Raw genomic sequence first — 55,160 nt, forward strand, 5'->3', positions numbered from 1 at the left:
TCCAATAGATAAACACCCTGAATGAAAGGGAGTGACATTCATGACTGTAAAAGTAGCCATCAACGGCTTTGGCCGCATCGGCCGTAACGTCCTGCGTGCAATCGTCGAATCCGGCCGTACCGACATCGAAGTCGTTGCCATCAACGACCTCGGCCCGGTCGAGACCAATGCTCACCTGCTGCGTTACGATTCCATCCACGGCAGGTTCCCCGCCGAAGTGAAGGTCGAAGGCGACTCGATCATCGTGGGCGGCGGCAAGCCGATCAAGGTCACGGCGATCAAGGACCCGGCAACCCTGCCGCACCGCGATCTCGGCGTCGACATCGCCATGGAATGCACGGGCATCTTCACCGCCCGTGACAAGGCTGCCGCTCACCTGACGGCCGGCGCCAAGCGCGTCATCGTTTCGGCTCCTGCCGACGGTGCCGACCTGACCGTGGTTTTCGGCGTCAACCATGACCAGCTCACCAAGGAACACCTGGTCATCTCCAACGCATCCTGCACCACGAACTGCCTGGTGCCGGTAGTCAAGGTTCTCGACGACGCCGTCGGCATCGATCACGGCTTCATGACCACAATCCACTCCTACACCGGTGACCAGCCGACGCTCGACACCATGCACAAGGATCTGTACCGCGCCCGCGCCGCAGCCCTGTCCATGATCCCGACGTCGACGGGCGCCGCAAAGGCTGTCGGTCTCGTTCTGCCGCACCTCAAGGGCAAGCTCGACGGCACGTCGATCCGCGTTCCCACGCCGAACGTCTCGGTCGTCGACTTCAAGTTCGTGTCCAAGAAGGCAACGACGGTCGGCGAAATCAACGAAGCCATCAAGGCTGCATCGAACGGCAAGCTGAAGGGCATCCTGGGCTACACCGACGAGCCGCTGGTCTCCCGCGACTTCAACCATGACAGCCACTCGTCGATCTTCGCGACCGACCAGACCAAGGTCATGGAAGGCAACTTTGTGCGTGTTCTGTCCTGGTACGACAACGAGTGGGGCTTCTCCAGCCGCATGTCGGACACGGCAGTCGCCTTCGCAAAGCTGATCTGATTACGGCTCAGACCTGAGTGACATGAATGCCGGCGGTGCGATTTTCCGCGCCGCCGGCATTACTATTTTGATGAATAGTGCCCCGCCGCCGGTAAGCACGCAAAGGGACCGCAGCATCCCGCATCTTCTTAAAACATTTCAATTTTTTCATCCCTCTGCCCTGCTATCGTCCAGATTTACCAGTAAATTTTGAAGCAGGAAGTCTCCCAGACATTCCAAGCCGCTTCGCCGTTCTGGCAAAAGCGCATCACACCATGACGATGCAGTCGTCGGAAAGAGTTTCGATCCATGAACTCTCCTCCGAACGATTTCCGTGTTTGCCAATTTGCCAGGCACGGCAACATGATGGAAACTGGGGAGACCTCCGGCATTCCGGGCTTTTGGCTCGGTGGCGGCGCACGGAAAGGGGAAAAAGGTGGAGGCATTTTACATTATCGTGCTGATCAGCACGGTTCTCATACTCATTGCAGCCTTCTCCAGCCTCCTCGCCTTCCGTTTCGGCGCGCCTTTGCTGCTGCTCTTCCTGATGATCGGCCTTGCCGCCGGGACGGATGGGCTCGGCATCGAATTCTCCAACAATTATCTCGCCTACATCCTCGGCTCTCTGGCGCTTGCGATCATTCTCTTCGATTCCGGCTATGGGACGCCGATCCAGGCCTTCAAGCTTGCTGCGACACCCGCGCTGACGATCGCTTCCGTTGGCGTCATCGTCACGGCCGCGTTGTTCGGCCTCGCGGCCACCTGGCTGCTCGGCTTCACCTGGCTGCAGGGTCTCCTGCTAGGCTCGATCGTCGCTTCGACGGATGCGGCGGCCGTCTTCTTCCTTCTGCGCATCGGCGGCATCAATATCCGCGACAAGGTGCGCTCGACGCTGGAAGTCGAATCCGGCACCAACGATCCGATGGCGATCTTCCTAACACTCGCCCTGGTTGAGCTCCTGGCAAGCGGTGAAGGCTATGCCGGCATCAACCTCGCCATGCTTGCCACCTTTGTCCAGCAGATGGGGCTGGGCGTCATACTCGGCCTGCTCGGCGGCATGATGATCGTCCTCATCGTCGGCCGCCTGGAGACGGATCGCGGCCTGACTCCGATTTTCGTGCTGGCGCTGGCGCTCCTCGTCTTCTCATTTACCGGCGCCGTCGGCGGCAGCGGCTTCCTGGCCGTCTATGTCGCAGGCATCTATGCCGGCAATCGCAAGCTGCCAGCCTCCGCCTCGATCAAGCGTTTCCAGGATGGCATGACCTGGCTGGCGCAGATCATCATGTTCCTCGTGCTCGGCCTGCTTGCGACACCATCGGAATTTCCGGCGATCGCCATTCCCGCCGTGGCGCTGGCACTGTTCCTGATCTTCATTGCCCGGCCGATCGCCGTCTGGCTCTGCGTGCTGCCGTTCGACTATACCCAGCGCGAGACCGGCTTCGTCGCCTGGGTCGGCCTGCGCGGCGCCGTTTCCATCCTTCTGGCGATCATGCCGATCCTCGGCGGCCTGCAGGCCGGCCAGACCTATTTCAACGTCGCCTTCATCGTCGTGCTGGTCTCGCTGCTCGTCCAGGGCTGGACCATCAAGCCGATGGCGCGCCGGCTTGGCCTCATCGTTCCCCCGCGCATGGGGGCGATCGACAAGGTCGAAGTCGACCTGCCGGGCACGGTCAACCACGAACTCCTCTCCTATCGCGTCGTGAAGGACAGCCCGGTCCTGCGCGGCGAACGCATCCCACGCTGGGCGACACCGTCGCTGATCGTGCGCGACGGCAAGTCCATGCGCTATCAATATGCCGGCCGCCTGCGCGAAAACGATATCGTCTATCTCTTCGTCTCCCCCAATTATTCGCGCCTTCTCGACCGCATCTTCGCCAGCCGCGCGCCGGTCGATCCCGAGGATGCCGAATTCTTCGGTGCCTTCTCGATATCGCCGCTGCGCCCCGCCGCCGATCTCGACGCTGCCTATGGACCGGGATTGCTGAGCGAACAGGAGAAGGGGCTCACCATAGCGGAGCTCATGCGCCATCGCCTCGGTGGCAAGGCCGACTATGCCGATCGCGTTCGTCTGGGCGAGATCATCCTCATCGTCAGGGATCTCGACGAGAACGATCACATCCAATCCGTCGGAATGTCGCTCGAGGCGGTGGAACCGCCCGTCATCATGCCGATCTTCATCAATCTCCATGATATTTTGAAGAGCATCCGGGCTTATCTGCAGAAGCGCCGCGAGCGCGTGAATGAAGCTATTTCCGACGAATCAACACCGGGTAAAAACGACGCCTGAGTGCCTTGAGCAATTCCCGGAAAAATGCATGACGGCTTTCCGTCCGGAATTGCCGAAAACCAGGAAAATAGAACCGTTCGGCGATCCTATGAAACGCCGAACGGTTCTTGCGTCTCCGATCATCCGTAGTATGGTCGGCGCGCTTTTCGCCACCAACAATATCGGATCCTTCCCATGGCAGCCTTCAAAACTCTCGACGATCTCACCGACATCTCCGGCAAGCGCGTGCTCGTACGCGTTGACCTCAACGTGCCGGTCAAGGATGGCAAGGTCACCGATGCGACCCGCATCGAGCGTGTCGCCCCGACGATTCTCGAACTGTCCGAAAAGGGCGCCAAGGTCATTCTGCTTGCCCATTTCGGCCGCCCGAAGGAAGGCCCCTCCCCGGATCTTTCGCTCGGTCTTATCGTTCCGACGGTCGAAGAAGTTCTGGATCACGCCGTTCTCTTTGCCTCCGACTGCATCGGCACCCCGGCTGCCGACGCCGTTGCCAAGATGAACAATGGCGACATCCTGCTGCTGGAAAACACCCGCTTCCACAAGGAAGAGGAAAAGAACGACGCAGCCTTCACCAAGGCGCTCGCCGCCAATGGCGATATCTACGTCAACGACGCTTTCTCGGCGGCGCACCGCGCCCACTCTTCCACGGAAGGCCTCGCTCACCTGCTGCCGGCCTATGCAGGCCGCACGATGCAGGCAGAGCTTGAAGCCCTGGAAAAGGGCCTCGGCAATCCGGTCCGCCCGGTCGTTGCCATCGTCGGCGGCGCCAAGGTTTCCACCAAGATCGACCTTCTGATGAACCTGGTGAAGAAGGTCGATGCGCTTGTCATCGGCGGCGGCATGGCCAACACCTTCCTCGCTGCGCGCGGCACCAATGTCGGCAAATCGCTCTGCGAACACGATCTCGCCGATACCGCGAAGCAGATCATGATCGAAGCCGCCACGGCCGGCTGCGCGATCGTGCTGCCGGAAGACGGCGTCATCGCTCGCGAATTCAAGGCCGGCGCAGAAAACGAAGTCGTCGCGATCGAAGCGATCCCCGCCGATGCCATGGTACTCGATGTCGGCCCGAAATCGGTCGAAGCGATCAACAACTGGATCGGCCGCGCCACCACGCTCGTCTGGAACGGCCCGCTCGGCGCCTTCGAAATCACGCCTTTCGATGCAGCAACGGTCGCGGCGGCCAAATATGCCGCCGAATGCACCAAGGCCGGCAAGCTGACCTCGGTCGCCGGCGGCGGCGACACGGTTTCGGCGCTGAACCACGCCGGCGTTGCCGATGACTTCACCTATGTCTCGACGGCGGGCGGCGCGTTCCTCGAATGGATGGAAGGCAAGGTCCTTCCCGGCGTCGCCGTTTTGCAGGCCGGCAAGTAAATCAGCCGGCACCTCGAATGAATGAAGAGTCCCGGTCGTGATGCGGCCGGGGCTTTTTGCTTTATGGCAATAACGTCCGACGTTCAGAACAGAGCAAGTTATATATGCCACAATGACAAGATCAGCTTCGCTGTGATATCGGAAAGCAAACCGTGTCAAACGGATGTTACAAAAGCGCGGCACTAGGTCCGATTATAATGAAGGGCCGAATAGAGGGGTTGCCATATGCTGGCCTGGCGCAGTTTTATCGCCGTTCTTGCTGTCGTCCTGGTCGCTCAAACAGATATTGCTCAAGCTCAACAGGTGCGTGCAGCTGTTCCTGTGTTTTCTCCGACCGGACCGGATGCGGAAGCTTACGGTGAGAAACTCGGCTATCCCGTCGGTCCGCCGCTCAGCGAACAACGCAACATGATCGGCAACTTCACCCATGCCGATCAGCTTGCGCCAACACACACGATCGCCGCCGCCGAGCATCCATTACAGCTGTTACGCGCCCCGTCCGAGATTTCGGTGAAGTTCACATTCGGCACTGAGACCGCCTCCCTGTCGAAATATCTCGACACCAATCCCACCACGGGATTGCTGATTGCCCGCAACGACACGATCCTGTTCGAACATTATCAATACGGCCGCACCGATCACGACCACTTCGTCTCGCAATCCCTGGCAAAGACGTTGACCGGCATGATGATCGGAATTGCGATTTCCGAAGGTGCCATCCGTTCGATCGACGATACGGTTGAGACCTATGTGCCGGAGCTGAAAGGCACGGAGATGGGCGTCACGCCGATCCGCGCATTGCTGCACATGGCCTCCGGCATTGCCTTCACCGAAAACTTCGGCAACCCCGACGACAACGTTCACCTCAGCAATTCACTGCTTGGCCCCGAAAAGCTTGATCCCATCACAGCCATATCCCGCTTCAACAAGCGGGTGGCGCCTCCCGATACGGTCTGGCACTACAGCAATCTCGATACCGAAGGACTAAGCCTCGTTCTGACGCACGCCACCCATATGAGCATGGCGGACTATCTACAGACCCGGATATGGCAGCCGATGGGCGCCGAAGCGAGCGCGAACTGGCAGGTCGACAAAACAGGTCAGGAAGTCGGCTACTGCTGCTTCAGCGCGACGCTTCGCGACTATGCCCGCTTCGGCATGCTGCTCGCCCATGATGGGGCCTTGAACGGGCGGCAGATCATCCCGCGCCAATGGCTGCTGGATGCGACGGAGCCGGTCAAGCAAGGCTCGTTCCTCGCTGTCAATCACGAGACGAACCCCTGGGGCTACGGCTATCAGACCTGGCTGATGCCCGGTCCGCGCCGAACGTTCTTTCTGGACGGACGAGCCGGCCAGCGCATTCTCGTCGATCCGGCAACACATCTGGTCCTGGTGCACACTGCGGTCCGTGCCAAGCCCGGCGATGCAGGCAGTGCGGAACTTGTCGAACTCTGGTCCAGCGTGCTCAAGCAGTTTCAGAACAATTGACGTGAGATCGTCATCGCGTGACCCGGCTTTCAAGTTGATACGCGAAGCCCGGCCTCCAAAGGAGACCGCTGGTGAAGTTGTCACCGGCACAAGTTCCCGCTTCCAGCATCCGCCGAGCAACGGCTAAATCCTCGCAGATCTGCAAAAGCTCTGGGGGCCGCCATGAACACCATCGCCTATGTCACCGTCGATGTCTTCACGTCCGAACGCTTTGTCGGCAATCCGCTGGCGGTCATCCCCGATGCGCGTGGCCTCGGCAGCGACGCCATGCAGAAGGTCGCGGCCGAGTTCGGTTATTCGGAAACGACCTTCGTGCTGCCGCCGGAAAATCCAGGGCATACAGCCCGCGTCCGCATCTTCACGCCCACGGCCGAAATCCCCTTTGCCGGCCACCCCAACGTCGGCACCGCCTTCGTCCTCGGCCAGGAGCAGACGATCTTCGGAAAACCCGCAGGCGACCGGCTGATCTTTGAAGAGGACGCCGGTCTTGTGGAAGTCGCCTTGCTGCGCAACGATAATGGAGTGTCGGGCGCAAGCATTCGCGCGCCGGGCCAACTTTCGGTCGGTGAGACGATTGCCGACGAACTGATTGCACGCTGCGTGCAGATTGACCCGCAATCGATCCGCCATACGACCCATGCTCCCACCTTCGCATCTGTCGGCCTGCCTTTCGCCTTTGCGGAGCTGGACTGCCTCGAAACGCTTGGCAAGGCATGGCCGAATGCCGCCGTTTTTGCCGAGGCAGCTACGCTGCACAAAGAGGACAAGACCGGTTTCTCGCTCTTTCTCTACGTGCGCTCCGCGGAAAATCCGTGGGCCATCCGCGCCCGCATGTTTGCGCCGCTCGATAATGTAACGGAAGACCCGGCGACCGGCAGCGCCTCCGCCGCGATCGGCGCCTATCTGACTTCCCTGCTGCCGGCACAGGATGCAGAGGTAAAAATCACCATCGAACAGGGCGTGGAAATGGGAAGACGCAGCGTCATCGGCGTCGACGTCAAAAAATCTGCCGGTACGGTAAATGAAGTCTTGCTGTCCGGCAGCAGCGTCTTCGTCATGCGCGGAGAGATCCGGGTCTAGGAAGCCGACGCGTGCCGGTACTGAAGCTCGAATCCGGTCTGGAATGCCCTAAAACACCTCGTTGATGACGAGCGCCACCGTCCAGATGGCAAAGGCGAAGAGGGCGATCTTCCAGAAATCAGCCCTGCGCCTCAGGCCCGGCAGCCCCAAAGGCTTGATGATATGCACCGCCATGGCGAGCAGGAGCAGCACCGCTATGGCTTTTGTCACGCTATTTTTCCCCATTTATGCAAGAGTGAGAGCAGCCGCGACCAAAAACCGCTGCACGCCTTTCGCGATCATGCTCTAATCGTCATACGACGGACATTTTTCCGCGCCAACAGACTGTTTCTACACGCCGATAGCGGCAATCCGGGACACAATCAATAGCGAATACAGGCAGGGTGCAATCCTGCCTTTCGGCTCCCAAACGGAGCCGCGTGAAGGTGGGGAGCATGAAAAGAAACATATTGCCGGTACTCGCTCTGCTGTTCGGCACGCTGTTCCTGTTTACCGGCAACGGCCTGCACAGCCTGCTGCTGCCTGTGCGCGGCACGGCCGAAGGCTATGCGACGACGACGCTCGGCCTGCTCGGCACGACGTGGGCGACGGGCTTCGTGCTCGGTTGCCTGACGGCGCCGAAACTGGTCCGACGTATCGGCCATGTGCGCGCCTTTTCGGGCTTCATCTCCGTCATCGCCATTATCGCGCTTCTGACCGGCATCATCGTCGACCCCATCTGGTGGGTGGCGCTGCGTGCCGTGACCGGCTTCTGCACGGCCGGCACCTCGATGATCATCGAGAGCTGGCTCAACGAACGCGCCACCAATGAAAGCCGTGGCGCGATCTTCTCGCTCTATATCGGCATCACCCTCATCGGCGCCGTCGCCGGCCAGATGATGGTGCCCTTTGCCGATGTCCATACGCCCATCCTCTTCATGGTGTGCGGTATCTGCTATTGTATCGCCATGCTGCCGACCACGCTGTCGACCGCCGCCTCGCCGCAGCCGCTGAAGGCCGTCAGCCTCGATCTGAAGGCGCTCTACCGCAATTCGCCGGTCGCCTCGATCGGTATCCTGCTTGTCGGCATCGCCAATGGCGCATACGGCACGCTCGGCGCCGTCTTCGGCGCCAAGGCCGGCCTTTCCCAAAGCGATATCGCGCTGATGATGAGTTCGACCATCTTTGCCGGCGCCGTCATGCAGCTGCCGGCCGGCCGCCTGTCCGATCGTATCGACCGCCGCTATGTGCTGGCGGGCATGGCGGCGATCGCAGCCCTCGACGGCCTGCTCCTCTTCCTGCTGAAACCCGGCAGCCCGGCTTTCCTCATCAGCATGGTCGTCATCTATGGCGCCGTCGCCAACACGCTCTATCCGATCGCCGTCGCCCATGCCAACGACTTCGCCGCGCCGGAGGATTTCGTCAAGGTTTCCGGCGGCCTGCTGCTGCTCTACGGCATCGGCACGATCATCGGCCCGACCTTGAGCGGCCCGGTCATGTCCTCCATCGGCCCCTACTCGTTGTTCTTCGTCACCGCCATCGCCCATGTGCTGATTACCTCCTACTCGATCTTCCGCAGCCGCATGCGCGCCGCCAAGCCGGCGGGCGATCGCGACGCCTACACGACCATGCCATCGGCCAACGCGCAGATGATCACGCCGGAGAGCATGGCGCTGGCGCGCAGCGAGACTTCAAAAAAGGACGATATAACTGTAGATTACGGCACCTGATCCCTCTTGAAGGGAAGGAGGAGCCTAAATGAGCCTATTCGATGATGATCGCCCCACGCAGCCGTCCGCCCACGAGATCGGCAGCGACCTGTCGTTACTATCGGTCGACGAGCTGAAAAGCCGCGTTGCATTGCTTCAGGGCGAGATCGCCCGGCTGGAAGAAGAAATCGCCACCAAGACCTCCGGCCGCAAGGCGGCGGATAGCCTTTTCCGCTTCTGAGCCATCGTTCCAGGGTGCATCGCCGCAGCCCAAAATTTGGGCGGCGCAGTTCTGGATCAAGACATGGTCAACCGAATATTAAGCTTTACGACATATTACTAGGACCATCCAGATTCGCTCTGGACTCAGACAGTTCCTCCACTTGGCGAATTGGTCTGATTTTTCTCCCTGTTTTACCTTGAGAGCCGCTTTTGCGGCTCTTCTTTTTTGTCCTGTATCACGGACCTTGCCGAAACTGTGGAGATTAACCCTTTCTTAAGAATCGCCTTGCGAATTTCAGTTAAAACAACCATCTTAAAGTCATAAAAGCGGATGCCGAAAGCTCTTAGGGACTTGACCGGCCTTTCCTGAACAAAAGTGTTGCGTGAAGCAGGGATTTATTCGATGTCGGAACTTGGATTGAACACGATCAGCTTTGCTGGCCACGCCGCATCGTCGGCACAGTTCAGGGCGCTCTATTCTGAAGGCATGTCGCTGGTCGAAGAAACTGCCGGCTATCTCGACGGCCAGGGCCGCGTCGCTTCCAAGGTTCTGCCGCGCATGGCCTCCGTGCTCTACGCCGCCGAATCTATGCGGCTGACGACCCGTCTCATGCAGATGGCCTCCTGGCTGCTGCTCCAGCGCGCCGTCAACAATGGCGAAATGTCGCGCGATCAGGTGCTGGCCGAAAAGAACAAGGTTCGCCTCGACGGCTTCAACGTCGACCGCACGGCACCCGGCTGGAATGACCTGCCGGAATCCTTCCGCGATCTCGTCGAGCGTTCGCTGCGCCTGCAGAACCGCGTCGCCATCCTCGATCGCGAGATCTATCGTCCTACGGAACCTGCAATCGTTCCGGACAACCAGAACAGCGTCAAGGCACAGCTGACCCTGCTGCAGACCGCCTTCGGCGGCAACTGAGCTTCAGACAATCCGCAATGAATTTGAACCGGTCGCGCCTGACGTGGCCGGTTTTGTTTTGGGCAATCATCCAATCCGCAGCAAACCACATGCGGTGTTAAGCCTTAAGTAGAAACTAGGCAAAGCTTGACGGATTCCGCGAAATATCTTTAAAAGAGAGCGCCTGCCTCTCTACTGGAAGGCGGGCAAGCCGAAAACGAACCCGCATGGAGGACCCCAATGCGCCGACTCACTTCTCACGAAAATCAAATCCGAAATTCTGAGAAGATGATGAACCATGCGCACATTGAATCTGGGCATCCTCGCCCATGTAGACGCGGGCAAGACTAGCCTCACAGAGCGACTCCTTTTTGATACCGGCATAATCGACAAGCTCGGCAGCGTTGACGCCGGCAGCACGCAGACAGATAGCCTCGAACTCGAAAGACAGCGCGGTATTACCATTGCCGCCGCGGTGGTCTCGTTCACCGTCGGTGACGTGACGGTGAACCTCATCGATACGCCGGGACATCCGGACTTCATTGCCGAGATCGAACGGGTGCTGCAGCTGCTCGATGCGGCAGTGGTCGTCGTTTCGGCAGTCGAGGGCGTGCAATCGCAGACCCGCGTGCTCGTCAGGGCATTGCGCCGCCTCAGAATCCCCTTCATCTTCTTCATCAACAAGGTCGACCGCCTCGGCGCGCGCTATGATGAGGTGCTTGAGGATATTGCGACGCAGCTGGCGGTTCGCTCCATTCCGATGTCGATCGTCCATGATGCCGGCAGCAGGCTCGCCACGGTGGAAACCGCCGATCTCGGAAGCGATCCGCATTTCTCGCGCATCTGCGAAGCCCTTTCAGTCAACGACGAGCTCTTCCTGAAAGATTATGTTCTGGCTCCCGAGCGCCTGACACGGCAGAGGCTGGAGCAAGCCCTTGTCGATCAGGTGGGGAAGTCTCTGATTCATCCGGCATTCGCCGGCGCGGCGACGCGGGGCCTCGGCATCCCTACCCTGATTTCGGCGATCCAGACTTTGCTGCCCGGCCGTCAGCCGAACCATGACGGTCCGGTTTCCGGGACGATCTTCAAGATCGAACGCGGATGGGGTGGCGAGAAGCTCGCCTATCTCTATCTGGCGTCTGGCACGGTCGGCCTTCGCGACGATATCGAAACCGCAAACGGCCCGGCAAAGATCAGCAGCCTCCAGCTCTTCCGGGATGGCAAGGCGGACAAGGTCGCGCAGATCAGCGCCGGACAGATCGCCAAGGTCGGCGGTCTTCCGAACGCCCGTATCGGCGATTGGATCGGCACCGAAAGCCGGCCAGGCACGCTTCGCCACTTCGCGCCGCCCACTTTGGAAACCCGCATCCGCCCGATGCGCCCTTCGGAAAATGCAGCGCTCTGGCTAGCTCTGGGGCAACTTGCAGAACAGGATCCGCTGATCAACCTGCGTACCAACGAGGAAACCGGCGAGATATACGTCTCACTCTATGGCGAAGTGCAGAAGGAGGTCATCCAGGCAACCCTCTCCACGGAATTCGGCCTGGATATAGCTTTTGAGGAAAGCACCGTCATCTATGTCGAAAGGCTGGCTGGAACGGGAGGCGCGGTTGAGCACATATTCAAGGAGCCCAATCCGTTTCTCGCAACAGTCGGCTTGCGCGTCGAGCCGCGGCCGGAAGGCAGCGGAAACAGCTTTGCTCTGGAGGTGGATGTCGGCCAGATGCCTGCAAGCTTCTACCGGGCAGCCGAGGAAGCCACGTTCGAAACGCTGAGGGAAGGTCTTGTCGGCTGGCAGATCATCGACTGCCACGTCGTCATGACGGCGGCGCGGCAGAGTTCACCGGCGAGCACGGCGGTGGATTTCCGCAAGCTGACGCCATTGGTGCTTGCATCAGCGCTCTCATCGGCACAAACGATCCTCTGCGAACCAATCGAGCATTTTCACGTCGAGATACCGGCAACGGCTTTGGCTGGTGTGCACAGCCTGCTCGCAAAATCCGGCGCATCGATGAGAAAATCGCTGATCGACGAGGGACTGGCCCGGCTGGAAGGCACGGTGGCATCATCGATGATCCAGACGCTCCAAAGACAATTGCCGGGATTGTCGGGCGGAGCCGGAGTCCTCGAGCACGCCTTCGATCACTATGCGCCACTATCAGGCCCGCACCGTGTGCGGGAGCGCGCAGCCGTAAATCCGTTCGACCGCGCCGATTACCTGCGGCGTGTGCGATGAGGGACGCGGTCCGTATCAACGCAAAAAAGCCCGGCAAAACCGGGCTCTTTTCAAGCGGCAAATCGCAATGCGATTAGATGCCGAGACCGCCGAAGCGCTTGTTGAACTTCGAAACACGGCCGGCACGGTCCATCAGCTGCTGGTTGCCGCCGGTCCAAGCCGGATGGGACTTGGAGTCGATTTCGAGGTTCATGACAGCGCCTTCAGAACCCCAGGTCGAGCGGGTTTCATATTCGGTACCGTCGGTCATGACTACCTTGATGGTGTGATAGTCGGGATGAATGTTGGCCTTCATAACAATCTTCCTGTCATGCCAGGGTCCATTTGTCGCAAGGCATTGCGGCAACCGAACCGATTGAATAAATGAAGCCGCAGTCCGTTAAAGGCCACGGCTTCCAATTAAGATGGCGTGCCTATACATGAAGGCAGCGGCGATAACAAGGGGCGAAACGCCGAGTCCCTTGCTGATATGGGGATTGGAGACGACTTGTCAGAAACTGGCCAGGCTGAGGAAAAGAAAAACCGTTCAATCCGTCCTCTCGGACGACTGACGCCATACCTCAGGCGATATCGAGGCATGGTGGCCGGGGCAATCATATCGCTCGTCATAGCTGCCGTTACCTCGCTTGCTTTGCCAGTCGCCGTCCGCCGCATGATCGATCACGGCTTCGATCAAGTCGACCGCGGTCTGATCGACAGTTATTTCGTCGCGATCATGATCATGGCCCTGCTGCTCGCGGCTGCGAGTGCGCTGCGCTATTATTTCGTCATCTCCATCGGCGAGCGCATCGTCTCCGACATGCGCCGCGAGGTCTTCGACCACGTCACGCGGCTGTCGCCCTCCTTCTTCGATGTCAATCAGTCCGGCGAGATCGTCTCGCGGCTGACGGCCGATACCACGCAGATCAAGTCCGCCGTCGGCGCCACGGCCTCGGTCGCGCTGCGCAACCTGATCCTCTGTCTTGGCGCCGTGATCATGATGATCGTTACCAGCCCGAAGCTCTCCAGCATCGTCCTGATCGCGATCCCGATCATCGTCCTGCCGCTGGTCAGTTTCGGTCGCTCCGTGCGCAAGCGCTCGCGGGCCGCACAGGAGACGTTGGCGCAGGCATCGGCCTATGCCAACGAGACCATCGCGGCCAACCGCACCATTCAGGCCTATAATGGCGAAGACGCCGCCGCGCAGCGCTATGGCAGCGCCGTCGAGGATGCCTATCAGGCGGCACGCGCCGCGATCAAATCCCGCTCGCTGCTGACGGGCTTCGCCATTGCCATGGTCTTCGGCAGCATCGTCGCCGTCCTTTGGGTCGGTGCGCAGAATGTTCTCGCCGGCACGATGTCGGCCGGCACGCTCGGTCAGTTCCTCCTCTATTCCGTCATCGCCGGCTCCTCGCTGGGCTCGCTGTCGGAGGTCTGGGGCGAGCTCTCCCAGGCCGCGGGTGCTGCCGATCGCCTGGGCGAGCTCCTTGCAGAAGTCTCACCCATCGCCGCCCCGGCCAATCCCCTGCCCTTGCCACAGCCGCCGCAGGGTCGCGTGGAATTTTCCGACGTCCATTTCTCTTATCCGGCACGACCGAACAGATCGGCACTGCATGGGCTCTCCTTCTCCGTGAAGCCGGGGGAGACGGTCGCAATCGTCGGCGCATCGGGTGCAGGCAAGAGCACCATCTTTTCGCTGCTGCTGCGCTTCTACGATCCGCAGAAGGGCCGCGTTGCCCTGGATGGTGTCGATGCGCGCGACGTGCTGCCGGATGCCTTGCGTGAGCGCGTCGCCATCGTTCCTCAGGACACGACGATCTTTGCCGCCTCCATTCATGACAATATCGCCTTCGGCCGCCCGGGCGCCTCGCGCGACGAAGTGCGCGCCGCCGCGATTGCCGCGCAGGCGGACGAGTTCATTTCCCGCCTCGAAATGGGCTATGATACGCAGGTCGGCGAACGCGGCGTCACCCTTTCGGGCGGCCAGCGCCAGCGCGTCGCCATTGCCCGTGCCATCCTGAAGAACGCGCCTATCCTGCTGCTCGATGAAGCGACCTCCGCGCTCGATGCCGAAAGCGAGACGCTCGTTCAAAAGGCGCTGGAGGGCTTGATGGAAGCACGCACGACCCTCGTCATCGCCCACCGCCTGGCGACGGTGCTCAAGGCCGACCGCATTCTGGTGCTGGATCAGGGCCGCATCGTCGAGGAAGGTACGCACCAGAGCCTGATCCGCCACGGCGGCATCTACGCCAAGCTCGCGCGCCTGCAATTCGATGCCGGCATCGAGGACCACATGCTCGTCGCGAAATAGCGGGCAAGTCGTCTCGAATACAACCTTGTGGAAATAGTTTCAAAGTTGAGCTAGATTTTCGGCGTTATCCCGCGCTGACGCGATTCTAGGAGACGTGCACCATGTATAAATTTGAAGTCTACAAGGACAAGGCCGGCGAGTTTCGCTTCCGCTTCAAGGCCTCGAACGGCGAAACCATGTTCGGTTCGGAAGGCTATAAGGCGAAGGCCTCGGCCCTGCATGCCATCGAATCGATCAAGGCTCACGTTGGCGGCGCCGTCATCGACGACCAGACCACCGCCACCGCATAATTCTCGCGTCACGCACTCGCTGCAAAGCCATTAACGGCCGGCTGCCCTTTGGGCATGCCGGTCGTTTTGATTTTTCTGAGGCGAATTTCAAGAAATCTTTTCGCGAGTGTCGAATTCACTCAGGCCCGCGGCTCATTATGTCGAAGCGGCAGGAAGCCGTTTTGCCAGCGGTGTTGTATATTCCGGCATTCAGCTTTCCGGGGAGCACCGTCCGGCCGTCATCAAAACTGCAAATGGGAGACCCATCTCATGCAATATGCTTTGATCATTCGAGAAGCACCTGAGGATTTCAAACGCCGCGAAGATCCGACCTACAAGAACGGCTGGATCGCCTACACACAGGCGCTTATCCAGGCCGGCATCATGACGGGCGGCGCGGGATTGACGGCGCCGGAGACGGCAACGGTTGTCCGTCGCCAGGGCGAGGACCATGAAGTAAAGGACGGTCCATTCCCTGACGGTAAGGAGCAGCTTGGCGGCTTCTACCTGATCGATGTGCCGGATCTCGATGCCGCGCTGGAATGGGCGCTGCGCGTACCGATCTCCCAGCAAGGTTCGGTCGAGATACGGCCGCGATTGCAGATGTAGCCATCATGGCGTTGGATGCCGGACGCGCCGCCGAGCAAACGGCGCGTCAATCCTACGGCAAGCTGATCGCCTTCCTCGCCGCACGCTTCCGCGACGTGCCGGCGGCCGAGGATGCTTTGTCGGATGCGATCGCGGCAGCGTTGAGTACGTGGCCGGAACGCGGCATCCCCGACAATCCGGAAGCCTGGCTGCTGGTTGCCGCCAAGCGTAACCTCCTTCGCCGTGTCAGGCACGAGAACGTCAGGGCCGGAGCGCGGGACAGGATCATGATGGCCTTCGAAGAAGCGGAGGAACGCATGAATGCCGACAATTCCACCTTTCCGGATGAGCGCCTGAAGCTCCTCTTCGTCTGCGCCCATCCGGCTCTGGATCGCTCGGCTCACACCCCGCTGATGCTGCAATCCGTGCTGGCCGTCGATGCCGCGACCATAGCCAAGGCCTTCCTCGTTTCGCCGCAAGCCATGAGCCAGCGGCTGGTACGGGCAAAAATCAAGATCCGCGACGCACATATTCCCTTCATCGTTCCGGAGCGGCCCGCACTGCCGGACCGATTGGAAAGCGTGCTCTCGGCGATATATGCCGCCTATGGCCTTGGCTGGGACGGTGTCGACGGAGAGATCGGCAAGCAAAGATCTTTAGCGGATGAAGCCATCTGGCTCGGCCGCACGCTGCTTGCGACCCTGCCCGAGGAACCGGAAGCCGCCGGCTTGTTGTCGCTGATGCTCTACAGCCAATCCCGTCACAAAGCGCGGCGCGACGCGAATGGGCGATATGTCCCTCTCGGCCAGCAGGACATGGCCCTTTGGAACGTCGAAATGATCGCGGAAGCCGACAATCTATTACGAAAGGCGGGTGCATTCGGGCGCTTCGGCCCGTTCCAGTGTCAGGCTGCGATCCAGTCCGTGCATGCCGACCGGCGACGCTCGGGCGTCACTGACTGGGCAGCTCTGGCCAAGCTTTATCAGGCGCTCGTTATGATGAAACCGACCGTCGGCGCCCGCGTCAGCTATGCCGCGGTGACGGGCAAAGTGGAAGGTCCTGCTGCGGGGTTGGCTCTCCTTGACCGGATAGCCGAGCGCGAAATCGTCAACTATCAGCCTTATTGGGCCGTGCGCGCCCACCTGCTGACCGAAGCCGGAGATGAGGAAGGCGCTTCCCACGCATACCGCACCGCGATCGGCCTCAGTGACAGCGAAGCCGTGCGGCAATTCCTGCAGGCACGCCTCGATAGCATCGCATCGCCGGAGCGATGAGCGATTACTTCTCCGTCAGCTTCAGCTCGATGCGGCGGTTGGTGGCGCGAGCATCCGGCGTATCGCCCGGTGCGATCGGCTGGAATTCGCCGAAGCCGGCAGCGACAAGCCTGTCGGCGGGCACACCCTGCGAGATCAGGAACTTGACGACCGCGATGGCGCGCGCCGACGACAGCGCCCAGTTGTCCGGGTAACGCCCATTGCCCGAAAGCGGCACATTGTCCGTGTGCCCGTCGACGCGTAGCACCCAGTTGATCTCGGGCGGGATTTCCTTGGCGAGGTCGACGAGAGCTGTGGCAAGCTTCGTCATCTCCGCCTGGCCCGCCGGATTGAGATCGGCAGCGCCGGACGGGAAAAGCACTTCGGACTGGAACACGAAGCGGTCGCCGACGATGCGGATATTATCCCGATCCGAAAGGATTTCGCGCAGGCGGCCGAAGAAGTCGGAACGATAGCGGTTCAGCTCCTGTACGCGCTGTGCCAGCGCCACGTTCAGCCGCCGGCCGAGATCGGCAATCTTCACCTGCGATGACTGATCCTTGGCTTCCGATGCCTGAAGGGCAGCTTCGATAGCGGCGATCTGGCTGCGCAGGGCGGCAATCTGCTGATTGAGGAGATCGACCTGGCTCATCGCCCGTGCGCTCACCTGCTTCTGATCGTCAAGCTCCTGCGAAAGCGATCCGGCCCGCTTTTCCGCAGCCTGGCTGCTGCCGGAGCCTGCTGCGAGAAGGTCTTGCAGCCGCGAACGCTCAGTCTCGGCCGAGGACAGCGATGCCTGAAGATTGGCGACAGCATCCTCCAGATCCTGTTTGCCGCTTTTTTCCAGCGCCAGCTGCTGCACCAGATCGTTGATGCGGCTGTTGAGGCGATTGAGCACTTCGTCGCGCCCGGAAATTTCGCGGCTGAGAATGAATTGGCCAACGACGAATACAGTCAGCAGGAACATGATCGCCATGAGCAGCGTGGACAGCGCGTCGACGAAGCCGGGCCAATAGTCGACGCTTCTCTGGTGGCGTCGGTTGCGGGCGAGCGCCATGGCTTACTTGCTCCCGGTCTTCTCGGTATGGCTGATCCGGTCGGCGAGGCGGTCGAGCGTGCGGCGCATCGATTTCGCCTCTTCCTGCTGGGCCTCGATCCAGTCGCGCAGCATCTGCTGTTCGTTACGCATGTTCTTGACCAGGCCCTGAATGCCTTCGGCGAGGTTCGCCATCGCAGTCACCGAGCGTTGACCACCGCCCTCCTCGGCGATCTTGCGCAGATAGTCGGAAAGCGCACGTACATCCTCCGAGGAGGCGCCGGCGGCATTTTCGATGACGGGCGTGATATCGGAACCGACATCCGTGACCGAGGAAAGCCAGTTCTCGAGTTCGGTGTAGAAACGGTTCTGAGCACGGCCGGCCTGGAGATCGAGGAAGCCGAGGATCAGTGAGCCGGAAAGGCCGAGCAGCGAGGAGGAGAAGGCCGTGCCCATACCCACAAGCGGGCCGGAAAGACCTGATTTCAAAGCGCTCAGAATGTCACCTGAGTCGCCGGTGCCCGCGTCGAGGCCCTGGATGACGTCATTGATCGAGCCGATCGTGCCGATCAGACCCCAGAATGTGCCGAGCAGGCCGAGAAAGACGAGGAGGCCGATAAGATAGCGCGAAGTGTCCCGCGATTCGTCGAGGCGCGTGGCGATCGAGTCGAGGATCGAGCGCAGCGTCGCCGTGGAAAGCTGCATCGCACGGCGATTGCCGAGCAGCGCCCGCATCGGCGCCAGCAGCCGCGGGTTGCGGCCGACCTTGTCCGCATTGCCGACTGCGCGGAAGTGATTGAACCAGCGAACCTCGGGTCTCAGCATCAGCACATGGTTGAATACCAGCAGGATGCCGACGACCAGTACACCGACGATCAGGCCGTTGAGGCCGGGATTGTGCAGGAACGCGACCTGGGCCTGACGGAAAAGGATAGCCACGATAAAGCCGACGATGACGAGGAAAAGCACCATCGTCCAGAAGAAGGCCATCGGGCTCGAGAGCTTATAGGCGTAGCTGCCCGACACATTGTCGGTCGATCCCAGATCCGCCAATTTCACATTTTCCATTGCACGCTCCGCCACCGCATTTTCCGCAGGCGGAGACTAGAGCAACATTGTGCCGAATTGAAGAGACGGAAAGCACAAAACAGCCCGTTGGGAACAGACTGTTTTGTCCCTCTAAAAGGCGAATGGAGAAATGGCTTACTTCGTCGGGACCGGCCGCTTGACGACTTCGGCAAGCGCCTTCTGGATATGCTCGTTGCCGCAAATGATCGATTTCGTTGCGAACATCTCGGTACCGCCATGGAAATCCGATACGAAGCCGCCGGCTTCGCGGATCAGCAGAATGCCGGCTGCGATGTCCCAGGAAGACAGGCCGGTTTCCCAGAAGCCGTCGAAGCGGCCCGCTGCCACATAGGCAAGATCGAGCGATGCGGAACCGAGACGGCGGACACCGGCGACCTCGCCCATGACATGGCGCAGCTCGACGAGGAACTTGCCGTGATTGCCGCGGCCGAGATGCGGAACGCCGCAGCCGATGACGCTGTCCGACAGTACGCGGCGCGAAGCAACGCGCAGGCGGCGGTCATTGAGGAATGCGCCACCACCGCGCTCGGTCGTATAGAGTTCGTCGGTGGCCGGATTGAAGATGACGCCGGCAACGATCTCGTCGTTGCGCTCAAGCGCGATCGAGACCGCAAACAGCGGAATGCCGTGCAGGAAATTGGTGGTGCCGTCGAGCGGATCGACGATCCAGCGATGGGCGCCATCCGTGCCCTTGACCTCTTCGCCTTCCTCGCCGAGGAAACCGTAGGTCGGGCGTGCCTTCAACAGCTCGTCGCGGATGATCTTCTGCGCCTTCAGGTCCGCCTGGCTGACGAAATCGCCCGGTCCCTTCACCGAAACCTGCAGGTTCTGCACTTCGCCGAAATCGCGGCTGAGCGACTTTCCTGCCTTGAGGGCAGCCTGAACCATGACATTGAGAAGAGCAGAACGGGCCATCGGGGTTCCTTGGATAATGCAGAAAGCGCTGACCGGGCCCGAAAGCAGGCACCGACGGAGCAGGAGCGTCAGCGGAAATAAAGATTGGCGGCCTCAAGACCATAAAATCGCGGGAATTTCAAGTGGTGAGGCTATGGCAGACGCAAACTGACCTCAGATCAGCTCCGCCGAGGCTCAATCCGACACCTTTATTATCGCGTATTATCGCGCGCGCCGATACTTGTTGGCTGCGTCGATGGCCGCCTTCTGCTGGTAGTCCTCGATCCCTTGATAGAAATCCTCAAGCTCGGGGTCTTTCAGGCCGGCACGACGCGAAATGACATACCAAGTGGCGGCGGCCACCGGATCCTGCTTCGTGCCGATGGCGTTGATATAAAGATGCGCCAGCTTGTTTTGCGCAACGACGTTGCCGCGATAGGCTGCGACCCGCATCCAGTTGAAGCCGTTTTCGAGATCCTGCGCGCCGCCGGTGCCGTTGATCAGCCAGATGCCCATGTCGAGCTGTGCAGTGTCGAAGCCGGCATTGGCGGCACGCGACAGCCACTCGCGTGCGCGCGCCTTCTTTTCCGGTGGCAGATCGGGAAGGTTCAGATACAGCTGCGAAACGGCATACTGCGCGTCGGCAATGCCCTGCTGCGCAGACTTTTCATAATAGGGAAGCGCCATCTGCAGACCCTTCGGGCCTGGATTTTCGGCCGTCAGCATCTGGGCGACATTGAATTCCGCCGAAGGCTGCCCCGCATCGGCCGCCTTCTTCATCCATTCATCGGCCTTCTTCTGATCGCGGGGTACTTCGCGGCCCTCCATCAGGATCAGCGCGTATTTGAACATCGCCGTGGGATCACCGCCCTCGGCCGCCTTGCTGTACCAGAAGGCGGCGTCCTTCGTATCGCGCTTGACGCCCAGGCCCTGTGCCATCAGCTCCGCGATCAAGGTCTGTGCGGCCGGATCGCCGAGCTGCGCCCGCGGCAATGCTTTCTGGAAGGCGGTCAGGTAGTAGCCGCGTTGGAAGGCACCATAGGCATCATCCACCTTGCCGGTGAAAGGCTTTTCCGGCGGCAGGTCCGGCAAGTTTGCCCCCATGCGCTCGAAAACGCCAACGCCCTGGGACGGCTTGATGTCGCTGTCAGCTTTCGGCTCCGCGCCCGGCTGAATCTTTTCGGTCTTGAAGGTGCCGGCATCGGCGCCCAGGGGCCGGGTCATGACATTATCGTTGTGCTGCGGCGCATCCGGCACGGTTGTGTCGTCATCGGATTGCGCATTGTCTTCTGGCCGCGGCCCCTTCTCCGCCGGCTGCGAAACACCCGGTAGGGACGTATTGTCATTGCCGGATTGCGCCTGAGCCAACAACGGAAATGCCGCAAGCCCGGCTGCAAGCACGGCAAGGAAGGATCGATGGCGGAATCGAGGCGCTGACAACATGGACCGCTATCAATCCTCAAACCGTGGCGCTTTTTCGTCCAGAAGCGCATTCACTTCCGCGACGATCGAGGGGGCAGCTGCAGGATCGGCAAAGACCGCCTTGTGCAGCGCCACGAACTCGGCGCCGGTGAGCGCCACCTCCAGCGCCGACTTCGGATCGGTGCCGCCCATGACGATGCAGGGGATTTCGATCATCGAAGCCCACCATTCGCCAAGCGCCAGATTTTTCGGATGCGCCTCCGGCTTGATGTCGCCATCGAGCTTGCCGAAGAAGATATAGTCCGGTCTGAGCTCGCCGACCTCCAATGCGCTATGCCTGTCGGCCGCGCTGCCGCCGCCGACGATCAGCTTCGGCACGAATTTTTCGACGGCTTCGGTAAGCTCGGTGATATTGCCGGCAATATGCAGCCCGTCGGCCTTGGCACGGCCCGCCACGCGACTGTCACCGGCAATCAGCGCTGCCGCTCCTGCGGCCTGAATGACCGGCACGAGCTTTTCCGCATGTTTCTGGAAGGTACTGTCATCGAGACCATATTGAGGAATGATCACCGAAGCGACATCCCCACCCCGCAAGGCATCGGCCACTGCCGTCGCCCGCTGCTCGATATCGGCAATGTCGGGAACGATGAGTACGAGGCGGCAACGATCTTTGGGCACGGTCATGCGAGCTTCCATGGTTTCGGCCTCCATCGTCAGCGATGGCGCACCGGTTCGATAATCGTGAGTAAATCCGTTAGCTCTCTCTGACAAGGGGCAGCGGCCGAAACGGCAGTTCGCGATGAAGGACATCGGGCACGCCACCTCCGCGAGCGGCCATTCGCACAATATATCATGCAGCGCACAATTAACTTGCCGCCCTTGGGTGTTTGACGTAGCTTTCCGCCATGTCGACCATGGATCCATTCGCAGCCATCGCGGACCCGAACCGGCGTCATCTGCTGGAGGAATTGCGCCGCGCACCCAAGACGGTCAACGAACTGGCGCAGGGCCTGCCGATCAGCCGCCCGGCGGTTTCGCAGCATCTCAAGGCGCTGCTCGACAGCAACCTCGTTTCCGTCACCAATGAAGGCACGAAGCGCATTTATGCGGTCAACAGCCGCGGTTTCGACAAGCTGAACCTATGGCTGGATCAGTTCTGGTCCTGAAACGGCTTTTCCGCTTTCATTATACTTGGAAATTTGCGGAATTTGGTAGCTGATAGCGTCAGTCATGACGACGCGAAGGCGGCTCTTCGAGTTAAGCCCGCGATCGAAACGACATGACCTCCGGACGAGCGAGTGCCGCGACCACAACGAGCCGAGAGTCGCCAATGACGGCATTTGTTGCATAGGATGGGGAAAATTGCGCCAACCCCTACCTTCGACACTACGAAGCTGGCGCATCCGTTAGACGGAAATGCTCATCGATCCTGACTGGGAATTTGCCTCAAGACCTTTCGATCTGCCTCTCTTGCCCCAAGATCGATGGCTTTTTGAACTTTGGAACGTTGCCTCAGTGAACGGAGGAACGCAGACGCTGGATTTCGTCCTTGACGCGCAGTTTCCTGCGTTTGATGTCGGCTATTTCCGTATCATTGCTAGAGGGAGATGAGATTGCCGCATGCAGCGCCTCCTCGAGCGCGACATGTTTCTTTTCGAGCGATTCAAGATGTGCTTGAACAGTCATATGACCCTTCCTTCCTCTGAAGAGCCCTGACCATCCATTCGCCAAGGCTCTAGGTGTCAACCTTCTCACTGTGCCATAAGATCGAGCCTTTGTCGAAGGCGAAAACGTGGCCTATAGGCGGCAAATTCGTGAAGAAGGATAACTTCCCGTTATCGTCATTTGGTGATAGGAGCTTGCGGAATTCAGGAGGCGGAACGAATGCGATTCCGCGATATGCTGGGGAAATGAACATGGCCGATCAGGAACAGGCGGAAATCAGGCTGATCGTGGCGCGGCTGCGCCAGGAACACGAGGATTATGATGCCGCAATCAATGCCATGATCGAGACGGGCTGCGATGCCCTTCGTATCCAGCGCATGAAAAAGAAGAAGCTCGTCATCAAGGACAAGCTGACCAAGCTGGAAGACCAGATCATCCCCGACATCATCGCCTGAGGAGCACAACGCAACGATGCTGACCGAAAGACCGCCTGTCGCCATCATCATGGGAAGCCAGTCCGACTGGGAGACCATGAAGAATGCTGCGGACACCCTGGAAGCGCTTGAGATTACCTATGATGCGCGCATCATTTCCGCGCATCGTACGCCGGACAGGCTGGTGAGCTTCGCCAAGGGAGCAAGGGACGAGGGTTTCAAGGTCATTATCGCCGGCGCCGGCGGCGCAGCGCATCTGCCGGGCATGGCGGCTTCGATGACGCCTCTTCCGGTCTTCGGCGTGCCGGTTCAGTCACGCGCGCTCTCCGGTCAGGACAGCCTTCTTTCGATCGTGCAGATGCCGGCCGGCATTCCCGTCGGCACGCTCGCGATCGGCAAGGCCGGCGCGGTCAATGCCGCCCTTCTTGCCGCCGCCGTCCTGGCGCTCGGCGACGAGGAGATTGCCGACCGGCTCGACGAATGGCGGGCGCGCCAGAGCGCCGCCGTTGCCGAATATCCGATGGACGACCTATGAACGCGAAGACGATCGGCATCATCGGCGGCGGCCAGCTCGGCCGCATGCTGGCCATGGCGGCCGCCCGCCTGAATTTTCGCACCGTCATCCTCGAGCCGCAGGCCGATTGTCCGGCGGCCCACGTTGCCAATGAGCAGATTGTCGCCGCCTATGACGATGCGGCCGCCCTTGCCGAGCTGGCGAAGCGCTGCGATGCCGTGACCTATGAGTTCGAGAACGTGCCCGTTACCGCCGCCGAGGATCTTGCCTTGCAGGTAACGGTCCATCCGCCGCCCAAGGCGCTTGAAATGGGGCAGGACCGGCTGACCGAAAAGAGCTTCATCAACGGCTGCGGCATTCCGACGGCCCGCTTCCATGCCGTCGACAGCCAGGACGACCTGGAAAAGGCGCTGGCCGATTTCGGCGGCCAAGGCGTGCTGAAGACGCGCCGCCTCGGCTATGACGGCAAAGGCCAGCGCGTTTATCGCTCCGCCGCCGACAGTCCCGAAGGCGGCTACGCGGCCCTGGGCAGTGTTCCGTTGATTCTGGAAAGCTTCGTATCCTTCGAGCGCGAGGTCTCCATCATCGCCGCCCGCGGCAGCGACGGAAAGGTCGCCTGCTACGATCCGGCAGAGAACGTCCATCGCAACGGCATTCTCCACACCTCCACGCTGCCGGCGAGCATTTCGCAAGAGACGGCGAACGCCGCTCGCGATGCTGCGGAAAAGATATTGACGGCGCTCGGCTATGTCGGCGTCATCGGTATCGAGTTCTTCGTGCTTGCCGATGGCAGTCTGATCGCCAATGAAATGGCGCCGCGCGTCCACAATTCCGGCCATTGGACGGAAGCGGCCTGCGTCATCTCGCAATTCGAGCAGCATATCCGCGCCGTCGGCGGCCTGCCGCTCGGAAATCCTCGGCGCCATTCGGACTGCGTCATGACGAATCTGATCGGTGACGATATCCTGGCGCTGCCTGAATGGCTGCGCCTTGACGACACGCTGGTGCATCTCTATGGCAAGACCGAAGCCCGGCCGGGCCGCAAGATGGGGCATGTTACACAGCTTCTGCGTTGAGATCAGCGGGAAAAAGCCCTGACATGGTTGACAGGCCGGGTATGACAGGGTATTTGCTCCCCACCCTAAAGAGCGCGCCCTGAGCGCGCTTTTGATTGTTAAAGACCCGGGCGAATGTGACATTCCCCCTCAGAGATCGCGGATCAGAAAAATGAAGATCAAGAATTCGCTCAAGTCGCTCAAGGCGCGCCACCGTGACAACCGTCTCGTCCGCCGCAAGGGCCGTATCTACATCATCAACAAGCTGAACCCGCGCTTCAAGGCTCGCCAAGGCTGATACAGCGCGCGGCTCCGGTCCCACCGATCGAGCCTCAGTTTTAGTTGATCGCATCAAATTTGTTTTGATCTTCGACATTGGCGGGCTACTATGCCCGCCATGCGCGTTTTTGCTTTGTCATATCTAGCCCTGCCGATTCTGTTTGCTCTGGCTGCCTCTGCACCCCATGCGGCGCCGGCTGATGAACCAAACCCTGTGGAAAAGCAGAATCAGGGCAATTCCTCCGGCACCCTGTCGCCAAAGCAGCAGCTCGACAATCTGTTCACGACGCTGAAGCGGCAGCGCGATCCCGATCAGGCAAGCCTGATTGCGGACCAGATCAATGCCCAGTTCGCCGATTCCGGCAGCGCCACCATCAATCTCCTGATGCAATGGGCCGACAAGGCCATTCAGGACAAGCGCAATGCCGCCGCCATGGATTATCTCGATCAGGTGATCTCGCTGAAGCCCGACTATGTCGAAGGTTGGAACCGACGCGCCACGCTCAATTTTGCGATCGGGGACTATCGCAAGTCGATGGAAGACATCAATCAGGTCCTGCGCATCGAACCGCGCCATTTCGGAGCGCTGACCGGCATGGCGGCGATGCTGACCGAACGCGGCAACGATAATCTCGCCCTCAAGGCCTGGCAGCGCTTTCTCGAAGTCTATCCTGCGAATCGATCGGCCCAGGAGGAAGCGGACAAGCTCTCCGAAAAGATCGCCGGCAGCCGCACCTGATTTTCTGCTGCGGTTTCCCGGCGGAAATCGCATTTGGAGGGATGAAAAGCCGCCATATCGCGCTAGATTAGCGCCTTAAGATATTTGATCCGTGCCGCAATGATCGATTCTTTCCTCGTCGCCATTGTCTTGCTTCTTATCGCCGCGGCGGGCTTTTCCGCCTACAAGACCCGCGCCATCGAGCAGGCCTATCCCAATATTGGCGAACTTACCGATATTGGCGGCTACCGTCTCAACGCGGTCCATTTGCCGCGCCCGGCAACGGCTGATCTGCCGGCTCTGGTCTTTATCCATGGGGCCAGCGGCAATCTGCGCGACCAGTTCGAGGCCTTTGCGGCACCTTTATCTGGCCGCGCCGAAATGCTGTTCGTCGATCGTCCCGGTCACGGCTATTCCGAACGCGGGACCGCCGAAAACGCCCTTCCCTCCGGCCAAGCCGATGCGATCGCCAAGCTGATGGACAAGCGCGGCATCAAGAGCGCCATCATTGTCGGTCACTCCTTCGGTGGTGCGATCGCAGCCGCCTTCGGCATGCGACACCCTGAAAAGACGAAAGGACTACTGTTTCTGGCACCTGCCACCCATCCTTGGCCCGGTGGCATCGACTGGTATTATACGCTTGCCGCCCTGCCCGTTCTTGGCTGGCTTTTTACTCAACTCCTCGTCATTCCACTCGGCTTACGTCGAGTGGAAAGCGGCACGCTCAGCATCTTCCGCCCCAACGAACGGCCGGCGGATTATATAATGAGAACAGCCCCGGAACTGGTGCTACGTCCGCAAACCTTTCGCAACAATGCGATCGACGTGGTCAATCTCTTTGCCTACGTCTCGGCCCATGCGCCGCGCTATAGCGAGATCAAGGCGCCCACGGTCATCATCACCGGCGACAGTGACGATATCGTGCTCGAGGAATTGCATTCGCGCGGCCTTGCCCGGGATATCCCTGGCGCCGAACTCGTTACCATCCGCAATCTCGGCCACAAGCCGGATTATGTCACAACGGATGTCGCAATCGCCGCCATGGAACGGCTGGCGGGCCAGCCGCGTGACCTGCATGAGCTGGCTGCACAGGCGGAAATCCGCATCAGCGACCTCGGCAGCGAAGTTTCCAGGCGACAGCGCTCCTCTCAGGCCATGACGACATCCTGACCAAGCACATCCTCGAATATGCGGCTCTGCGGCACCGCCTCGATGGTCTGCCGCACCGCCTGCAGCATGATCGACGCCAAGCGCTCCGTCGCCGGGCTCCCCTCCGCCTCGGCACGATGGAGCACGAGATCGAGCGTCGGCAAAGCCGGCAAGCCCACCTCTCCCGGCGTCAATTGCCGTACCTTTGGCGGCAGGCCGAGCGGCGTACGCAGCGTCAGGCCAAGACCTGCCGCCGTCGCAGCCCAAAGCCCGCCGAGGCTCGGACTGACAAAGGATATCCGCCAGCCGATACCGGCGCGATCGAGCGTCTTCGTGGCGATGTTGCGCAGCAAACAAGGCGCCTCAAGCGAGGCGAGCGGCATGGTCTCGCCGCCATCGGCGTGCCATTGCGTGTCGCCGCTGGCCGGGCCGACCCAGCAGAGCGGGACTTCAGCTATACGGTCCGTATAAGCCGTGCGGAAACCATCGCTCCAGGCAAGCGCCAGATCGAGCTTGCCTGACGTCACCCGCTCCACAAGTTCCGCATTGCGCACGACACGCGCCTCGATGCGCACTTTCGGATGAGCACGGGCGAAGCGGCCCAATACGTCCGGCAGCAGCGTCTCGCCGAAATCCTCTTGCAAGCCGAGCCGCACCCAGCCCTCAAGCTCCGTCCCATGCAGCGCCGTGGCCGCCTCGTCGTTGAGGTCCAACATCCGCCGTGCATAGCCAAGCATCGTCTCGCCGGCCTCCGTCAACGCCAGTCCCCGGCCCGCCTTGCGAAAGATAGGCGTACCCGCCTGCTCCTCGAGCTTCTTCAACTGGGCGCTGATGGCAGACGTCGAACGCCCAAGCCGGTCTGCCGCCTTGGCATAGCTGCCGAGATCCATACCAGTGACGAAACTGCGCAGCACATCGAGATCGAAGATGATCTTTCGCATGGATAACCATCCATATTTTTGGGACTATATATCCAGAATTATCTGATTTTCAGGATGATTATCCACTGGCATTCTATGCTCGTCAAGTGACACGGAAACAGGAGCAATCCCATGCCATTCACCCGCATCACCCTTCTGCGCGGCAAGTCGCCGGAATATCTCAAGGCACTTTCGGATAATTTCCACCGCGCCCTGGTCGAAGCCTTCGACGTGCCGCCGACCGATCGCTTCCAGTCTATTCATCAGCTGGAGCCGCATGAACTCATCTTCGATCGCACCTATTTCGCCAGCAAGCCGCGTTCGGGCGATTACGTTTTTTTCGACGTCACCATCGGCAAGCCGCGCAGCACCGAGGTCAAGCAGGCCTTCTATCGCCGTGTCGCCGAGCTTCTCGCCGACGCACCCGGCGTTCGCCCCGAGGACATCATGATCACCATCACCACCGCAACCCGCGAGGATTGGTCCTTCTCCGACGGTCGCGCACAGATGATCGAACAGGTCTGAGAGCCATGCCTCAGACCACATCGACCCAAATGCCGGCCATACATCGCGCCGGCACGAATATGCGCCTATCGCCCGATGGCATCGCTACCGCTTCTTTCCTGGTGGAGTCACTTGTGGAGAACGTTGAAAATGGCGGCCTCACAGCGATGCGCTGCGAGCTCGAACCCGGCGTCATGACGCGCTGGCATACGCATCCGCACGGACAGATCCTCTATGTTCTGTCCGGCGTCGGCCTTGCCGAACGTTTCGGCGGCCCGGCCGAGGAGCTGCACGCCGGCGACTGCATCAGCTTCGCGCCGAACGAGCGCCACCGGCACGGTGCGGCACCGGAGAATGCCTTTTCCTATATCAGCATCCAGGCGGCGCAGGATGGAAACGCCGTGACCTGGCTGGAGGAATGACCGATGATCGCCATGCAATATAACTTCCCCCTGCCAGCGGACTACGACATGGCGATCATCGATCGCCGTATCCGTGAAAAAGGTCCCCTGCTCGACAATCTGCCGGGGCTGAAGTTCAAGGCCTATCTGACGGCAAGAAAGGGCGATGTCGTCACGGGGAGCCGGCAGAACCTCTATTCCCCCTTCTACGTATGGCATGAAGAACAGGGCCTGAGCGACTTCGTCTCTGGCCCAGGCTTCTCTGCCCTCACCGAGAACTTCGGCCGTCCTCAGGTCAACACCTGGATCGCCTGGCACGTCGAGACGTCTGCGGATATTGGCAGCGCCAAGTTCGCGACACGCGAGGTGGTCGCAATCGACGCCGAAACATCGCTGGCCGAGCTCCGCGCAAAGGAGGCCGAGGCAGCGGCGCGGGCTATAACGAACGGTGAAGCCCTCGCCTCGGTCGTCGCCTTCGAACCGACCCACTGGACGCTGGTGCGCTTCCGTCTCTTGGCAGAGCCGCCCGAAAATTCGGCTAAATCCGGTCTGCAGACCTACAATGTCGGGCACCTCTCGCTGCCAGGCATCGCCTGAAGTGTCACGGAGACAATCTCATTGTTTTAAAGGAAAGACGGGCGCTTTATGGATGGAAAGTCTTTCTGAATCCGAAGAGTGATCCCTCCATGGTCGATATCGCAATGATCGAAGCCGCCCGCACTCGCCTCGGCGGCCGGGCGCGGCGCACGCCGCTGCTCTCCTCGCCCTTTCTCGATGAAATCGCGGGGCGACACCTGTTCGTGAAAGCCGAGTGCCTGCAGCATTCCGGCTCCTTCAAGTTTCGCGGTGGCTGGTCGGCGGTTTCGGCGCTGGAACCCACCGTACGCGCCAGAGGTGTCATCGCCTTCTCCTCCGGCAACCACGCCCAAGGCGTGGCGTTGGCGGCAAAGCTGCACGGCATCCCCTCAGTCATCATCATGCCGGCGGATGCGCCGAAGCTAAAGATCGCCAACACCCGAGCCTTCGGGGCGGAGGTCGTGCTCTATGATCGCGTGAAGGAAGATCGCGACGAAATCGGCGCACGTATTTCCAACGAACGCGGCTTGACGCTCATCAAGCCCTTTGACGAACCGCAGGTAATCGCCGGCCAGGGAACAACGGGGCTGGAGATCGCAGAGCAGGCCGCCGAGGAAGGCATCGAGACAGCCAGCGTGCTCGTCCCCTGCGGCGGTGGTGGCCTGACCTCCGGTATCGCGCTGGCGCTCGAATCCCGAGCACCGGGCCTAAAGGCGCACCCATGCGAACCGGAAAATTTCGACGACACCGCCCGCTCGCTGGTCTCGGGTAAGATCGAACGCAATGCCGCCCTGCAAGGCTCGATCTGCGATGCTATTATCAGCCCGCAGCCGGGCAACATCACCTTTCCAATTATGAAACGCCTCTGCGGCCCCGGCCTCGTCGTAACAGACGAGGAAGCGCAGAAAGCCATGGCGCTTGCGTTCACTCGGCTGAAGATCGTGGTTGAACCGGGCGGCGCAGTCGCGCTTGCTGCCGCACTCTTCCACGGCAGGCATATCAACGGCGACGCAGTGATCGCGGTCACCTCTGGCGGCAATGTCGATCGGGATGTTTTCGAGGCGGCGTTGAGCCGCCACTAAACCCTAGTTCACGGCGCGGCGATAGAGCGCCAGCGATCCGGCAAGAGCCAAAAGCGCGCCGCCGCAGGCGCGTTCGAGCCATTTTGCCCCTTCCGACTTCAGGACGCGCACGGCCTGCGAGCCGAATACCGCATAGCCGAACATGATCATGAAATCGAGCGCGGCGAAGATCGCGCCGAGCACGACATATTGCTGCATCTGCGGCGCCGAAGGGTCGATGAACTGCGGCAGGAACGCCGAGAAGAAGAGATAGCCCTTCGGATTGGTCACGGCGACCATGAAACTCTTGAGTCCGATGGAGAAAGCGGTTCCCTTCGATTGACTCGCGCTCGCCTGCAATGCGCCATCTATGCTCCCCTTCGATCGCAGCATCATGATGCCGAGAAAGGCGAGATACGCCGCACCCACCCATTTCAGAGTCGAGAACCAGAATTCGGAGGCCGCCAGCAGCGCACCAAGGCCGATGGCCACGGCACTGATGAGAACCGCGTCGGAAAGAACGGCTCCCACCATGCCGGGCAAGGCGCGCCTGATGCCGAAGCGCGAACCATTGGTCAGCGCCAGAAGCACAGTCGGCCCCGGCGTCGCGATACCGATGAAGGAAACAGTGGCGAAGGCGAGCAGCGTAGTCAGATGCATGGGAGTCCCTCCTCTGGAAGAGGGAAGGTTGCATGTGGGAAGGTGGTTAGCAAGAGGGCTTTCTTCCAGCCTGCCGCACCTCTGATACCCTCCTCTGTCACTTCGTGACATCTCCCCCGGGAGATCGTTGGGAGTTTGCTGCCCGTCTTCTTAAATCGATAAGCTGCAGTTTCTGCACACTCAATAGTCGTTTGAGGAGCATCGACGCCGCGAGTTGCCAATCTCCCCCTTGTGGGGGAGATGTCCCGATAGGGACAGAGGGGGGTGCCTCTCCCCAAACTCAACTGCCGATGTTTACATAATTACCCCACCAGACCCGCATCCTTCGCCGCCAGCGCGCCAATCGCCGACCAGTCCAGTTCCTCGCCGCCATGCGCCAGCAGGTTGAGGAACCGATCACGCAGCAGGCTCGCCAGCGGCAGCGGCACGTTCAGCGCCTCGCCGGCAGCCAAAGCCAGCCGAATATCCTTCTGGCCGAGCGGGGCGGTGAAGCCCGCCGGCTGGAACTTGCGGTCCGCGATCAGCCCGCCATAGGTCTTGTAGACAGGCGCGTTGAAAAGCGTCGAGGTCAAGAGATCGAGATAGGCATGCCGGTCGATACCGCCCTTCTCGACCAGCGCCATGGCCTCGCCCAGCGACTCGATGACCGAAGCGATGAGGAAATTGCCGCTGAGCTTGACGAGATTGGCCGCCTTCGGCTCCTCGCCGAGAATGAAGGTGCGTTGACCGATGGCGTTGAAGAGCGGCGTGACCGACTGGATCGCATCAGGTGCACCCGCGGCGGCAACGAAGAGCTTTGCCGCAGCCGCCGCTTCCGGACGGCCGAAGACGGGCGCTGCGACGAAGTGCTGACCTGCCGCGGCATGTTCCCTCGTCAGCCTTTCCGACATGGCAACGCTGATCGTGCTGGCGGAAATATGAACTGCACCCTTGCCAAGGCTTGCCAGAACGCCGCCATCGCCATGGACGACCGCCGACAGCGCATCGTCATGCGCGAGCATGGTGAAGACAGCCTCGCCGCCGCACGCGTCCGCCACGGTCGCCGCAACCTTGGCACCCTCGCCGGCCAGAGCCTCAGCCTTGTCGCGCGAGCGATTGTAGACGGTCACCTCATGCCCGGCCTTGATGAGATTGGTGGCCATGGCGCTGCCCATCTGGCCCAATCCGAGAAATCCGACTTTCATTGGCATATCTCCTTCTCAATCGGCCTGCTTGGGGATTGCAGGCGCTTCGGCTTCAAGAAAAAACCCGCCGTCTTTCGACAGCGGGTTTCGGATGTTTGAGGTGCTGCCGCAATCGGATGTCGGCAATCACACGCCGGACTGGCCGTCCGAACCGATATAGGCAATGCGCAGCATGTTGGTGGCGCCTGGCGTGCCGAGCGGCACACCGGCCGAAATGATGATGCGGTCGCCCGGCTTGCCGAAGCCTTCCTCGGCGACGATACGGCAGGCATTGTTGACCATGTCGTCGAGGTCGGTCGCATCGTGAGTGACGACACAATGCATGCCCCAGACGACGGACAGGCGACGTGCCGTCTGGATGATCGGCGACAGCGCCAGGATCGGAACCTGCGGACGCTCCCGCGAGGCGCGCAGACCGGTAGTGCCGGAGGACGTGTAGCAGACGATGGCGGCAAGCTTCAGCGTCTCGGCGATCTGGCGGGCAGCGAGCGAGATCGCGTCGGCGCCGGTCGCTTCCGGAAGAGCGCGCTGGGCATAGATGATACCGGGATAATGCGGCTCGCGCTCGATGGTGCCTGCAATCGACGCCATCATGGAAACGGCTTCTACAGGATAGTCGCCGGAGGCGGATTCGGCCGAGAGCATGACGGCATCGGCGCCTTCGAAGACGGCGGTCGCGACGTCGGAGACTTCGGCGCGGGTCGGGACCGGCGCGGAGATCATCGATTCCAGCATCTGCGTGGCGACGACCACCGGCTTGCCGGAGCGGCGGCAGGCGCGGATCAGCTGCTTCTGGATACCCGGAACGGCTTCCAGCGGCATTTCCACGCCGAGGTCGCCGCGGGCCACCATCAGCGCGTCGGAAAGCTCGATGATTTCCTCGATGCGCTCGACAGCCTGCGGCTTTTCGATCTTCGACATCAGGCCGACGCGGCCATGCGAGATCTTGCGAACTTCCGTCAGGTCTTCCGGGCGCTGGATGAAGGAGAGCGCGACCCAGTCGACTTCATTGGTCGCGAGAACGGCGTCGAGGTCGGCGCGGTCCTTGTCGGTCAGTGCGCCCACGCCGAGCAGGGTATCGGGCAGGCTGACGCCCTTGCGGTCGGAAATCTTGGTGCCCGAAATGACAGTCGTGACGATGCTCTTGCCGTCGCACTTTTCGGCACGCAGCGCCAGCTTGCCGTCATCGATCAGCAGGCGGTGGCCGGGCTGAACCGATTCCAGGATTTCCGGATGCGGCAGGTAGACACGCGTGTTGTCGCCGGGGATATCCTGATTGTCGAGCGTGAAAGTCTGACCGGGCTTGAGATCGACCTTGGTGTCAGCAAACTTGCCAACGCGCAGCTTGGGACCCTGCAAGTCAGCGAGAATGCCGATCGGCCGACCACAGCGAGCTTCGACGGCGCGAATGCGCTGGATCAGCGTCCGCATCACATCATGGCTGGCGTGGCTCATGTTGATGCGGAACAGGTCCGCCCCGGCCTCGTGAAGCTTCTGGATCATCTCCTCCGAAGAGGAGGCCGGACCGAGCGTTGCGAGGATTTTGACTTTTCGGTTTCGTCTCATCAATTCTGGCTTTCTTGGCTGCCCGAGGGCTCGGAAAGCTGAACCATCCAGCTCGCCTGGCGCCCGGTGTCGTATTCCTTGAATCCCATCTTTTGATAGCCACGCGCGTAGCAATCCTTGACGCCTGGGATTTTGAATTCATTTTCCGCCACGCACATTTCGACGTCACCCGTCCAGCGGCCGCCGCGGGCCGCATCTTCTGCGTAGAGATAATAATAGCGGGATTGAAGCGGCCCCTCGATCAAAGTCGCGCAGGTATTGGCCGGAATTTGCCACCAACCCTCCGTCACCCAGCCGTCCTTGGCGCGATAGCCGATCGCAACGCCGACAAGATTCTGCGTACCGTTGCACGTTCGGAAATCGGCATGGGCCGCATTCGGCATGAAGAAGAACGGCGCTGCCGCAGCGAGAATGAGGAAGGCGATTCGGGCGAGCGGGCCTGACCGCTTAACGAAACGTGGCGCGACTTGGCTGGACACGGCTCCAATTGGCTCCCGGTTATTCGTTGTTGCGTCTTCTTGCGCTGCCATCCCATGAATGTCAACGCAACTCTAATCGATTATATTTTCTTCACGGGATGGTGGCGGCACCATGCACCGCCCCTCATCCGATCGAAGCTGCAAACCTTGCACCTTCCATCCGCACATGCAATCAAACAAAGAGTTGAAAATTTCAATAATCGACAATCCGCATGACCGATTTCAGACCATTTGAATTCATACCCGGCAATCGTGACAAAGGCATGGTCATTCTCGGCGACCACGCCATGCGGCGCCTGCCGGAGCGCTACGGCAGTCTCGGCCTGCCGGAGACCGCCTTCTCCCGCCACATCGCCTATGACATCGGCATCGAAAGCCTCTGCCGTCATCTTTGCGCGCGGCTCGATGTGCCGGGCGTGCTCGGCGGCTTTTCCCGTCTGCTGATCGATCCGAACCGCGGCGAGGACGACCCCACGCTCGTCATGAAGATCTCGGATGGCGCGATCATCCCAGGCAATCATCCAATCACGGATGAGGAATGGAACTACCGTATAGAAGCCTTCCATCGGCCCTATCATGAAGCGGTCGACGAAACGATCTCCGCCGTGGCAGAAGCAACGGGCAAGGCACCCCTGGTTTTCTCGATGCACTCCTTCACGCCGGCGTGGAAGGGTGTGCCGCGCCCCTGGCATGCCAGCGTGCTCTGGGATAGCGACGACCGTGCAGTCGTGCCGCTCCTTGCAAAGCTCAGCGCCGATACCGATCTCGTTATCGGAGATAATGAGCCGTATGACGGTGCGCTGCGCAACGACACCATGTTCCGCCATTGCATGATGAAAGGCATTGGGCATGCGCTGCTGGAAGTCCGGCAGGATCTGATCGGCGACGAGGCCGGCATTGTCGAATGGGCAGATCGCCTGACACCGATCTTCGCAGAGATCAATGCCGATCCGGCGCTCCACGAATATAAGCGATATCCTTCGCGCACTGGGCCTTACGAGGCGTGAGCCGGCAAGCGAATTGAGGAGAAAGAGATGACCGAAGTCACCAAGGAACAGCAGACCGAGCTCGAGGCCGCTGCCTTCCGCCGCCTCGTTGCGCATCTGCGCGAACGCAGCGACGTTCAGAACATCGATCTTATGAACCTCGCCGGCTTCTGCCGCAACTGCCTCTCGAACTGGTATCGCGAAGCGGCTGAAGAGGCGGGCCTGCCTGTCAGCAAGGACGAGTCGCGCGAAGTGATCTATGGCATGCCCTACGAGGATTGGAAGAACCTGCACCAGAAAGAAGCCTCGCCTGTGCAAAAAGCCGCTTTCGAGCAAAACAAGCCGAAAGATTAACGCTCCCTTCACCAATTCGGCTTGACCTTGCGCGCCATTCGCGGCACGTCAACTGCCCGATCGAATTCGAAATCCCGCGCAAGCCCCGAAGCGATGTGCCCCTATCGGTGACCGACCGATCTCATCTGCGACGGGCTGCAAGCGACCCTTTGAGACCCTTTAGGAGAATTGCATGGAAGAGAACAGCGTCGAGAACGTGGCCGCGGCGGAACTGCGTCAATTCATCGAGCGCATCGAACGCCTCGAAGAAGAAAAGGCCGCGATTGGGTCCGACATCAAGGACGTCATGGGCGAAGCCAAGGGCCGCGGCTACGACACCAAGGCGATCCGCACCATCATCCGCCTTCGCAAGAAGGACGCGAACGAACGCCTGGAAGAAGAATCCATCCTGCAGACCTACATGGCCGCACTCGGCATGGAATAATCAAGGCCTCACCAGCCTTGCGAGATGATCGGGAGCCGGCTTGCCGGCTCCTTTCTTTTTGAGCGCATCATTCTGCGAATAGACGGCCGATCAATTCGGCCGCACCGTTCTGCCAGAGTTCGCCCTTGCCGGTTCCCGACCATAGGGACAGGAAATCCGGCGATCCCTTCGCCATCGATGCACCGCGTATATCCCGCGTGAACTTGTTTTGCGCCGGAAAGGGAAGAATGGCATCAGGCTTCCCATCCATCTCGTTCATGAAGCGGTTCTCGATGCCCCGCGCAAAGCGGCCCGAAAAGGCGCGTGTCGTTCGCGTCCGGCGCTCCGGCGTTTCCAGCAGCTTTTTTCGATAAGGTGCCGATGTTCCGGCCTCTGCGCAGGCAAGGAAGGCCGTGCCCATCTGCACGGCCTGCGCGCCCGCCTGCAGCGCCGCGCGAATATCGCCTGAGGTCATGATGCCGCCGGCTGCGATCAGCGGCAAACGAACGGTGCCGACGCATTGCGCCAGGAGATCGCGCATCCCGATTTCCGGATCCGCTGCCCGCGCATCGAAAATGCCGCGATGACCGCCCGCTTCGAAGCCTTGCAGCACGATCGCATCCACGCCGCTCTCTTCCAACGCCCTCGCCTCGCCGAGTGTGGTCGCCGTGCCGATCAGCGGAATGCCAGCCTTCTTCGCTTCCCGTACATAGCCGACCGGCAACAGGCCGAAGACGAAGCTGAAGCATGCGGGTTTGATACGCAAGACAGCTTCGAACTGCGCATCGAAATCCTCTTCGTAGGGAGGCGAAAGCTGCGGCGAAGGCAGTTCTAATTCCTGACGATATCGTACGGTCGCCGCCGCCGCGCGCTCAAACCGATCAGTGGCAACTTCCGGGATTGAGTGCGAAATGAAGAGATTGATCGAAAACGGCCTGTCGGTTCGTTGACGCACCTGAGCTGCAAAGGCTTCGATGGCCGCGGCGTTTAGATAGGCGCCGCCCATGGCGCCGAGCGCGCCTGCGGCAGAAGCCGCCGCCACCAGCTCCACCGACGAAGGACCGCCCGCCATCGGCGCGACGATCAACGGATGCTTCAAGCCAAGTTGTTGAAAAAGATTGCTATCCATAGGGGCAGACATGTCCGGCGTCCTTTCAGAAATGTCTGTTCAGGTCTCCATGCAACATAGGTGCCGCAAGACGACTTCCCAAGCGTGGGCTTGATGAAATTACGCGTCCCTCAATGCCGCCGGAGCGCTTCGGTGCGAGCCTCGATGGCCGCAACTACCGACACCATGTCGAGCCGGCCGTTGCCGAGTTCGGCGCTCTCGCCATAAAGAATACGGCAGACATCAAGGACCGGCGATGCCGTGCCGACGGCACGAGCCGCCTCGGCAATCAGTTTCGTGCTATTGAACGCATCGGCTGTCGCCGCTTGCACTGAAAAATCCCGCGCAACAAGCTTCGGAATTTTCACGCGCGTCAGATCGCTGGCCATCGGGCCGGAATCGATCGCTGCCTGAAAAGTTTCGAGATCGAGGCCGTTCCGCTCGGCGAAATGCGAGGCTTCGGCGAGACCCGCCAGCGTCGTGCAGAGATAGAGATTGACAGCCAGCTTCATCAGCAGCGCATTGCCGACCGGACCGCACAGGATCGTTTCGCGGCACATCGGCGCAAGCAGCGGCCGCACCTCGGCAACCGTCTCCGCATCGCCGCCGAGCAGCGCGACCAGCTGCGCTGTCTCGGCAGGCTTCCGCGAGCCCGAAACCGGGGCTTCGACATAGCGTCCGCCGGCAGCGACAATATCGGCGGCTAGCCCGCGCGAATAGTCGGGCGGATTGGATCCCATCGAAACCACGATATGGCCGGCAACCAGCTTGGCGAAGTCCGGTGTTCCACGCCGCAGCACCGCGTCCAGCACCATTTCATTGACCAGCATGAGGACGACGATGCGGGCGCGTTCGAACACCTCTTCGACGCTTACAGCAACCGTCGCACCCGCCTCGCGCAACGGATCGGCCGCTGCCGGCGATCTGTTCCACACCACCAGCCTGGTGCCTGCCTTTGCGAGATTGAGGGCCATCGGCTGGCCCATGACACCGAGACCGACAAAACCGATCTCCTCGCCCGGCGCGGCGCCGGGACGTTCGCTGAGGTTGGTCATCATAACAACTCCGATGTTTCGGGTGACTATGCGAACTCTGGAGCAATTCCAGGAAAAGTGCGCAGCGGTTTTCCGTCCGGAATTGCGTGAAACAAAGAGATCGAGCGCTTCAGATATTTCACGAAAAGCTGAACCGCTCTTGAGTCAGAAGCCGGCGGGACAGCTCACATGCCTTTTCCCGCCGGATATGAGTTCATGGTTCGCTTAGAACAGGCGGTCCAGCCACTCGTTCTTGTCAGGCGCGCGGCCGAACTGGATGTCGGTCAGCGCCGCCTTCAGGCGCTGCGTCGTAGCGCCGGCATTGCCGTCGCCGATGGTGAAGCTGTGCTTGCGGCCCTTCACCTTGCCGATCGGAGTCACAACAGCCGCCGTGCCACAGGCGAAGGATTCGCGCAGGCGCCCGCTCTCGGCATCCGCCTGCCACTGCTCGATCGAATAGGGCTCTTCGCGCACCGTCAGGCCCATGTCGCGCCCAAGCTTGATCAGCGAATCGCGGGTGATACCGGGCAGGATCGTGCCGGTGAGCGGCGGCGTCTGCAGGGAGCCGTCATCGAAGACGAAGAAGACATTCATGCCGCCAAGCTCCTCGATCCAGCGCTTTTCGACGGCATCGAGGAAGACGACCTGATCGCAGCCTTCGCGCTGGCCCTCAGCCAATGCGGCAAGGCTTGCGGCATAGTTGCCGCCACACTTGGCCGCACCGGTGCCGCCAGGCGCGGCGCGGGTGAAATTCTCGGAGACCCAGAGCGTGACGGCCGATCCGCCGCCCTTGAAAAAGGAGGCGACCGGGGAAGCAATGACGCAGTAGATGTATTCCGCCGACGGTTTTGTGCCGAGAGCGACTTCGGTGCCGATCAGGAACGGCCGGAGATAGAGCGATGCCCCTTCCGCGGTCGGGATCCATTCGCGCTCGATCTTGACCAGCTCGCGTACGGACTCGACAAAAAGCTCTTCCGGCAAGCGCGGCATCGCCAGCCGTTCGGCCGAATTCTGGAAACGGCGCGCATTGGCGCTCGGGCGGAAAAGGGCGGCCCCGCCATCCGGCAGGTGATAGGCCTTCATGCCTTCGAAGATTTCCTGGGCATAATGAAGCACCACGGTTGCCGGATCGAGAGCAAGCGCCTTGCGCGGCTCGATCTTGGCGCTGTGCCAGCCGCGATCCTGCGAGTAGCGGATCGTTACCATGTGATCGGTGAAGATGCGGCCGAAGCCCGGGTTCTGCAGCAGCGCTTCCCGCTCGCTCGCCGTCGCGGGATTGGGATTTTTCTGGATGTCGAAGATTAATGTTTCGCCGGTGCTCATGGCTCCTCCAATGCTTCTTTTGCTGCGGCTTTCGCCGCCCATCTCCCGAAGGATGGTGTAAATCAAATCGGGTGGTATTTGATTGCGTTTACGCCTGTTCTCACGCAAGTTTAAGAGCGATTTGCATAAAATTACGAGGCGAATCGCTATTTCTCGCCTGGAAGCTGGCTATCGGTCTCATGGGGCTTCCATCATAGCGTTTTCGCGATGGCTTCGGCGGCAGCCGCGCCGGTTTCATAGGCGCCGTGCGCGGTAGAATAACGCGTCTTCGAACAGGCTTCTCCGGCGAAGAACAAGTGCTCGTTGTGAGGAGCGGCAAGGACGCTGCGCAGGTCGGAAGCGCCGGGCGTCGCATAGGAATAAGAACCACCGAAGAGAGGCTCTCCCGCCCAGGCTGACGCAGCCAGCGGCGACAGCGTCTTGCCGACATCGGCACCAAAGACGCGCTTCAACTGCTCCACCGAAAAGTCAAACATCGCATCGACGCCCTGCCGCTCCAGATCGAGCGCGAGGTCGGCAGCGAAATAGGCCTCGATGACCGGCGCACCGAATGGCTTCAGGTGATAGGCGCCCGTCCGGCGGCTATGCTGCGATCCCGTCACATGCGTATCCTTCGGAAACATCGCCGGCTCGGCAACACGAAGGAAAAGCTTGTTTGCCAGGCCGAGCGGCAGGCGGGACGCCGCCTCGATCTTTTCCGGCAAAGGCGGCCAGAAGGTAATGCGTTCGGCCGCAAGCACATTGGTGGAGACGGTGACGATGACGGCCTTCGCCCGCAGCTCACCCTTGGCTGTCGAAAGCACGATATGGCCGACGCCGCTGTGGTCGATGCGGCGGACCTCGGCGCCGACAACGGTCGGCACCGGCAGACCGTAGGTGGCAACCAAGGTGCCGTAGCCCTGCTGCACGCGCCAGTCAGGACCAGGGCCGGGATCGTAGCGGCCAAGATCGATCACCGAAGACTTGTCGAGCTCTCCCCCGGTCATGAAGGCGCCGACGGCGTAAATCCTTTCATTCCACGGATCATCAGGAGACAACATGGCCGAGAGATCGGCGTCTGCATCGCCCTCATACTCATAGACCCGCCCGAAGAAGTCGTTGACGGCGGCAGCCGCAGCCTTTGCATCGGGATCGTTCTGTTCCAGCCGATGGCCGCCATCGCTCCAGGGCGCAGGCGTGCGATCGACGGTCAGACCCACTTCCTCGGCAATATCAGTCCAGGCATTGGTGCGCGCGCCATGCAGCCAGCCGCAGCCGAGGTCTAGCGCAGCGGTATCGGCTCCGAACGGACGGATCGAGCAGGCCCGGCCGCCGACACGATGGGAGGCCTCGAGCAGGAGGATCGAGAGATCCGGCCGAAGCAATTGCAGTTGCCGGGCTGCAGCTACACCGGCTGCGCCGGCACCGATCACGGCAACGTCGACTTCGCCGCCTCTCCAGGATTCGATGGGCATTCCAATTCCCCTTCGCGCAAGCACCGGAGCCTGACCGAGCCTCGCGACTTGGTGATATGAGGCTCGCCTATCCGCCGGCGCGAACCCCGTCGATCATCTGTAGCCGACCTCGGCGCAGCCTGTAAACGGTGACAATGATGGGCATACCAAATTGCCGCATTGAGCCCAAATGACGAATGTCGTACGTGCTTCATCGAGGCAGATAATGAGGAAGATCGTGCGGAAACCGACCTTCGCAACAACACTTTCGACCGCGACGCGTAATATTGGAGGCGCTTGTGCCAACACAGCTCAATAAGACGGCAGCCGGACGTCGGGCTTCTTTCAAGTCGCGTCAGGAAACACCGATGTTCACGAAGGAGTGGTCCATCCCCGCGATCCTCACCATCTTCCTGCTCGGCGTCTGCGGTCTGATCGCTTATTTCACCTGGACCCTCTTGCCGCCAGCGGCGACAGCACAGAACCATGTCGGTGGAGCTGCCATACTCAGCGATAGCAGTGCCCATCTGATTGCCGATCCGGTGGCGAAAAAGCAGCCATAGCAGCCGCAGCGGCCGATGACGCGGGATGAAGGCTAACATGCGCAGGCGCCGTACTTTCTGCCGGCCATAAGACCGACGGCAGCTACAGCTTACGGTCGCACCATGATCCGAAGGTTCGGCCGGCTATCCGAGGACACATTTCTTGACGAAATGCAGCCAGCTGTCGTTGCGCCGGATGGTCGCGCGCGGCAAGCCGAAGGGATCGTCGCTTGATCGGGCCCGACCGCGGCGTGTCGTCGTTGCGGCGCTGTAACCGGCTTCATAGGCAAGCACGCGGTCGAGCGGCGTTTCGTCGCCATAGGGAAAGCAGAAGGACGAGATTCCCTCATCCAGCAAATCTTCGAGCAGCTCGCGCGAATGCGTGATCTGACGGCGTGCCTCTTCCATGGGCAATTGTGGCAGGCGGACGTGATCGAGTGTGTGCGATCCCACCTCGTGCCCGAGGCTGTGCCAGTGCTTCAGCTGCTCGACCGACATGCAAGGCGCCGGCGCCACGCCAAGGGGGACATCCCAGACATTGCTGCCGCCGATCTGGTTCGCCACGACGAAATTCGTGGCGGTGAAGCCGAGCTCCTGCAGCACGGGCAAGGCATTCTCATAAACATTGGCATAGCTGTCATCGAAGGTGATGGCAGCGACTTTGCCGGTCTTCTCGCCGCGGATGTAAGGCATTGCCTCCCGCAGCGATACACCCTGAATTCCAAGCCTTTTCAGCCATTCCATCTGACGATGGAAGGCTTCTGGATGGACGACCATGCTTCTGAACGGCGCCTTGCGCGACGGCGGTACCGCAATCTGATGATATGCGAGGATCGGAACGGCCACGATGGATGATCTCAGATGATGCGGCGCGAGCGAAGCGCGATCTTGGCACGATAGAGTGGCCGCAACACCTCTCTGGAGAGCATTCCCATTACTGTCTTGCGGCTTTTGATCGTGCTGCCGCCGAGCTGGGGAGAGATTTCACGCACGCCGCCGGGCAAGACCGAAAGCGGGGACACGCGGGTAAACCAGCTCATCTGCATGGTGGTATCGACGGGTCGATCGAAGACGGAGGTCGCCTCCAGCAGGCGGATGGCAGCATCGCGGCTGACAAGCTGCGCCACCATGCCAAGCCCAATCCGCGTCGGCTGAATGACATCGGCCTCCCCCTGGGAGAGAACACATCTGCCGTGCTCCTTGCCCATGCGAAACGGGAAGCGAATGAAAGAACCTGGCTTCAGGCAGGCCTTGGCGGCGGCAAAAGCGGCATGGAACGCATCGTCGATCTCGACATCGTCCTCGAAGACAAGGCCGGCATCGATGCCCTGCTCGACGATGGCGGCCCAAGCCTTACGGTGCGACAGAAAGCAGGCGATCTCGCCCGCGCTCATGGCAAACGGATAATATGGCTTCTGGAGCCGAGGACGGTAGGCATTGTCGATCTCGGCGACACCCAGAGCGCGGCCATCGACTGCCTCAATGACCTCACTCTGCACCGGAAGCTTTGCAACAAGCCTTTCGACCTGCGGCATGCGATCGCGGGCGCGAGCGAGATGGATGATGAAGCCACGAATAACGGGTTGGCCGGGCGCGTCCAGAACGGTACCCGCCGAATTGGACGCAGGAGCGAACTCGAATCCCGTATGAGATCTTTCGAGCGGCATCGCCGAAGACGGGTTGAATTCGTGGGCTTGCATGAATGGATACCTCGAGGTCATATTTCGCGAGGCTCTAGCAACCCTGAATGAAAGCGAGCTTAGGCAAACCTGAGGCCAAACTGAAAATGGTTGTTTTCAACTGGTCTGAACAACTGAAGGAAGGCTAAACGAGCATGCTGATGCGGCCGCTCGCCATTTTGTCTTCAACCCAGCGGCGCTCGTCCAGCCAGGCATGGCGTTTCCACCCTTCCCAGCTGAAACCGCACAGCTTCACCTCCCACTCGTCGGCGGGCAATCGTGACAGCACATATCGGATGCCGAAGAAGCCGGTGCTCGGAAAGAGCTGGTGCATGCGGCATTGGTTCACGCCGAGTTCCTCGCAGCCCTCGATGTAGAACTGCGGCGGCATGATGCGGATTTCCTTGCCGGCGGCGCCGACCAACTCGATCGTCCGCATCGTCCAATCGCTTCTCCTGCCTTTGAGGCGCGAGAGAAGATTGGGCTTGGGGTGATATTTGCGGATGATATCGGGATGATAGGCCAGCACAACCTCTTTGGCGGCCGTAAAAGTCGGGCTTGTCAGAAAGGCCGGGGCCGTCAATCGGCGCTGCATCGGCTTGCTGGAAGCTGCAAGCATGAGAATATCGGTGCGTGAGCCGCTCATCCCGATCGAGGCTTTCGGCTCGTTGAAGCGCATTGCGAATTCAGCATTGTCCACGACCTCGGAAAGGTCGCGATGCAGCTTGCCATTGCCGATGATGATTGCCGTCTTGCGGGTCAAATATGAGTATCCATCAGGTCTGAAATCGCCGACCTAACGAAGCCAAATGAAGCCAAACTGAATGGTCGATCAAGAAAGCATGCCTAAATCCTGACACGAACCTGAAAGCCGTCGCGATGTCACCCGCAAGCAACAGCAGCCCCCGAGGACCACGCGTCAGCTCAGATTTGTGTGGGGCTTGAGAGTGCAAGAAGCCGATTGCGAACGCAAAGAGGTGACATCTTGCCGAATCAAAAAGGAGCCCAAACGGGCTCCCGAAGCGATGACGGTTTGTCTGGTCTATTCGACCGAATTGAACTTCTTCACCTGAAGAAAATTCACTGCACTTCCGCTGAAGCGTTCGGGATCGATCGACGCGGTCTGCACCTTGAAACCGTCCGTGTAAACGGCGGTCGGCTGGGCACGAAGCGTCGGGCTCACGAAGCGCGGCGCCTTGACCGGGCGGTTCACGATCTCGACCCGAGCCTTTGCGATCGCCCATTGCGAGATCATCTTATCCGTCAGCGTCGGCGCAGTTGTCACAGTTGCACGGCCCGAATCGGCCACGACGGCATCCTGCTTGTTCGGCCGCCCGCCCTTGGTCGCAATGCCAGCGGCAATCGGGCGTTCCTGCGGCGTTGTCGGCTCGAAACCGTCATTGAAGCGACGGCTACTGGCCTTCACCTCACCGCGAACCGGCGCGAGTGCGGCCACCTGCATCGGCATTTGCTGGGTCGGTCTCTGCTGCGGCAGGACGGAGGCAATAGCCTGCGCTGCATCATTACCGGCAGCCAGACCACCACCTGCCGCGGGCAGCTGATCCTTGGACGCGACGTTGTTCGACGGTTGGGTCATCGCAACCGCATTGTTGACATCCGATCGATCCGGACGGCTCTGCTCCAGAGCCGCAATGACCGAAGGCGAAAGCGCGCCTGCATCGGCCTGGTCGTCGGCGGCCTCCTGATCCGCATCGGCTGATGCCAGCAGGCTTTCGGCCAATTCCGGACGCTGCGCCGGCACCGGAACGGCAGCCAACTGGCCTTTCATGTCAGCCTCGGCCGATGCCACTTCGGCATCGCCGGGTGAGCGGCGGTCAAGCAAGGACGGCACCGGCACATGATAGGAGCGAAGATCGGCATATTGCGGCTGATCTCCCGTATCCGGCATGGCGGCGGCAAGCGCGTCCTGAGCAGCGTTGCGAGACGGCGAAACGAGAGCGGAAGCAACATCGCTGCCGGCAGGCTGATTGCCGAATGCCGGGCGAACCTGCGGAACGGGCGCGTTTACGCTGGCGACCTGAACCTGGGCCGGAGCCGGAGCGGCGCCATCGTCACCATCATCGCTGGCGGCTGGAGCGGGCTGGCCTTTGCGAGCAGCCGAAGCGACAGCCACCGGTGCTGCCGCCGTACCGGTATCTGCATTATCCTCTTCCTCATCCGCACCACCGCCCCCGAACAGACGGGCAAAGAAGCCGCGGCGCGACGAAGAGGAGCTGGCGATCTGGATATCGTCGGACGACATGCGGCGCTTGTAATCGGCGACTGCCTGCTGGTAGCCCGGCAGCGGCCGGCCGTCGGCCGGAATATGCATCGTCTTGCCATCCGGGAAGAGGCGGACGAGATCCTGGCGATCCATGCGCGGCCATGCACGCACGCCGCCGACGTCCATATGGACGAAAGGCGAACCCGAAGTCGGATAATAGCCGACACCGCCCACCTGCAGCTTCATGCCGATTTCGCGCAGCTTGGAAAGCTTGACGTCCGGAAGATAGAAGTCCATCGCGTTGCCGAGCATGTGCTGGCTCTTCTTGGCAACGCCGGTGTGGGCCGAACGCGTGCGCAGCATCTCGTTGGTGCCAGGCGAACGGAACCCGCAGATCACATAGATGAATTCGTGCGAACCGCTTTCGCGGTAGGCCTCCCAGATCAGATCGAACAGGCGCGGGTTCATCTTGGTGGGCTGATTCTTGCGCCAATCGCGCAGGATGCGGTTCAGCTTCTCCAGGCCGTCCGGATCGAACCTGCCATTACGCTTGTAGGTAATGACGGCCTTTTCGCCGGTGTGGACATAATAGATCTTCAGGCTGCGGGTTTCACCACCAGCCTGCGAGGGAGTACCGACGAAAACAGGAGTAGAAACGGCCAAAGCAAGGAGGCCAACGGCTGCTACCTTGGCCACCTTGCTAAATAGGTTAGAGCACGCAGAATGCCAGCTCAAGCTATTAGGCTTGGTATTTGCACTCAAATTCGGCAATTCGATCCCCGTCCGACAGACAATGTCGCATCGTGTTCCAAATGGCTGTCAATTGCGGTGACACGATGGCAAAAATGCCACACATGGTCGCCCCCTTCATACATGGTGAACGATGCACTAACAAGTGCTTTACGACGGGTAACAAAATATGCTTGCCTAAACGTTAAGCTTTTTCTCATGCCGCGCTTTTTTGCGGATCATCCGGGTCGATGCCATAGTCTTTCAACTTACGGTAGAGAGTTGAGCGTCCGATACCGAGCTTTCTCGCCACCTGACTCATCTGCCCGCGATAGAATTTAAGGGCGAATCGGATCAATTCTTCCTCTACATCCGCCAGTTTTCTTACGTCGCCCAAGGTGTTCGTGCTGACGATGACATTGTCGGAAGCATCGGCGGAAGCAAGCGGAGGAGTTGCAGGCGATGCCTGCGAAACCCCGTAAGGGATCCGTTCGCTTCTTTCAGCCGCCAGAAGTTCAGCCGACGAGGCATGCGAATTATCCACAACCAAAGTCGGATGCTCGACAGCGAAATAACCCGGCAGCTGCGCGGCGATCTGCGGAAAATCCGTATCGAGCAACTCCGGTCCTTCGGACAGAACGACTGCGCGGAAGATCGCGTTTTCGAGCTGGCGGATATTGCCCGGCCAGTCATAGGCCGTCAGCAATGCAAGAGCATCATTGCTGATACCAAGCGGGCGATCGAGCTTCTGTTCCAGTGCAAACCGGTCGGCAAAAGCGCGCGCCAGATGCGGGATGTCCTCCTTGCGGCGGCGCAGGGCCGGCATCGTGATCGGGAAGACATTGAGGCGATAGTAGAGATCTTCGCGGAATCGCCCCGCCTTGACCTCTTCGATTAGATCCTTGTTGGTGGCCGAGATCAGCCGGACATTGACCTTCTGCGCGACACGTGCGCCGACGGTCTCGATTTCGCCCTGCTGCACGGCGCGCAAAAGCTTGACCTGGACTTCCAGTGGCAGATCGCCGATTTCGTCGAGGAACAGCGTGCCGCCATCGGCTTCCATGAATTTGCCGACATGGCGTTCAGTCGCACCCGTGAATGCGCCCTTCTCGTGTCCGAAAAGGATGCTTTCGACGAGATTGTGCGGGATCGCACCGCAATTGACGATCACGAACGGCTTGCCGGCACGATCGCTGGCGGCCTGGATGGCGCGAGCCACCAGTTCCTTGCCGACGCCCGATTCGCCTTCCAGTACCACCGGAATGCTCGATTGCGCCGCCCGATGGGCGAGATCGATCACGCGCATCATCGCCGGACTTGCCGAGACGATGTCGTCGAAGGAGATGCTGCTCGAGCGCGACTTGCGCCCGGCGCGGGCCTTCGCCTCGCGCTGGTCGAGCTTCAGGGCGTTGGCGATCGACGCAGCGATACGCTCCGGCGACACAGGCTTGACGACGAAATCGAAGGCGCCAGCGCGCATGGCCTGCACCACGGTATCGATGCCGCCCTGCCCGGTCTGCACGATGACGGGCAGGTCGATGCCCATATCGTTCAGAGCGCCCAGGAACTCGATGCCGTTCATTTCCGGCATCATGAGATCGAGCACGATCACATTAATCTGATCGTGGCCACGCTTCAGAAACTCCAGGCCGAGACGGCCATTTTCTGCCAAATGGGCAACGTGTCCGTGTCGCTCGATGGCATTCTTCAGCAGACGGCGTTGAATCGGATCATCCTCAACAACGAGAATCTGCGCGCCTCCCTTGGCGCTATTGTAAACGGTCATTGGTGCCTCACTTCATGCGAAACCTGACGCGGACATTCGCAGAAAGGCTTGAACATGAAGTTTTGCCAAACCATCGCATTTTAATCATTATGACGAATATAAAACCGCTTATGAATCAACGGCCGGCGTTGGAAAATCAGGCCTTGCAGTGGCCTTTCCAGCCCACTAGACACGAATGGATCGGACGATCCGAAAGATAAAAGCAGAGGAAATTTCGCCTATGAGCCCGACCTCGCTCCGCCACTCTCTTAACTTCTCGGCAAGCTCGGCCGCCGGCCAGGCGCTTGGCGAGCTGCCCGCCTGGAAGCTCAGCGATCTCTATCCGTCCGCGACGTCGCCGGAATTTCTTGGAGACATCGAAAAGGCCCGCAAGCTGGCCATTGCCTTCGAGGAAAAATGGAAAGGCAAGCTGACCGAAGCCGCCGCCAAATCGGGCGACGCCGGCATCGGCGCCGCCATCAAGGAGTATGAGGCGCTTGACGATATCATGGGCCGCCTCGGCTCCTATGCCGGGCTCACCTATTTCACGAACACCATCGATCCGGCGAACGGCAAACTCTATGGCGACGTTCAAGCGAAGCTAACGGACTATGCCGCGCACCTGCTATTCTTTCCGCTGGAATTGAATCGCATCGACGACGCAGTCATGGATGCCTGCATGGCGAACGACGCCGCCGCCGGTCACTACCGCCCGTGGATCGTCGATCTGCGCAAGGACAAGCCGCATCAGCTCGACGACAAGCTCGAACAGTTGTTCCTGGAAAAGTCGATGACGAGCGCTGCCGCCTTCAACCGACTGTTCGACGAGACGATGGCGGAACTGCGCTTCGAGATCGACGGTGAGAAGCAGCCGCTGGAAGTGGCCTTGAACATGCTGCAGGAGCAGGACCCCGAAGTGCGTCGCAAGGCGGCCATGGCGCTTGCCGAAACCTTCAAGGCGAACCTGCGCACCTTCACGCTGATCACCAATACGCTCGCCAAGGATAAGGAAATTTCCGACCGTTGGCGCGGTTTCGAGGATATTGCCGATAGCAGGCATCTCGCCAACCGCGTCGAGCGCGAAGTGGTTGATGCGCTGGCTGCTGCCGTGCGAGACGCCTATCCACGCCTGTCGCATCGCTATTACAAGATGAAGGCCAAGTGGCTTGGCATGGAGCAGATGAATTTCTGGGACCGCAACGCGCCGCTGCCGGAAACGCCTAATGCACTGATCCCCTGGACCGATGCGAAGGACACAGTTCTTTCGGCCTACGGCAATTTTGCGCCAGAAATGGCTGCGATCGCCCAGCGCTTCTTCGATGAGGAATGGATCGACGCGCCGGTGCGTCCGGGCAAGGCGCCTGGTGCGTTCGCGCATCCGACGGTCCCTTCCGCCCATCCCTATGTCCTCGTCAATTACATGGGCAAGCCACGCGATGTCATGACGCTGGCGCATGAGCTTGGCCACGGCGTGCATCAGGTACTGGCCGGCGGCCAGGGAGCGCTGATGTGCCAGACGCCGCTGACATTGGCGGAAACCGCCTCCGTCTTCGGCGAGATGCTGACCTTCCGCGCGCTCCTCGACAAGACTACCGACAAGCGCGAACGCAAGGCGATGCTCGCCCAGAAGGTCGAGGACATGATCAATACGGTCGTGCGCCAGATCGCCTTCTACGAATTCGAGCGCAAGGTGCACACCGCCCGCAAGAATGGCGAACTGACATCGGACAATATCGGCGAACTGTGGCTCTCCGTGCAGGAAGAGAGCCTAGGCCCGGCGATCAAGATCTCCGAGGGCTATGAGACCTATTGGGCCTATATCCCCCACTTCATCCACTCGCCTTTCTACGTCTATGCCTATGCCTTCGGTGACTGCCTGGTGAATTCGCTCTATGCCGTCTACCGCAACGCCGAAAAGGGCTTCCAGGACAAGTATTTCGAGCTCCTGAAGGCCGGCGGCACCAAGCATCATTCTGAGCTCCTGAAGCCTTTTGGTCTCGACGCAACCGATCCGTCGTTCTGGAGCAAGGGCCTGTCGATGATCGAAGGGCTGATCGATGAGTTGGAAGCGTTAGATAAGAACTGAGCTGAAGAGAAGCAGGACAGGCACGTCCGCCATTGCTGCAGCTTTGTGCCTGACAATCGATATAACGAGAACTCGATAGACACCCGCACATGGCCGACGCCATACCCTACGTCCTTTTCAGGGACGACAGCACAGGACAGGTGATGATCTTTGCCGAACCGGCCGAGATCATCGTCGCCCATACGCGCGCGCAATTTTTCGATGCCCTCGATCGGATGGAGCGGGTCAGGCGGCAGGGAAAGTGGCTTGCCGGCTATATCGCCTATGAAGCCGGGCATCTTTTCGAGGAAAAGCTTGCATCCTTCGCCGAGGAAAACAGGAAAACGCCTTTGCTCTGCTTCGGCGTTTTCGATGCGCCGGCCGCCGACGACCATCCGCTCGGCCAACCAGCCCAACGCGTGGAAAACCAGGAATTCCTGACGGAACCGAAAGCGGCCTGGAATTTCGAGACCTATCGGGAGTGCTTCGACAGGCTGCATCAGCATTTGCGCCTTGGCGACTGCTATCAGGCAAACCTTACCATGCCGATCCATGCGCGATGGAACGGTGATCCCCGCGCCGCCTTCTGGTCGCTGATCGAACGGCAGCCGGTGAAATACGGCGCACTCGTCGATCTCGGCGGTCCGATCATCCTGTCGCGCTCGCCGGAGCTTTTCTTCCGCACGGACGAGAACGGCTGGATCGAGACGCATCCGATGAAAGGCACGGCCAAGCGCGGCGCGAATGCCGCCGAGGACGAGCGCATCATCGCCGCCATGCTTGCCGACGAAAAGACGCAGGCCGAAAACCGTATGATCGTCGACCTCCTGCGCAACGATATCTCGCGCATCACCGAGGTCGGCACACTTGACGTGCCGAAGCTCTTCGAGATCGAGACCTATCCGACACTCCATCAGATGGTCAGCCATGTCGAGGCGAAGCTGCGTCCGGGCATATCGATCCGCGATATCCTTACCGCACTTTTTCCCTGCGGCTCGATCACCGGTGCGCCTAAAATGCGGGCGATGGAAATCCTGCACGATCTCGAAGACGGCCCGCGCGACGCCTATTGCGGCGCGATCGGCATGATCTCGCCTGATGGAGCCATGCGCTTTTCGGTGGCGATCCGCACGATCACGCTTTTCGAAGACGGCCGCGCGGTGTTCAATGTCGGTGGGGGCATCGTCTTCGATTCGACGGCGGAAGCGGAATATGAAGAATGCCTCCTCAAGGCGCGCTTCGCCGTGGGGGATAGATGGATCGACCGGTAGAGGATTTTTCCCTCATCGAGACGCTGCGCTTCGAGCCGGAAACCGGCTTCGTCCGCCTGCGCCTGCATCTTGCGCGGCTGCAGCGTTCCGCCCGCCGTTTAGGCTTTGCAGCCCCGAAGAACGTGCTTGGAAAGCTGGAACAGGCGGTTGTCGGCGCCGGCGCACCGTTAAGGGTTCGGTTGACGCTGGATCGGGAAGGCCAAACGGAGGTGACGACGGCACCGTTTGTCCCGCTTCTGCCCGATACCACCTGGCGCGTCCGCATCGCCGCGACAAGGCTCGATTCTTCCGACAAGCTGCTGCGCGTCAAGACGACGTGCCGCGCAGTCTATGAAGCAGCTCGCGCCGAATATCGGCCCGATGAGGCAGACGAGGTGCTGCTGCTCAATGAGAAGGATGAGGTTTGCGAGGGGACGATCACCTCGGTCTTCCTCGAAGACAGCGCGGAGCTGCTCCGCACCCCGCCCATATCAGCCGGCCTGCTTGCCGGTGTCCTGCGCACCGAGCTCATCTGCCAGCGCAAGGCCCGCGTCGGCCGCATCCGGCTCGACGACCTAAACGATCGCCCCCTGTATGTCGGAAACTCCCTGCGCGGCCTGATCCGCGCACAACTCCTGTGGAATTGATTGCATGTTCATTCTCTCGCTCACCTACCTCAAGGGCAATGACGAAGCCGACAAGCACATGCAGCCGCATATGGCCTGGGTGCAGGAGGGCTATGCCAAGGGCTGGTTCCTCGCTTCCGGCCGCAAGGTACCGCGCACAGGCGGCGTCATCTTCGCTCGTGGCGAGCGGGCGGAACTTGAAGCCTATGTCGCAGCCGACCCCTTCACGATCCACGGTGTCGCCGTTTACGAAGTCCAGGAAATCGCCCTCACCACCGTCGTCGACGGGTTGGAAGGCCTGAAGGCCTAAGCGGCTGAAGGCGCTTGCCTGCAGCCGCATTCCGTTTATGTCAGCGAAAACCAACCTTGAGGGCAACAAACCCGTCGCATATGGCGTGTATGTTGGCCTCCTCTTGACTTTGCCCGGCTAACCCTCAACAGCTCTTTATTGTGACATCAAATTATGATTAGAGCCGCTCACCTCGCGTTTTCGCGCAAACTCTGCCAGCGCTTTCGCGCAAACTCTAATTGAATTTCGTGAACCGAACGGCGTCCCGCCTTTCGAAGGAGAAAAGAATGACGAAACACAACTATCCGGTATATGCCGAAATTACCGGTCCGATCGTAATGATCGGCTTTGGCTCCATTGGCCGTGGCACCCTGCCCCTGATCGAGCGCCATTTCAAATTCGACAAGAGCCGGATGGTCGTCATTGACCCGCAGATGGATGCCGAGCACCTGGCGATCCTGGAAAAGCATGGCGTCCGCCATATCCAGGCCCATGTCACCAAGGACAATTACAAGGATCTCCTGAAGCCGCTTCTCACGGAAGGCGGCGGTCAGGGCTTCTGCGTCAACCTCTCGGTCGATACCGGCTCGCTCGACCTGGTCAAGCTGTGCCGCAAGCTCGATGTGCTCTATATCGACACCGTCGTCGAGCCCTGGCTTGGCTTCTACTTCGACAAGGGCCTGAAGAACGCCGACCGCACCAACTATGCGCTACGCGAAACCATGCGCAAGGAGAAGGAAAAGAACCCGGGCGGCGCGACGGCCGTTTCCACCTGCGGCGCCAATCCGGGCATGGTCTCCTGGTTCGTCAAGCAGGCGCTCGTCAATCTCGCCAAGGATATCGGCCTGAAGTTCGAAGAGCCGGATCAGCACGACCGCGAAGGCTGGGCAAAGCTGATGAAGAAGGTCGGCGTCAAGGGCGTTCACATCGCCGAGCGCGACACGCAGCGCACCAAGCATCCAAAGCCGCTCAACGTCTTCTGGAACACCTGGTCCGTAGAAGGCTTCATTTCCGAAGGTCTGCAGCCGGCCGAACTCGGCTGGGGCACCCACGAAGAATGGATGCCGAAGAACGCCAAGAAGCACAAGAAGGGCTGCAAGGCCGCCATCTATCTGGAGCAGCCGGGCGCCAACACCCGCGTTCGTACCTGGTGCCCGACCCCTGGCCCGCAATACGGCTTCCTCGTCACCCACAACGAGTCGATCTCGATCGCCGATTATTTCACCGTCCGCGACAAGGACGGCGAAGTCACTTTCCGCCCGACCTGCCATTACGCCTATCATCCGGCCAATGACGCCGTGCTCTCGCTGCACGAGATGTTCGGCAATGGCGGCACGCCGCAGCCGGTCCATCACGTTCTCGACGAGGACGAGCTGGAAGACGGCATCGACGAACTCGGCGTGCTGCTTTACGGCCATGCCAAGAATGCCTACTGGTACGGCTCGCGCCTGTCTCTCGAAGAGACCCGCCGCATCGCTCCCTACCAGAACGCCACCGGTCTGCAGGTGACATCAGCCGTGCTCGCCGGCATGGTCTGGGCGCTGGAAAACCCGAAGGCCGGCATCGTGGAAGCCGACGAAATCGATTACAAGCGCTGCCTCGAAGTACAGCTGCCCTATCTCGGCCCGGTCGAAGGTCACTACACCGACTGGACCCCGCTCGACGGCCGTCCGGGCCTCTTCCCTGAAGACATCGACACCAAGGACCCCTGGCAGTTCCGGAACATTCTGGTTCGCTGAGGGTATAGTGGCAGCTTGATGCCAGACCCGAATGCCCGCACAAGTCGTGCGGGCATTTTTGTTACGCAAGCCAGATAAATCAAGCAGATCGCTTGGGGCGTCTTGCTTTAGCCCGATGGTCGCGGCATCTTCCTTGCAACCGATACGCCTTTAGACCGCCTTCACTCGCGGGAGATATTTATGAAGATGAGAACCGTTCTTGCCCTCGTTGCCGCCGCCGCGGCCCTCTCTGCCTGCGTCGATTTCGGCGGCTCCAGACCGCCGCCGATGGGGATGAACCCGGGTGGCTCTCAGCCGCGCATGAATTCGGTGGAAGGAAGCTGGGCCGATTCGAACGGCCTGAATTCGACCTTCAACGGCGGCCGATTCGAAACGCATACCACTGATGGGACGAACCAGCAGATGGCCTCGGGAACCTATACGACCGATCCATCCGGCGTGATCCAGATCAACCTCTATTCGAACATCAAGCGCACATCATCGAAGGTGAATTGCTTCCTGGCCAATCCCAGCCAGCTCAATTGCACCTCCGAAACCGGTGGGCACTTCTCGCTCAATCGCCAGGGCTGATAGACCCGATGGACGGATAAGGCATCATGCGCGGCATGTTGATCCTCTACATGGCACTTGTCGCGGCATTGCCCGTCGCCATTATGGCGGCGGTCCTCCCTGTAAACAGTTATCGGGCTCAGGGCATCGACGCCCTTGATTGCGACGGCCCAGCGAGCGTCCTCCTCTTCGCCATACCGGCTTTGCTCGTCTACGGCGCTGGCGCCATCCTGCTTTACCGGAGGCGGAATCGGCGCCTGCATCTTGTCGCCTTCCTCTGTTGTGCGCTCGTCTTCTGCGCTGCGGGCTGGAATGCCGCTGCGGCGCTGCGCGAATCCTATGGTGCGGCCTCCGTCGAAGCCTGCGCCTGATCCGGCGGGCCATTTCGCTTCTTTGTAAAATCCGAATGAAGCCAACAGCTTTTACTTGCGCTCGCTCCGCGGGGATGGAAACATCGGCATGGGGGACCGCCTCGGGCATTGGCGGGCCGGATTGCAATGACCAACAGGAGAGACAGATGAAGCAGCCCTTCGGAGTGGGTCTTTTGGCCGCCACGCTGCTGGCGCTGAGCACCAGCGCCGCCTTCGCGGACTATCAGCTCAACATCCTGCACTTCAACGATTTCCATTCGCGCGTGGAGTCGATCAACAAGTTCGACACGACGTGCTCCGCAGAAGAAGAAGCCAAGAATGAGTGCTTCGGCGGCGCAGCCCGGCTGAAGACCATCATCGACCAGCGCCGCGCCGCGCT

At 60.5% G+C, this 55,160-nt stretch carries 57 protein-coding genes and 3 pseudogenes (1 of these 60 running past the window's edge); 36 read left to right on the plus strand and 24 right to left on the minus strand.

Annotated elements, in window-relative coordinates; genetic code table 11:
* Window positions 1–40 precede the first annotated feature (40 nt).
* The gene (gene gap / locus RTCIAT899_RS14670; RefSeq protein WP_041677653.1) at window positions 41–1,051 is read left to right on the plus strand and encodes a type I glyceraldehyde-3-phosphate dehydrogenase; all 1,011 of its coding nucleotides are present in this window, start codon (window positions 41–43) and stop codon (window positions 1,049–1,051) included.
* Between the two features lie 7 nt (window positions 1,052–1,058).
* Here gap and RTCIAT899_RS33520 read toward each other — a convergent pair whose 3' ends face one another.
* Complete coding sequence (locus tag RTCIAT899_RS33520) at window positions 1,059–1,202, minus strand: hypothetical protein (RefSeq protein ID WP_154660800.1); 144 nt, start codon at window positions 1,200–1,202, stop codon at window positions 1,059–1,061.
* A 264-nt stretch (window positions 1,203–1,466) separates the two neighbouring features.
* On the opposite strand from RTCIAT899_RS33520, the gene RTCIAT899_RS14675 reads away from it, so the two are divergent.
* The 4 genes and pseudogenes from RTCIAT899_RS14675 (at window position 1,467) to RTCIAT899_RS14690 (ending at window position 7,262) form a co-directional block, all read left to right on the plus strand.
* On the plus strand, window positions 1,467–3,317 hold the full coding sequence (locus RTCIAT899_RS14675; RefSeq protein ID WP_015341021.1) for a potassium/proton antiporter: 1,851 nt from the start codon (window positions 1,467–1,469) through the stop codon (window positions 3,315–3,317).
* 118 nt (window positions 3,318–3,435) lie between these two features.
* A pseudogene (locus tag RTCIAT899_RS14680) lies at window positions 3,436–4,694 on the plus strand (phosphoglycerate kinase).
* A 225-nt stretch (window positions 4,695–4,919) separates the two neighbouring features.
* Window positions 4,920–6,182 carry a serine hydrolase domain-containing protein gene (locus RTCIAT899_RS14685; protein ID WP_015341023.1) on the plus strand — a complete coding sequence of 421 codons (1,263 nt, stop codon included), beginning with the start codon at window positions 4,920–4,922 and terminating at the stop codon, window positions 6,180–6,182.
* A gap of 162 nt (window positions 6,183–6,344) precedes the next feature.
* The gene (locus tag RTCIAT899_RS14690) at window positions 6,345–7,262 is read left to right on the plus strand and encodes a PhzF family phenazine biosynthesis protein (RefSeq protein ID WP_015341024.1); all 918 of its coding nucleotides are present in this window, start codon (window positions 6,345–6,347) and stop codon (window positions 7,260–7,262) included.
* 48 nt (window positions 7,263–7,310) lie between these two features.
* Here RTCIAT899_RS14690 and RTCIAT899_RS33800 read toward each other — a convergent pair whose 3' ends face one another.
* Complete coding sequence (locus RTCIAT899_RS33800; RefSeq protein ID WP_015341025.1) at window positions 7,311–7,472, minus strand: hypothetical protein; 162 nt, start codon at window positions 7,470–7,472, stop codon at window positions 7,311–7,313.
* 224 nt (window positions 7,473–7,696) lie between these two features.
* On the opposite strand from RTCIAT899_RS33800, the gene RTCIAT899_RS14695 reads away from it, so the two are divergent.
* The 4 genes from RTCIAT899_RS14695 (at window position 7,697) to RTCIAT899_RS14710 (ending at window position 12,306) form a co-directional block, all read left to right on the plus strand.
* A complete protein-coding gene (locus RTCIAT899_RS14695; protein ID WP_041677654.1) occupies window positions 7,697–8,971 on the plus strand; it encodes an MFS transporter in 1,275 nt (424 codons plus the stop codon).
* Between the two features lie 28 nt (window positions 8,972–8,999).
* On the plus strand, window positions 9,000–9,191 hold the full coding sequence (locus tag RTCIAT899_RS14700; RefSeq protein WP_015341027.1) for a DUF1192 domain-containing protein: 192 nt from the start codon (window positions 9,000–9,002) through the stop codon (window positions 9,189–9,191).
* 384 nt (window positions 9,192–9,575) lie between these two features.
* A complete protein-coding gene (gene rcdA / locus RTCIAT899_RS14705; protein ID WP_015341028.1) occupies window positions 9,576–10,091 on the plus strand; it encodes a protease adaptor protein RcdA in 516 nt (171 codons plus the stop codon).
* A 277-nt stretch (window positions 10,092–10,368) separates the two neighbouring features.
* Window positions 10,369–12,306, plus strand: coding sequence for an elongation factor G (locus RTCIAT899_RS14710; protein WP_015341029.1), 1,938 nt, complete (start codon window positions 10,369–10,371; stop codon window positions 12,304–12,306).
* A gap of 73 nt (window positions 12,307–12,379) precedes the next feature.
* On the opposite strand, the gene rpmE is transcribed toward RTCIAT899_RS14710, so the two are convergent.
* A complete protein-coding gene (gene rpmE / locus RTCIAT899_RS14715; protein WP_015341030.1) occupies window positions 12,380–12,601 on the minus strand; it encodes a 50S ribosomal protein L31 in 222 nt (73 codons plus the stop codon).
* A gap of 174 nt (window positions 12,602–12,775) precedes the next feature.
* On the opposite strand from rpmE, the gene RTCIAT899_RS14720 reads away from it, so the two are divergent.
* The 4 genes from RTCIAT899_RS14720 to RTCIAT899_RS14735 all read left to right on the plus strand — a co-directional run bounded on the left by RTCIAT899_RS14720 (window position 12,776) and on the right by RTCIAT899_RS14735 (window position 16,727).
* Window positions 12,776–14,596 carry an ABC transporter transmembrane domain-containing protein gene (locus tag RTCIAT899_RS14720; RefSeq protein ID WP_376766883.1) on the plus strand — a complete coding sequence of 607 codons (1,821 nt, stop codon included), beginning with the start codon at window positions 12,776–12,778 and terminating at the stop codon, window positions 14,594–14,596.
* A 101-nt stretch (window positions 14,597–14,697) separates the two neighbouring features.
* Entirely contained in the window at window positions 14,698–14,886 is a 189-nt protein-coding gene (locus tag RTCIAT899_RS14725) for a YegP family protein (RefSeq protein ID WP_015341032.1), read from the plus strand.
* Between the two features lie 249 nt (window positions 14,887–15,135).
* Complete coding sequence (locus tag RTCIAT899_RS14730; protein ID WP_015341033.1) at window positions 15,136–15,474, plus strand: YciI family protein; 339 nt, start codon at window positions 15,136–15,138, stop codon at window positions 15,472–15,474.
* A gap of 5 nt (window positions 15,475–15,479) precedes the next feature.
* Entirely contained in the window at window positions 15,480–16,727 is a 1,248-nt protein-coding gene (locus tag RTCIAT899_RS14735; RefSeq protein ID WP_015341034.1) for an RNA polymerase sigma factor, read from the plus strand.
* Window positions 16,728–16,731: 4 nt separating this feature from the next.
* Here RTCIAT899_RS14735 and RTCIAT899_RS14740 read toward each other — a convergent pair whose 3' ends face one another.
* From RTCIAT899_RS14740 to RTCIAT899_RS14760, 5 genes are all read right to left on the minus strand, one after another.
* Window positions 16,732–17,763 carry a peptidoglycan -binding protein gene (locus RTCIAT899_RS14740; RefSeq protein WP_015341035.1) on the minus strand — a complete coding sequence of 344 codons (1,032 nt, stop codon included), beginning with the start codon at window positions 17,761–17,763 and terminating at the stop codon, window positions 16,732–16,734.
* A 3-nt stretch (window positions 17,764–17,766) separates the two neighbouring features.
* Window positions 17,767–18,810: a hypothetical protein gene (locus tag RTCIAT899_RS14745; protein WP_041677656.1), complete on the minus strand. Its 1,044-nt coding sequence runs from the start codon at window positions 18,808–18,810 to the stop codon at window positions 17,767–17,769.
* A 135-nt stretch (window positions 18,811–18,945) separates the two neighbouring features.
* A complete protein-coding gene (locus tag RTCIAT899_RS14750) occupies window positions 18,946–19,746 on the minus strand; it encodes an inositol monophosphatase family protein (protein ID WP_015341037.1) in 801 nt (266 codons plus the stop codon).
* A 201-nt stretch (window positions 19,747–19,947) separates the two neighbouring features.
* The gene (locus RTCIAT899_RS14755) at window positions 19,948–21,168 is read right to left on the minus strand and encodes a tetratricopeptide repeat protein (protein ID WP_015341038.1); all 1,221 of its coding nucleotides are present in this window, start codon (window positions 21,166–21,168) and stop codon (window positions 19,948–19,950) included.
* 9 nt (window positions 21,169–21,177) lie between these two features.
* On the minus strand, window positions 21,178–21,831 hold the full coding sequence (locus RTCIAT899_RS14760) for a thiamine phosphate synthase (protein WP_041677971.1): 654 nt from the start codon (window positions 21,829–21,831) through the stop codon (window positions 21,178–21,180).
* Between the two features lie 221 nt (window positions 21,832–22,052).
* Between RTCIAT899_RS14760 and RTCIAT899_RS14765 the strand changes: the two genes are divergently transcribed.
* Complete coding sequence (locus RTCIAT899_RS14765; protein WP_015341040.1) at window positions 22,053–22,313, plus strand: ArsR/SmtB family transcription factor; 261 nt, start codon at window positions 22,053–22,055, stop codon at window positions 22,311–22,313.
* Between the two features lie 346 nt (window positions 22,314–22,659).
* Here the strand turns inward: RTCIAT899_RS14765 and RTCIAT899_RS31965 are convergent, their stop codons facing one another.
* Window positions 22,660–22,833: a YdcH family protein gene (locus tag RTCIAT899_RS31965; RefSeq protein WP_015341041.1), complete on the minus strand. Its 174-nt coding sequence runs from the start codon at window positions 22,831–22,833 to the stop codon at window positions 22,660–22,662.
* Window positions 22,834–23,063: 230 nt separating this feature from the next.
* On the opposite strand from RTCIAT899_RS31965, the gene RTCIAT899_RS14775 reads away from it, so the two are divergent.
* From RTCIAT899_RS14775 to RTCIAT899_RS14800, 6 genes are all read left to right on the plus strand, one after another.
* Window positions 23,064–23,267 carry a YdcH family protein gene (locus RTCIAT899_RS14775; RefSeq protein ID WP_015341042.1) on the plus strand — a complete coding sequence of 68 codons (204 nt, stop codon included), beginning with the start codon at window positions 23,064–23,066 and terminating at the stop codon, window positions 23,265–23,267.
* Window positions 23,268–23,283: 16 nt separating this feature from the next.
* Window positions 23,284–23,781: a 5-(carboxyamino)imidazole ribonucleotide mutase gene (gene purE / locus RTCIAT899_RS14780; RefSeq protein WP_015341043.1), complete on the plus strand. Its 498-nt coding sequence runs from the start codon at window positions 23,284–23,286 to the stop codon at window positions 23,779–23,781.
* Entirely contained in the window at window positions 23,778–24,836 is a 1,059-nt protein-coding gene (locus tag RTCIAT899_RS14785) for a 5-(carboxyamino)imidazole ribonucleotide synthase (RefSeq protein WP_015341044.1), read from the plus strand. The genes purE and RTCIAT899_RS14785 overlap by 4 nt, the downstream gene beginning before the upstream one ends.
* Window positions 24,837–24,987: 151 nt before the next feature.
* Window positions 24,988–25,113, plus strand: coding sequence for a type B 50S ribosomal protein L36 (ykgO, locus tag RTCIAT899_RS14790; protein ID WP_003566454.1), 126 nt, complete (start codon window positions 24,988–24,990; stop codon window positions 25,111–25,113).
* Window positions 25,114–25,203: 90 nt separating this feature from the next.
* Window positions 25,204–25,833, plus strand: a complete 630-nt coding sequence (locus RTCIAT899_RS14795; RefSeq protein WP_015341045.1) for a tetratricopeptide repeat protein — start codon at window positions 25,204–25,206, stop codon at window positions 25,831–25,833.
* A gap of 99 nt (window positions 25,834–25,932) precedes the next feature.
* On the plus strand, window positions 25,933–26,982 hold the full coding sequence (locus RTCIAT899_RS14800) for an alpha/beta fold hydrolase (protein ID WP_015341046.1): 1,050 nt from the start codon (window positions 25,933–25,935) through the stop codon (window positions 26,980–26,982).
* Here the strand turns inward: RTCIAT899_RS14800 and RTCIAT899_RS14805 are convergent.
* Complete coding sequence (locus tag RTCIAT899_RS14805) at window positions 26,961–27,902, minus strand: LysR substrate-binding domain-containing protein (protein WP_015341047.1); 942 nt, start codon at window positions 27,900–27,902, stop codon at window positions 26,961–26,963. The two genes, RTCIAT899_RS14800 and RTCIAT899_RS14805, sit on opposite strands and share 22 nt — an antisense overlap.
* Before the next feature lie 111 nt (window positions 27,903–28,013).
* Here RTCIAT899_RS14805 and RTCIAT899_RS14810 point away from each other — a divergent pair, with 111 nt between their 5' ends.
* From RTCIAT899_RS14810 to RTCIAT899_RS14825, 4 genes are all read left to right on the plus strand, one after another.
* A complete protein-coding gene (locus RTCIAT899_RS14810; protein WP_015341048.1) occupies window positions 28,014–28,406 on the plus strand; it encodes a tautomerase family protein in 393 nt (130 codons plus the stop codon).
* Between the two features lie 113 nt (window positions 28,407–28,519).
* Window positions 28,520–28,807 carry a cupin domain-containing protein gene (locus tag RTCIAT899_RS14815; RefSeq protein ID WP_015341049.1) on the plus strand — a complete coding sequence of 96 codons (288 nt, stop codon included), beginning with the start codon at window positions 28,520–28,522 and terminating at the stop codon, window positions 28,805–28,807.
* Between the two features lie 3 nt (window positions 28,808–28,810).
* Entirely contained in the window at window positions 28,811–29,383 is a 573-nt protein-coding gene (locus RTCIAT899_RS14820; RefSeq protein WP_015341050.1) for a DUF4865 family protein, read from the plus strand.
* Between the two features lie 89 nt (window positions 29,384–29,472).
* Window positions 29,473–30,444 carry a threonine ammonia-lyase gene (locus RTCIAT899_RS14825; protein ID WP_015341051.1) on the plus strand — a complete coding sequence of 324 codons (972 nt, stop codon included), beginning with the start codon at window positions 29,473–29,475 and terminating at the stop codon, window positions 30,442–30,444.
* A 3-nt stretch (window positions 30,445–30,447) separates the two neighbouring features.
* Here RTCIAT899_RS14825 and RTCIAT899_RS14830 read toward each other — a convergent pair whose 3' ends face one another.
* The 4 genes from RTCIAT899_RS14830 to RTCIAT899_RS14845 all read right to left on the minus strand — a co-directional run bounded on the left by RTCIAT899_RS14830 (window position 30,448) and on the right by RTCIAT899_RS14845 (window position 34,321).
* Window positions 30,448–31,083, minus strand: a complete 636-nt coding sequence (locus RTCIAT899_RS14830) for a LysE family translocator (RefSeq protein ID WP_015341052.1) — start codon at window positions 31,081–31,083, stop codon at window positions 30,448–30,450.
* Window positions 31,084–31,385: 302 nt separating this feature from the next.
* Entirely contained in the window at window positions 31,386–32,267 is an 882-nt protein-coding gene (locus RTCIAT899_RS14835; RefSeq protein WP_015341053.1) for an NAD(P)-dependent oxidoreductase, read from the minus strand.
* A 126-nt stretch (window positions 32,268–32,393) separates the two neighbouring features.
* Window positions 32,394–33,833, minus strand: coding sequence for a pyruvate kinase (gene pyk / locus RTCIAT899_RS14840; RefSeq protein WP_015341054.1), 1,440 nt, complete (start codon window positions 33,831–33,833; stop codon window positions 32,394–32,396).
* Window positions 33,833–34,321, minus strand: coding sequence for a DUF1036 domain-containing protein (locus tag RTCIAT899_RS14845; protein WP_041677973.1), 489 nt, complete (start codon window positions 34,319–34,321; stop codon window positions 33,833–33,835). The genes pyk and RTCIAT899_RS14845 overlap by 1 nt, the downstream gene beginning before the upstream one ends.
* A 203-nt stretch (window positions 34,322–34,524) precedes the next feature.
* Between RTCIAT899_RS14845 and RTCIAT899_RS14850 the strand changes: the two genes are divergently transcribed.
* The 3 genes from RTCIAT899_RS14850 to RTCIAT899_RS14860 all read left to right on the plus strand — a co-directional run bounded on the left by RTCIAT899_RS14850 (window position 34,525) and on the right by RTCIAT899_RS14860 (window position 36,076).
* The gene (locus RTCIAT899_RS14850) at window positions 34,525–35,319 is read left to right on the plus strand and encodes an N-formylglutamate amidohydrolase (RefSeq protein ID WP_015341057.1); all 795 of its coding nucleotides are present in this window, start codon (window positions 34,525–34,527) and stop codon (window positions 35,317–35,319) included.
* Between the two features lie 27 nt (window positions 35,320–35,346).
* Complete coding sequence (locus RTCIAT899_RS14855) at window positions 35,347–35,652, plus strand: DUF1244 domain-containing protein (protein WP_015341058.1); 306 nt, start codon at window positions 35,347–35,349, stop codon at window positions 35,650–35,652.
* 172 nt (window positions 35,653–35,824) lie between these two features.
* Window positions 35,825–36,076, plus strand: a complete 252-nt coding sequence (locus RTCIAT899_RS14860) for a DUF2312 domain-containing protein (protein WP_015341059.1) — start codon at window positions 35,825–35,827, stop codon at window positions 36,074–36,076.
* Window positions 36,077–36,143: 67 nt separating this feature from the next.
* Here RTCIAT899_RS14860 and RTCIAT899_RS14865 read toward each other — a convergent pair whose 3' ends face one another.
* The 4 genes from RTCIAT899_RS14865 to RTCIAT899_RS14880 form a co-directional block, all read right to left on the minus strand.
* Window positions 36,144–37,196, minus strand: a complete 1,053-nt coding sequence (locus RTCIAT899_RS14865) for an NAD(P)H-dependent flavin oxidoreductase (protein ID WP_135488231.1) — start codon at window positions 37,194–37,196, stop codon at window positions 36,144–36,146.
* Window positions 37,197–37,294: 98 nt separating this feature from the next.
* Complete coding sequence (locus tag RTCIAT899_RS14870) at window positions 37,295–38,218, minus strand: NAD(P)-dependent oxidoreductase (RefSeq protein WP_135488230.1); 924 nt, start codon at window positions 38,216–38,218, stop codon at window positions 37,295–37,297.
* A 204-nt stretch (window positions 38,219–38,422) separates the two neighbouring features.
* Window positions 38,423–39,520 carry a branched-chain amino acid aminotransferase gene (locus RTCIAT899_RS14875; protein ID WP_041677658.1) on the minus strand — a complete coding sequence of 366 codons (1,098 nt, stop codon included), beginning with the start codon at window positions 39,518–39,520 and terminating at the stop codon, window positions 38,423–38,425.
* A gap of 191 nt (window positions 39,521–39,711) precedes the next feature.
* Window positions 39,712–40,974, minus strand: coding sequence for a flavin monoamine oxidase family protein (locus tag RTCIAT899_RS14880; protein ID WP_015341064.1), 1,263 nt, complete (start codon window positions 40,972–40,974; stop codon window positions 39,712–39,714).
* A 347-nt stretch (window positions 40,975–41,321) separates the two neighbouring features.
* Between RTCIAT899_RS14880 and RTCIAT899_RS14885 the strand changes: the two genes are divergently transcribed.
* Window positions 41,322–41,516, plus strand: a complete 195-nt coding sequence (locus RTCIAT899_RS14885) for a hypothetical protein (RefSeq protein ID WP_015341065.1) — start codon at window positions 41,322–41,324, stop codon at window positions 41,514–41,516.
* 123 nt (window positions 41,517–41,639) lie between these two features.
* Here the strand turns inward: RTCIAT899_RS14885 and RTCIAT899_RS14890 are convergent, their stop codons facing one another.
* The 6 genes and pseudogenes from RTCIAT899_RS14890 to RTCIAT899_RS14910 form a co-directional block, all read right to left on the minus strand.
* Window positions 41,640–42,341 (minus strand): polysaccharide deacetylase family protein, encoded by a 702-nt coding sequence (locus RTCIAT899_RS14890; protein WP_015341066.1) that lies wholly within the window; start codon window positions 42,339–42,341, stop codon window positions 41,640–41,642.
* A gap of 11 nt (window positions 42,342–42,352) precedes the next feature.
* The gene (locus tag RTCIAT899_RS14895; RefSeq protein ID WP_244441477.1) at window positions 42,353–43,030 is read right to left on the minus strand and encodes a glycosyltransferase family 25 protein; all 678 of its coding nucleotides are present in this window, start codon (window positions 43,028–43,030) and stop codon (window positions 42,353–42,355) included.
* A gap of 289 nt (window positions 43,031–43,319) precedes the next feature.
* The gene (locus RTCIAT899_RS14900; protein ID WP_015341068.1) at window positions 43,320–43,937 is read right to left on the minus strand and encodes a hypothetical protein; all 618 of its coding nucleotides are present in this window, start codon (window positions 43,935–43,937) and stop codon (window positions 43,320–43,322) included.
* Window positions 43,938–44,216: 279 nt separating this feature from the next.
* Entirely contained in the window at window positions 44,217–46,169 is a 1,953-nt protein-coding gene (locus RTCIAT899_RS14905; RefSeq protein ID WP_041677659.1) for a peptidoglycan L,D-endopeptidase MepK, read from the minus strand.
* A gap of 175 nt (window positions 46,170–46,344) precedes the next feature.
* Window positions 46,345–46,557, minus strand: a pseudogene (locus RTCIAT899_RS34560) (helix-turn-helix domain-containing protein); the annotation flags it as partial.
* A gap of 104 nt (window positions 46,558–46,661) precedes the next feature.
* A pseudogene (locus RTCIAT899_RS14910) lies at window positions 46,662–47,913 on the minus strand (sigma-54-dependent transcriptional regulator); the annotation flags it as partial.
* 220 nt (window positions 47,914–48,133) lie between these two features.
* Here RTCIAT899_RS14910 and RTCIAT899_RS14915 point away from each other — a divergent pair.
* The 8 genes from RTCIAT899_RS14915 to RTCIAT899_RS14950 all read left to right on the plus strand — a co-directional run.
* Window positions 48,134–49,978, plus strand: coding sequence for a M3 family oligoendopeptidase (locus RTCIAT899_RS14915; RefSeq protein ID WP_015341071.1), 1,845 nt, complete (start codon window positions 48,134–48,136; stop codon window positions 49,976–49,978).
* An 89-nt stretch (window positions 49,979–50,067) separates the two neighbouring features.
* On the plus strand, window positions 50,068–51,228 hold the full coding sequence (locus RTCIAT899_RS14920) for an aminodeoxychorismate synthase component I (RefSeq protein WP_015341072.1): 1,161 nt from the start codon (window positions 50,068–50,070) through the stop codon (window positions 51,226–51,228).
* Window positions 51,213–51,854, plus strand: a complete 642-nt coding sequence (locus RTCIAT899_RS14925; protein WP_015341073.1) for an aminotransferase class IV family protein — start codon at window positions 51,213–51,215, stop codon at window positions 51,852–51,854. The genes RTCIAT899_RS14920 and RTCIAT899_RS14925 overlap by 16 nt, the downstream gene beginning before the upstream one ends.
* 4 nt (window positions 51,855–51,858) lie before the next feature.
* The gene (locus tag RTCIAT899_RS14930; protein ID WP_015341074.1) at window positions 51,859–52,143 is read left to right on the plus strand and encodes a YciI family protein; all 285 of its coding nucleotides are present in this window, start codon (window positions 51,859–51,861) and stop codon (window positions 52,141–52,143) included.
* A gap of 266 nt (window positions 52,144–52,409) precedes the next feature.
* Window positions 52,410–53,861, plus strand: a complete 1,452-nt coding sequence (locus tag RTCIAT899_RS14935) for a homospermidine synthase (protein ID WP_015341075.1) — start codon at window positions 52,410–52,412, stop codon at window positions 53,859–53,861.
* A gap of 180 nt (window positions 53,862–54,041) precedes the next feature.
* Window positions 54,042–54,431 (plus strand): outer membrane lipoprotein Omp10, encoded by a 390-nt coding sequence (gene omp10 / locus RTCIAT899_RS14940; protein ID WP_015341076.1) that lies wholly within the window; start codon window positions 54,042–54,044, stop codon window positions 54,429–54,431.
* A gap of 26 nt (window positions 54,432–54,457) precedes the next feature.
* A complete protein-coding gene (locus RTCIAT899_RS14945) occupies window positions 54,458–54,781 on the plus strand; it encodes a hypothetical protein (RefSeq protein ID WP_015341077.1) in 324 nt (107 codons plus the stop codon).
* Window positions 54,782–54,927: 146 nt separating this feature from the next.
* Window positions 54,928–55,160 carry the 5' portion of a 5'-nucleotidase C-terminal domain-containing protein gene (locus RTCIAT899_RS14950; protein WP_015341078.1) on the plus strand. Its footprint extends 1,855 nt past the window's final position, so 233 of the gene's 2,088 nt are visible here — the first part of the coding sequence; it begins with the start codon at window positions 54,928–54,930; its stop codon lies off the right edge, out of view.

The sequence above is a fragment of the Rhizobium tropici CIAT 899 genome (assembly GCF_000330885.1).
GTDB classification, from domain to species: domain Bacteria; phylum Pseudomonadota; class Alphaproteobacteria; order Rhizobiales; family Rhizobiaceae; genus Rhizobium; species Rhizobium tropici.

Excerpts from the sequence above, each read along its gene's own strand:
- RTCIAT899_RS14700 (WP_015341027.1), top strand. The coding sequence starts at position 9,000 with ATGAGCCTATTCGATGATGATCGCCCCACGCAGCCGTCCGCCCACGAG.
- RTCIAT899_RS14750 (WP_015341037.1), bottom strand. The coding sequence starts at position 19,746 with ATGGCCCGTTCTGCTCTTCTCAATGTCATGGTTCAGGCTGCCCTCAAG.
- RTCIAT899_RS14805 (WP_015341047.1), bottom strand. The coding sequence starts at position 27,902 with ATGCGAAAGATCATCTTCGATCTCGATGTGCTGCGCAGTTTCGTCACT.
- RTCIAT899_RS14775 (WP_015341042.1), top strand. The coding sequence starts at position 23,064 with ATGGCCGATCAGGAACAGGCGGAAATCAGGCTGATCGTGGCGCGGCTG.
- rcdA (WP_015341028.1), top strand. The coding sequence starts at position 9,576 with ATGTCGGAACTTGGATTGAACACGATCAGCTTTGCTGGCCACGCCGCA.
- RTCIAT899_RS14925 (WP_015341073.1), top strand. The coding sequence starts at position 51,213 with ATGGATCGACCGGTAGAGGATTTTTCCCTCATCGAGACGCTGCGCTTC.
- RTCIAT899_RS14720 (WP_376766883.1), top strand. The coding sequence starts at position 12,776 with ATGGGGATTGGAGACGACTTGTCAGAAACTGGCCAGGCTGAGGAAAAG.
- gap (WP_041677653.1), top strand. The coding sequence starts at position 41 with ATGACTGTAAAAGTAGCCATCAACGGCTTTGGCCGCATCGGCCGTAAC.
- RTCIAT899_RS14785 (WP_015341044.1), top strand. The coding sequence starts at position 23,778 with ATGAACGCGAAGACGATCGGCATCATCGGCGGCGGCCAGCTCGGCCGC.
- RTCIAT899_RS14740 (WP_015341035.1), bottom strand. The coding sequence starts at position 17,763 with ATGGCGCTCGCCCGCAACCGACGCCACCAGAGAAGCGTCGACTATTGG.
- RTCIAT899_RS14930 (WP_015341074.1), top strand. The coding sequence starts at position 51,859 with ATGTTCATTCTCTCGCTCACCTACCTCAAGGGCAATGACGAAGCCGAC.
- pyk (WP_015341054.1), bottom strand. The coding sequence starts at position 33,833 with ATGAGACGAAACCGAAAAGTCAAAATCCTCGCAACGCTCGGTCCGGCC.
- RTCIAT899_RS14835 (WP_015341053.1), bottom strand. The coding sequence starts at position 32,267 with ATGAAAGTCGGATTTCTCGGATTGGGCCAGATGGGCAGCGCCATGGCC.
- RTCIAT899_RS14855 (WP_015341058.1), top strand. The coding sequence starts at position 35,347 with ATGACCGAAGTCACCAAGGAACAGCAGACCGAGCTCGAGGCCGCTGCC.
- RTCIAT899_RS31965 (WP_015341041.1), bottom strand. The coding sequence starts at position 22,833 with ATGACTGTTCAAGCACATCTTGAATCGCTCGAAAAGAAACATGTCGCG.
- RTCIAT899_RS33520 (WP_154660800.1), bottom strand. The coding sequence starts at position 1,202 with ATGAAAAAATTGAAATGTTTTAAGAAGATGCGGGATGCTGCGGTCCCT.
- RTCIAT899_RS14760 (WP_041677971.1), bottom strand. The coding sequence starts at position 21,831 with ATGACCGTGCCCAAAGATCGTTGCCGCCTCGTACTCATCGTTCCCGAC.
- RTCIAT899_RS14920 (WP_015341072.1), top strand. The coding sequence starts at position 50,068 with ATGGCCGACGCCATACCCTACGTCCTTTTCAGGGACGACAGCACAGGA.
- RTCIAT899_RS14800 (WP_015341046.1), top strand. The coding sequence starts at position 25,933 with ATGATCGATTCTTTCCTCGTCGCCATTGTCTTGCTTCTTATCGCCGCG.
- RTCIAT899_RS14880 (WP_015341064.1), bottom strand. The coding sequence starts at position 40,974 with ATGCCCATCGAATCCTGGAGAGGCGGCGAAGTCGACGTTGCCGTGATC.
- RTCIAT899_RS14935 (WP_015341075.1), top strand. The coding sequence starts at position 52,410 with ATGACGAAACACAACTATCCGGTATATGCCGAAATTACCGGTCCGATC.
- RTCIAT899_RS14755 (WP_015341038.1), bottom strand. The coding sequence starts at position 21,168 with ATGTTGTCAGCGCCTCGATTCCGCCATCGATCCTTCCTTGCCGTGCTT.
- RTCIAT899_RS14825 (WP_015341051.1), top strand. The coding sequence starts at position 29,473 with ATGGTCGATATCGCAATGATCGAAGCCGCCCGCACTCGCCTCGGCGGC.
- RTCIAT899_RS14695 (WP_041677654.1), top strand. The coding sequence starts at position 7,697 with ATGAAAAGAAACATATTGCCGGTACTCGCTCTGCTGTTCGGCACGCTG.
- RTCIAT899_RS14685 (WP_015341023.1), top strand. The coding sequence starts at position 4,920 with ATGCTGGCCTGGCGCAGTTTTATCGCCGTTCTTGCTGTCGTCCTGGTC.
- RTCIAT899_RS14830 (WP_015341052.1), bottom strand. The coding sequence starts at position 31,083 with ATGCATCTGACTACGCTGCTCGCCTTCGCCACTGTTTCCTTCATCGGT.
- RTCIAT899_RS14875 (WP_041677658.1), bottom strand. The coding sequence starts at position 39,520 with ATGAGCACCGGCGAAACATTAATCTTCGACATCCAGAAAAATCCCAAT.
- RTCIAT899_RS14745 (WP_041677656.1), bottom strand. The coding sequence starts at position 18,810 with ATGGAAAATGTGAAATTGGCGGATCTGGGATCGACCGACAATGTGTCG.
- RTCIAT899_RS14820 (WP_015341050.1), top strand. The coding sequence starts at position 28,811 with ATGATCGCCATGCAATATAACTTCCCCCTGCCAGCGGACTACGACATG.
- RTCIAT899_RS14895 (WP_244441477.1), bottom strand. The coding sequence starts at position 43,030 with ATGCCGCAGGTCGAAAGGCTTGTTGCAAAGCTTCCGGTGCAGAGTGAG.
- RTCIAT899_RS14915 (WP_015341071.1), top strand. The coding sequence starts at position 48,134 with ATGAGCCCGACCTCGCTCCGCCACTCTCTTAACTTCTCGGCAAGCTCG.
- RTCIAT899_RS14730 (WP_015341033.1), top strand. The coding sequence starts at position 15,136 with ATGCAATATGCTTTGATCATTCGAGAAGCACCTGAGGATTTCAAACGC.
- RTCIAT899_RS14860 (WP_015341059.1), top strand. The coding sequence starts at position 35,825 with ATGGAAGAGAACAGCGTCGAGAACGTGGCCGCGGCGGAACTGCGTCAA.
- RTCIAT899_RS14870 (WP_135488230.1), bottom strand. The coding sequence starts at position 38,218 with ATGACCAACCTCAGCGAACGTCCCGGCGCCGCGCCGGGCGAGGAGATC.
- RTCIAT899_RS14810 (WP_015341048.1), top strand. The coding sequence starts at position 28,014 with ATGCCATTCACCCGCATCACCCTTCTGCGCGGCAAGTCGCCGGAATAT.
- RTCIAT899_RS14795 (WP_015341045.1), top strand. The coding sequence starts at position 25,204 with ATGCCCGCCATGCGCGTTTTTGCTTTGTCATATCTAGCCCTGCCGATT.
- RTCIAT899_RS14865 (WP_135488231.1), bottom strand. The coding sequence starts at position 37,196 with ATGTCTGCCCCTATGGATAGCAATCTTTTTCAACAACTTGGCTTGAAG.
- RTCIAT899_RS14850 (WP_015341057.1), top strand. The coding sequence starts at position 34,525 with ATGACCGATTTCAGACCATTTGAATTCATACCCGGCAATCGTGACAAA.
- RTCIAT899_RS14690 (WP_015341024.1), top strand. The coding sequence starts at position 6,345 with ATGAACACCATCGCCTATGTCACCGTCGATGTCTTCACGTCCGAACGC.
- RTCIAT899_RS14945 (WP_015341077.1), top strand. The coding sequence starts at position 54,458 with ATGCGCGGCATGTTGATCCTCTACATGGCACTTGTCGCGGCATTGCCC.
- RTCIAT899_RS14725 (WP_015341032.1), top strand. The coding sequence starts at position 14,698 with ATGTATAAATTTGAAGTCTACAAGGACAAGGCCGGCGAGTTTCGCTTC.
- RTCIAT899_RS14885 (WP_015341065.1), top strand. The coding sequence starts at position 41,322 with ATGTTCACGAAGGAGTGGTCCATCCCCGCGATCCTCACCATCTTCCTG.
- omp10 (WP_015341076.1), top strand. The coding sequence starts at position 54,042 with ATGAAGATGAGAACCGTTCTTGCCCTCGTTGCCGCCGCCGCGGCCCTC.
- purE (WP_015341043.1), top strand. The coding sequence starts at position 23,284 with ATGCTGACCGAAAGACCGCCTGTCGCCATCATCATGGGAAGCCAGTCC.
- rpmE (WP_015341030.1), bottom strand. The coding sequence starts at position 12,601 with ATGAAGGCCAACATTCATCCCGACTATCACACCATCAAGGTAGTCATG.
- RTCIAT899_RS14710 (WP_015341029.1), top strand. The coding sequence starts at position 10,369 with ATGCGCACATTGAATCTGGGCATCCTCGCCCATGTAGACGCGGGCAAG.
- RTCIAT899_RS14765 (WP_015341040.1), top strand. The coding sequence starts at position 22,053 with ATGTCGACCATGGATCCATTCGCAGCCATCGCGGACCCGAACCGGCGT.
- RTCIAT899_RS14735 (WP_015341034.1), top strand. The coding sequence starts at position 15,480 with ATGGCGTTGGATGCCGGACGCGCCGCCGAGCAAACGGCGCGTCAATCC.
- ykgO (WP_003566454.1), top strand. The coding sequence starts at position 24,988 with ATGAAGATCAAGAATTCGCTCAAGTCGCTCAAGGCGCGCCACCGTGAC.